The sequence below is a fragment of the Hydrogenophaga sp. genome, assembly GCF_030373225.1.
Classification (GTDB): Bacteria; Pseudomonadota; Gammaproteobacteria; order Burkholderiales; family Burkholderiaceae_C; genus Hydrogenophaga.
Genome location: NZ_JAUCZG010000027.1, coordinates 1 through 57671, shown reverse-complemented (window position 1 = coordinate 57671; position 57671 = coordinate 1). Strand labels below are relative to the sequence as shown.

Annotated in this window: 45 protein-coding genes (1 of these 45 running past the window's edge); 26 read left to right on the top strand and 19 right to left on the bottom strand. The window is 67.3% G+C overall.

What is annotated here, in order from left to right:
• From polA to QUV35_RS14585, 4 genes are all read left to right on the top strand, one after another.
• Positions 1-2183: the 3' portion of a DNA polymerase I gene (polA, locus tag QUV35_RS14600; RefSeq protein ID WP_300875547.1), read on the top strand. Its footprint begins 667 nt before the window's first position; only the last 2183 of its 2850 coding nucleotides appear in the window; its start codon lies beyond the left edge, outside the window; the stop codon is at positions 2181-2183.
• 113 nt (positions 2184-2296) lie between these two features.
• Complete coding sequence (locus QUV35_RS14595; protein WP_300875544.1) at positions 2297-3487, top strand: serine hydrolase; 1191 nt, start codon at positions 2297-2299, stop codon at positions 3485-3487.
• A 47-nt stretch (positions 3488-3534) separates the two neighbouring features.
• Positions 3535-4434, top strand: a complete 900-nt coding sequence (locus QUV35_RS14590) for a dienelactone hydrolase family protein (protein WP_300875541.1) — start codon at positions 3535-3537, stop codon at positions 4432-4434.
• Positions 4435-4504: 70 nt separating this feature from the next.
• Positions 4505-5308: a ZIP family metal transporter gene (locus tag QUV35_RS14585; RefSeq protein WP_300875539.1), complete on the top strand. Its 804-nt coding sequence runs from the start codon at positions 4505-4507 to the stop codon at positions 5306-5308.
• A gap of 81 nt (positions 5309-5389) precedes the next feature.
• Here QUV35_RS14585 and QUV35_RS14580 read toward each other — a convergent pair whose 3' ends face one another.
• From QUV35_RS14580 to QUV35_RS14565, 4 genes are read right to left on the bottom strand one after another with little or no spacing between them, the layout of a single operon-like run.
• Positions 5390-7930, bottom strand: coding sequence for a PAS domain S-box protein (locus QUV35_RS14580; RefSeq protein WP_300875537.1), 2541 nt, complete (start codon positions 7928-7930; stop codon positions 5390-5392).
• Positions 7931-7967: 37 nt separating this feature from the next.
• The gene (locus QUV35_RS14575; RefSeq protein WP_300875534.1) at positions 7968-8825 is read right to left on the bottom strand and encodes a sulfurtransferase; all 858 of its coding nucleotides are present in this window, start codon (positions 8823-8825) and stop codon (positions 7968-7970) included.
• 28 nt (positions 8826-8853) lie between these two features.
• Entirely contained in the window at positions 8854-9744 is an 891-nt protein-coding gene (locus QUV35_RS14570; RefSeq protein ID WP_300875531.1) for a DMT family transporter, read from the bottom strand.
• A 3-nt stretch (positions 9745-9747) separates the two neighbouring features.
• Positions 9748-10911, bottom strand: a complete 1164-nt coding sequence (locus QUV35_RS14565) for an aromatic ring-hydroxylating dioxygenase subunit alpha (RefSeq protein WP_300875528.1) — start codon at positions 10909-10911, stop codon at positions 9748-9750.
• Between the two features lie 230 nt (positions 10912-11141).
• Here QUV35_RS14565 and xseB point away from each other — a divergent pair, with 230 nt between their 5' ends.
• From xseB to dut, 7 genes are all read left to right on the top strand, one after another.
• Positions 11142-11402 (top strand): exodeoxyribonuclease VII small subunit, encoded by a 261-nt coding sequence (gene xseB, locus QUV35_RS14560; RefSeq protein WP_300875572.1) that lies wholly within the window; start codon positions 11142-11144, stop codon positions 11400-11402.
• Complete coding sequence (locus QUV35_RS14555; RefSeq protein ID WP_300875525.1) at positions 11399-12310, top strand: polyprenyl synthetase family protein; 912 nt, start codon at positions 11399-11401, stop codon at positions 12308-12310. The genes xseB and QUV35_RS14555 overlap by 4 nt, the downstream gene beginning before the upstream one ends.
• A 47-nt stretch (positions 12311-12357) precedes the next feature.
• Positions 12358-14253, top strand: a complete 1896-nt coding sequence (gene dxs / locus QUV35_RS14550; protein ID WP_300875522.1) for a 1-deoxy-D-xylulose-5-phosphate synthase — start codon at positions 12358-12360, stop codon at positions 14251-14253.
• 241 nt (positions 14254-14494) lie between these two features.
• A complete protein-coding gene (locus tag QUV35_RS14545; RefSeq protein WP_300875520.1) occupies positions 14495-15565 on the top strand; it encodes a TRAP transporter substrate-binding protein in 1071 nt (356 codons plus the stop codon).
• Between the two features lie 176 nt (positions 15566-15741).
• Positions 15742-16344 carry a TRAP transporter small permease subunit gene (locus tag QUV35_RS14540; RefSeq protein ID WP_300875518.1) on the top strand — a complete coding sequence of 201 codons (603 nt, stop codon included), beginning with the start codon at positions 15742-15744 and terminating at the stop codon, positions 16342-16344.
• Positions 16341-18131: a TRAP transporter large permease subunit gene (locus tag QUV35_RS14535; protein WP_300875515.1), complete on the top strand. Its 1791-nt coding sequence runs from the start codon at positions 16341-16343 to the stop codon at positions 18129-18131. The genes QUV35_RS14540 and QUV35_RS14535 overlap by 4 nt, the downstream gene beginning before the upstream one ends.
• 23 nt (positions 18132-18154) lie before the next feature.
• On the top strand, positions 18155-18604 hold the full coding sequence (dut, locus tag QUV35_RS14530; RefSeq protein WP_300875512.1) for a dUTP diphosphatase: 450 nt from the start codon (positions 18155-18157) through the stop codon (positions 18602-18604).
• Between the two features lie 123 nt (positions 18605-18727).
• Here the strand turns inward: dut and QUV35_RS14525 are convergent, their stop codons facing one another.
• A complete protein-coding gene (locus tag QUV35_RS14525; RefSeq protein ID WP_300875509.1) occupies positions 18728-19279 on the bottom strand; it encodes a peptidylprolyl isomerase in 552 nt (183 codons plus the stop codon).
• Positions 19280-19386: 107 nt separating this feature from the next.
• Between QUV35_RS14525 and QUV35_RS14520 the strand changes: the two genes are divergently transcribed.
• Together QUV35_RS14520 and QUV35_RS14515 are read left to right on the top strand one after the other, a co-directional pair.
• Positions 19387-20445: a cupin domain-containing protein gene (locus tag QUV35_RS14520; RefSeq protein WP_300875570.1), complete on the top strand. Its 1059-nt coding sequence runs from the start codon at positions 19387-19389 to the stop codon at positions 20443-20445.
• A 32-nt stretch (positions 20446-20477) separates the two neighbouring features.
• A complete protein-coding gene (locus QUV35_RS14515) occupies positions 20478-20999 on the top strand; it encodes a hypothetical protein (RefSeq protein WP_300875506.1) in 522 nt (173 codons plus the stop codon).
• 58 nt (positions 21000-21057) lie between these two features.
• On the opposite strand, the gene bamC is transcribed toward QUV35_RS14515, so the two are convergent.
• From bamC to QUV35_RS14490, 5 genes are all read right to left on the bottom strand, one after another.
• Complete coding sequence (gene bamC, locus QUV35_RS14510) at positions 21058-22197, bottom strand: outer membrane protein assembly factor BamC (RefSeq protein WP_300875503.1); 1140 nt, start codon at positions 22195-22197, stop codon at positions 21058-21060.
• Between the two features lie 52 nt (positions 22198-22249).
• Positions 22250-23146: a 4-hydroxy-tetrahydrodipicolinate synthase gene (gene dapA / locus QUV35_RS14505; protein ID WP_300875500.1), complete on the bottom strand. Its 897-nt coding sequence runs from the start codon at positions 23144-23146 to the stop codon at positions 22250-22252.
• Between the two features lie 72 nt (positions 23147-23218).
• Positions 23219-23773 carry a bifunctional 2-polyprenyl-6-hydroxyphenol methylase/3-demethylubiquinol 3-O-methyltransferase UbiG gene (locus QUV35_RS14500; RefSeq protein WP_300875498.1) on the bottom strand — a complete coding sequence of 185 codons (555 nt, stop codon included), beginning with the start codon at positions 23771-23773 and terminating at the stop codon, positions 23219-23221.
• A complete protein-coding gene (locus QUV35_RS14495) occupies positions 23773-23901 on the bottom strand; it encodes a hypothetical protein (RefSeq protein WP_300875495.1) in 129 nt (42 codons plus the stop codon). Before QUV35_RS14495 ends, QUV35_RS14500 begins: the two co-directional genes overlap by 1 nt.
• Complete coding sequence (locus QUV35_RS14490) at positions 23898-25139, bottom strand: MFS transporter (RefSeq protein WP_300875492.1); 1242 nt, start codon at positions 25137-25139, stop codon at positions 23898-23900. The genes QUV35_RS14495 and QUV35_RS14490 overlap by 4 nt, the downstream gene beginning before the upstream one ends.
• Before the next feature lie 167 nt (positions 25140-25306).
• Between QUV35_RS14490 and QUV35_RS14485 the strand changes: the two genes are divergently transcribed.
• Genes QUV35_RS14485 through QUV35_RS14475 form a run of 3 tightly spaced genes read left to right on the top strand, consistent with a single transcriptional unit; the run spans position 25307 to position 29878 of the window.
• On the top strand, positions 25307-27277 hold the full coding sequence (locus QUV35_RS14485; RefSeq protein WP_300875489.1) for a DNA topoisomerase IV subunit B: 1971 nt from the start codon (positions 25307-25309) through the stop codon (positions 27275-27277).
• Between the two features lie 34 nt (positions 27278-27311).
• Positions 27312-29675, top strand: coding sequence for a DNA topoisomerase IV subunit A (parC, locus tag QUV35_RS14480; protein ID WP_300875486.1), 2364 nt, complete (start codon positions 27312-27314; stop codon positions 29673-29675).
• Positions 29676-29677: 2 nt separating this feature from the next.
• Positions 29678-29878, top strand: coding sequence for a hypothetical protein (locus QUV35_RS14475; protein ID WP_300875482.1), 201 nt, complete (start codon positions 29678-29680; stop codon positions 29876-29878).
• A 102-nt stretch (positions 29879-29980) separates the two neighbouring features.
• Here the strand turns inward: QUV35_RS14475 and QUV35_RS14470 are convergent, their stop codons facing one another.
• The 4 genes from QUV35_RS14470 to QUV35_RS14455 form a co-directional block, all read right to left on the bottom strand.
• A complete protein-coding gene (locus QUV35_RS14470; RefSeq protein WP_300875479.1) occupies positions 29981-30448 on the bottom strand; it encodes a RidA family protein in 468 nt (155 codons plus the stop codon).
• 68 nt (positions 30449-30516) lie between these two features.
• On the bottom strand, positions 30517-31494 hold the full coding sequence (locus QUV35_RS14465) for a transglutaminase family protein (protein WP_300875476.1): 978 nt from the start codon (positions 31492-31494) through the stop codon (positions 30517-30519).
• Between the two features lie 146 nt (positions 31495-31640).
• Entirely contained in the window at positions 31641-34235 is a 2595-nt protein-coding gene (locus QUV35_RS14460) for a circularly permuted type 2 ATP-grasp protein (protein ID WP_300875474.1), read from the bottom strand.
• 106 nt (positions 34236-34341) lie between these two features.
• Positions 34342-37848, bottom strand: a complete 3507-nt coding sequence (locus tag QUV35_RS14455; RefSeq protein ID WP_300875471.1) for a DUF2126 domain-containing protein — start codon at positions 37846-37848, stop codon at positions 34342-34344.
• A gap of 153 nt (positions 37849-38001) precedes the next feature.
• Between QUV35_RS14455 and QUV35_RS14450 the strand changes: the two genes are divergently transcribed.
• From QUV35_RS14450 to urtE, 9 genes are all read left to right on the top strand, one after another.
• Positions 38002-40440 carry a DNA internalization-related competence protein ComEC/Rec2 gene (locus QUV35_RS14450; protein ID WP_366945441.1) on the top strand — a complete coding sequence of 813 codons (2439 nt, stop codon included), beginning with the start codon at positions 38002-38004 and terminating at the stop codon, positions 40438-40440.
• A gap of 54 nt (positions 40441-40494) precedes the next feature.
• Positions 40495-41934, top strand: a complete 1440-nt coding sequence (locus QUV35_RS14445; protein WP_300875469.1) for a circularly permuted type 2 ATP-grasp protein — start codon at positions 40495-40497, stop codon at positions 41932-41934.
• A gap of 15 nt (positions 41935-41949) precedes the next feature.
• Positions 41950-42909 (top strand): alpha-E domain-containing protein, encoded by a 960-nt coding sequence (locus QUV35_RS14440; protein WP_300875466.1) that lies wholly within the window; start codon positions 41950-41952, stop codon positions 42907-42909.
• Positions 42910-43125: 216 nt separating this feature from the next.
• Complete coding sequence (gene urtA, locus QUV35_RS14435; RefSeq protein ID WP_300875463.1) at positions 43126-44415, top strand: urea ABC transporter substrate-binding protein; 1290 nt, start codon at positions 43126-43128, stop codon at positions 44413-44415.
• Positions 44416-44575: 160 nt separating this feature from the next.
• Positions 44576-46171 (top strand): urea ABC transporter permease subunit UrtB, encoded by a 1596-nt coding sequence (gene urtB / locus QUV35_RS14430; RefSeq protein WP_300875460.1) that lies wholly within the window; start codon positions 44576-44578, stop codon positions 46169-46171.
• A gap of 59 nt (positions 46172-46230) precedes the next feature.
• The gene (urtC, locus tag QUV35_RS14425; protein WP_300875567.1) at positions 46231-47415 is read left to right on the top strand and encodes an urea ABC transporter permease subunit UrtC; all 1185 of its coding nucleotides are present in this window, start codon (positions 46231-46233) and stop codon (positions 47413-47415) included.
• Positions 47412-48287, top strand: a complete 876-nt coding sequence (gene urtD, locus QUV35_RS14420) for an urea ABC transporter ATP-binding protein UrtD (RefSeq protein WP_300875457.1) — start codon at positions 47412-47414, stop codon at positions 48285-48287. The genes urtC and urtD overlap by 4 nt, the downstream gene beginning before the upstream one ends.
• Before the next feature lies 1 nt (position 48288).
• Entirely contained in the window at positions 48289-48414 is a 126-nt protein-coding gene (locus tag QUV35_RS14415; protein WP_300875454.1) for a hypothetical protein, read from the top strand.
• A complete protein-coding gene (gene urtE / locus QUV35_RS14410) occupies positions 48414-49106 on the top strand; it encodes an urea ABC transporter ATP-binding subunit UrtE (RefSeq protein WP_300875451.1) in 693 nt (230 codons plus the stop codon). The genes QUV35_RS14415 and urtE overlap by 1 nt, the downstream gene beginning before the upstream one ends.
• Before the next feature lie 18 nt (positions 49107-49124).
• Here the strand turns inward: urtE and QUV35_RS14405 are convergent, their stop codons facing one another.
• From QUV35_RS14405 to QUV35_RS14395, 3 genes are all read right to left on the bottom strand, one after another.
• Positions 49125-50057 carry a tripartite tricarboxylate transporter substrate binding protein gene (locus QUV35_RS14405; protein ID WP_300875565.1) on the bottom strand — a complete coding sequence of 311 codons (933 nt, stop codon included), beginning with the start codon at positions 50055-50057 and terminating at the stop codon, positions 49125-49127.
• Positions 50058-50164: 107 nt separating this feature from the next.
• Positions 50165-51778: an indolepyruvate oxidoreductase subunit beta family protein gene (locus tag QUV35_RS14400; RefSeq protein WP_300875449.1), complete on the bottom strand. Its 1614-nt coding sequence runs from the start codon at positions 51776-51778 to the stop codon at positions 50165-50167.
• 2 nt (positions 51779-51780) lie between these two features.
• Complete coding sequence (locus QUV35_RS14395) at positions 51781-53946, bottom strand: indolepyruvate ferredoxin oxidoreductase subunit alpha (protein WP_300875446.1); 2166 nt, start codon at positions 53944-53946, stop codon at positions 51781-51783.
• Between the two features lie 101 nt (positions 53947-54047).
• Between QUV35_RS14395 and QUV35_RS14390 the strand changes: the two genes are divergently transcribed.
• Positions 54048-54965, top strand: a complete 918-nt coding sequence (locus QUV35_RS14390; RefSeq protein WP_300875443.1) for a LysR family transcriptional regulator — start codon at positions 54048-54050, stop codon at positions 54963-54965.
• A 1-nt stretch (position 54966) separates the two neighbouring features.
• On the opposite strand, the gene QUV35_RS14385 is transcribed toward QUV35_RS14390, so the two are convergent.
• Complete coding sequence (locus QUV35_RS14385; protein WP_300875439.1) at positions 54967-56646, bottom strand: tetratricopeptide repeat protein; 1680 nt, start codon at positions 56644-56646, stop codon at positions 54967-54969.
• A 116-nt stretch (positions 56647-56762) separates the two neighbouring features.
• Positions 56763-57590 (bottom strand): urease accessory protein UreD, encoded by an 828-nt coding sequence (locus QUV35_RS14380; protein WP_300875436.1) that lies wholly within the window; start codon positions 57588-57590, stop codon positions 56763-56765.
• Between the last annotated feature and the right edge of the window lie 81 nt (positions 57591-57671).

Sequence of the window (57671 nt, the reverse complement as noted above, 5' to 3'; positions counted from 1 at the left end):
CACACGCCGACGAGATCAAGGGCGCGGCCGGCGAGAACCTGCGCAACGCCCTGGCCTGGTTGCCCAGGGGACGCGAGCTGCTCACCATCAAGACCGACTGCGATCTGGCGCAGCACATCGACGGCTTGCCCTCGCTGGAGGCCATCAGCATCGGCGGACAGGACTCCGAGGCGCTGCGTGCCTTCGGTGAACGGTACGGCTTCAAGGGCCTGGTGAAGACACTGATGCAGATCGATGCGCCACCCGAGCTGATCGAAGCGCACGCGAGCAAGGGAAGTGGCAAGGCCGGCGCCAAGGGCTCCGCCGATGCCCGGTCGCCGGGCCTGTTCGACGAGGCCGACCTCAGCGGCAGCGCCGAACGCACCACCAACCTGCGCTACGACACCGTGCTCACCTGGGACGCCTTCGACAACTGGCTCGCGCGCGTGCAGGCCGCCGAGCTGGTGGCCATCGACACCGAGACCACCTCGCTCGACGAAATGCGCGCCGAGATCGTGGGCATCAGCTTCAGCGTGATGCCGGGCGAGGCGGCCTACATTCCGCTGCGCCACAGCGGGCCCGACGCGCCCGAGCAGCTGCCGTTTGACGAGGTGCTCGCCAGGCTCAAGCCCTGGCTCGAAAACCCGGCACATGCCAAGCTCGGCCAGCACGTGAAGTACGACCGTCACGTGTTCGCCAACCACGGCATCGAGGTGCAGGGCTATGTGCACGACACCATGTTGCAGAGCTATGTTCTGGAAGTGCACAAGCCGCACGGTCTGGCCAGCCTGGCTGCGCGCCACCTGGGTCGCCAGGGCATCAACTACGAGGACCTGTGCGGCAAGGGTGCGCACCAGATTCCTTTTGCGCAGGTCGATGTGGCCAGGGCGGCCGAGTACTCGTGCGAAGACAGCGACCAGACGCTGGATGTGCACCGGGTGCTCTGGCCGCAACTGCAGGCCGACAGCCAACCCGGAAAAGGGCTGAAGTTCATCTATGAACTCGAGATCGCCAGCAGCGAGGCGCTCTACCGCATCGAACGCAACGGCGTGCTGATCGACGCGCCCACGCTGGCGAAGCAGAGCCATGAACTGGGCTCGCGCATCCACGCGCTGGAGCAGGAGGCCTACGAGATCGCCGGCCAGCCGTTCAACCTGAGCAGCCCGAAACAGCTGGGCGAGATCTTCTTCGACAAGCTGGGCCTGCCGGTGATCAAGAAGACCGCCACCGGCGCGCGCAGCACCGACGAAGAAGTGCTGGAAAAGCTCGCCGAAGACTATCCGCTGCCGGCGAAGATTCTGGAGCACCGCGGCCTGTCCAAGCTCAAGGGCACCTACACCGACAAGCTCGCGCAACTGGCGCACCCGGCCACCGGGCGGGTGCACACGCATTACGCGCAGGCCGTGGCCGTCACCGGGCGGCTGTCGAGCAACGACCCGAATCTGCAGAACATTCCGATCCGCACGCCCGAGGGCCGGCGTGTGCGCGAAGCCTTCGTGGCCCCGGCCGGCCATGTGATCGCCAGCGCCGACTACTCGCAGATCGAGCTGCGCATCATGGCCCACATCAGTGGCGACGCAGCCCTGCTGCGCGCCTTTCATGACGGCATCGACGTGCACCGTGCCACGGCTGCCGAGGTGTTCGGGGTGGACGCCGCGCAGGTGAGCAACGAGCAGCGCCGCTATGCCAAGGTGATCAATTTCGGACTGATCTACGGCATGAGCGCCTTTGGACTGGCCAAGGCGCTGTCCATCGACAACACCGCGGCGAAGAACTACATCACGCGCTACTTCGACCGCTTTGAAGGAGTCAAGCGCTACATGGACGACACCCGCCAGAGCGCCAAGGCGCGCGGCTATGTGGAGACGGTGTTCGGGCGCCGGCTGTACCTGCCCGAGATCAACAGCCCCAACGGTCCACGCCGCAGCGGCGCCGAGCGCGCCGCCATCAACGCGCCCATGCAGGGCACGGCGGCCGACCTCATCAAGCTGAGCATGGTGGCGGTGCAGAAGGCGCTCGACGGGCAGCAGCGCGGCACGAAGATGATCATGCAGGTGCACGACGAACTGGTGTTCGAGGTGCCCGAGGCCGAGGTGGACTGGCTCAAGGCCGAGATTCCGCGCTTGATGGCGGGTGTGGCCGAGCTCAAGGTGCCTTTGCTCGCGGAAGTGGGCGTGGGACACAACTGGGATCAGGCGCATTGATATGAATCACCCCCGCCGCGCTTCGCGCGACCCCCTCGAGGGGGCGGCGCCTGCGGCCCGGCAGAGCCGGTTCCGCGGCGCCCCTGGGCGGGGTACCTGCGCCGGACACTGACATGCAACATCGCCGCGCGTTCCTTTGCGCCGGTCTTGCGATGGCTGGCCTGCCGGCCTGGGCGCAGACCGACGACAGGTGGGGGGCGCTGCGTGGCTACCCCGAGAGCCGATCCAGCTTCGAGCGCTTGCCCGAGTTTCGCGTGGGCAACTATTCGGGTGGCCACGAGCGTTACATCCGCCACAACACGCTGCGCGCCGGCGGTCGTGTGGTGGGCTGGAACGACACGCCGGCGAACGATTTCCGCTACCGATCCGGCCTGTCCAGCAAAACACCCGATGCCTACCTGGCGCAGTGGCCGGTGACCGGACTGCTGATCGCGCGCGACGGCAACATCCTGTTCGAGCGCTACCGGTTTGCCCGCCAGCCGTCGATGCGCCTGCAAAGCTGGTCGATGGCCAAGAGCGTCACCTCGCTGTTGCTGGGCATCTGCCTGGACCGCGGACTCATCGCCTCGCTCGACGACCTGGCCTCCCGCTACCTGCCCGAACTCGGCGGCACCCTGCACGGCGAGACCTCGCTGCGCCATCTGGCCAACATGTGCAGCGGCGCCGATGTGGTGCACGCGCGTGACAACGCCATTCTTTACCCCGGCGCGCTGCTCGGCCGGGACCCGGACATCGCGCGCACGGTGGCTGGCTGGAACCGCCGCAGCGAAGCCGCAGGACAACGCTTCAACTACAACGAGCTGGGGGCGCTGACCCTGGGCATGGTGATGCGCCGCGTCACCGGTGGCTCGCTGTCGTCGTTCGCCGAGCGGGCCTTGTGGCAGCCCATGGGCGCCGAGGCACCCGCCACCTGGTTCACCGATGCGCGCGGGGCCGAGTTCAACAGCATCGGCTTTGCGGCGCGCCTGCGCGACTGGGCACGCCTGGGTCAGCTGGTCGCCCATCGCGGGCGAAGCCTTGATGGAAAGGCCGTCGTGAGCGACGCCTGGATCAGCGAGTGCACATCGTGGAGCGAAGCCGATCACGCGGTGCGCGTTGGCCGGGCCCGGCTGACGCAGGGCTACAAGGCCTTGTTCTGGCATGCCCGCGCCGACGGCTCGCGCCCTGCCATGCACGGGCACCACGGCCAGCGCGTGTTCATCGACATGCCCACCCGCACGGTGCTCGTGCAGACGGCGGTCGACCAGCAAGGGGCCTGGGAGCCGGAACTGCTCGACATGTTCGATGCTGCCACCCGGGTTTAAGGGACATGGCAGACTGCGGGTCCGACAACCAGACCAGGAGACAGACCATGCTCAACGACCAACATGCCCAGGACCTCGGCGCCTTGCTGCCCGGTCGGTCGAACGAACACGGCGCCACCCGCCGCACCGCCATCAAGGCTGCGCTGGGTGTGGGCTATGCGGCCGCCGCCGCGCCGCTGGTGGCGCAGACCGCGATCAAGACGCCGTCCGATGGCCTCACCGTGGGCGACGTGATGATCGACGTCAACGGCTTCAAGATGCCGGCCTACCGTGCCGCTCCGGCGGGCAAGACCGGCTTGCCGGTGGTGCTGGTGCTGTCCGAGATCTTCGGCGTGCACGAGTACATCGCCGACACTGCGCGGCGCTTCGCCCGGGCAGGCTACCTGGCGATCGCGCCCGAGCTGTTCGTGCGCCAGGGCGATGCGCAAAGCTACGGTGAAATGGCCAGGCTGATCGCCGAGGTGATCTCCAAGGTGCCCGACGCGCAGGTGATGGCCGATCTCGATGCGGCCGTGGCCTGGGCCGCGGCCAACGGCGGCGATGCCACCAGGGTGGGCGTGACCGGCTTCTGCTGGGGCGGACGCCAGACCTGGCTGTACGCGGCGCACAACCCGGCGGTCAAGGCCGGTGTCGCCTGGTACGGGCGGCTGGTGGGCGAGGCCACGCCGCTCAACCCGAAGCACCCGGTGGACGTGGCGGCCCGTCTGAATGGCCCGGTGCTGGGTCTCTATGGTGCCGCCGATACCGGCATTCCCCTTGACACGGTTGATAAGATGAAGGCCGCTCTGGCAGCGGGCAGTGCGGCCGCCAGGGCTTCGACCTTTGTGGTCTACCCCGAGGCACCCCATGCCTTCCACGCCGATTACCGGCCGAGTTTCCGCAAGGAGGCGGCCGAAGACGGCTGGAAACGCGCGCTGGCGTGGTTCAAGCAGCACGGAGTGGCCTGAGCCGCACCGTTGCGCCAGACCCCAGGCCGCTCCAGAGCGGCCTTTTTTGTGGACGAATCGAGAACAACCCATGACCTTGCTGGCGATCCTGACAGGCACCGTGGCGGCCGGCGTGGGCAGCGTCTGGCTGGCCGCGCTGCTGGCCTTTGCGATGCTTGGGCGCTTCACGCAGCACATGCTCAGCCTGGCCGCCGGCGCGCTCATGGCCACGGCTTTCATGCACCTGCTGCCCGAAGCCTTCGAGAGCGAGGCCGGCGCCCACGAACTGTTTGCCATGTTGCTGGCCGGGCTGGTGTTCTTCTTTCTGCTCGACAAGGCCGAGCTCTGGCACCACGGCCACGAGCACAACCAGGGCCCGGCGCAGGAAGCCGGGCATGACGCCCATGACCACCACCACGTTCACGCCCACGCCCACCACCACGGCCCGCGCTCGGGCGGCTGGGCCGTGCTGGCCGGCGACAGCGTGCACGCCTTTGGCGACGGCATCCTGATCGCGTCGGCCTTTCTGGCCGACATGCGCCTGGGTGTGATCACCTCGCTGGCGGTGCTGGCGCACGAAGTGCCGCACCACATCGGTGATCTGGTCGTGCTGCGCCACACCTCGGGCACCCAGCGCGCCGCACTGGTCAAGGTCTCGCTGGCCGGCACGGTCACGGCCCTGGGCGGCGTGGTGGGCTACTTCCTCGTGACCCAGCTGCAGGACTACCTGCCCTTTTTCCTGGTGGCCGCGTCCAGCAGCTTTGTGTACGTGGCGCTGGCCGACCTGATTCCGCAATTGCAGAAACAACTGGGCTTCGCGGACACGCTCGCCCAGGTCGGGTGGCTGATGGGCGGGATAGCGCTGGTCACACTGGTGAGCAGCCTGGCGCACTGAGGCAGGACACACCCCCGTCGCTTGCTCACCGCGTGCAGCCGCATCCCCTCTCGAGGGCGCGACGCACTGCGCCCGCGTTGTTCAGCCCAGTGAGAAGCTGAACGTGGCGCCTTCGCCCGGCGCGCTGCAGGCCGTGATGGTGCCCCCATGGCGCTCGACAATGCGGCGCACCGTGGCCAGGCCGATGCCGGTGCCCTCGAACTCGTTGGCCATGTGCAGCCGCTGGAAGGGCTGGAACAGTCTGGCCGCGTAGGCCATGTTGAACCCCACGCCGTTGTCCCGCACGAAGTAGCGGGTCGTCCGGCCATCCTCTGCCAGGGTCTGGCCGAACTCGATCACGGTCTCTGGCCGGTCGCGGCTGTACTTCAGGGCATTGCCCAACAGGTTCTCCAGCGCGATGCGGGTGAGCTGGGGGTCGCATTCGGCCTGCAGACCGTCGGCCACCTGACACTGCAACTGCCGCGCGGGTTGCCGCCCCTGCTCTTCGGCCAGGATGGCCCGCACCAGCTGGCTCAGGTCGACGGTCTGGCGTTCCAGCGAGGCCTGGCTCACGCGAGCCAGCGCCAGCAGGGCCGAGATGAGGGCGCCCATCCGGGTGGTGGACGACAGCACGCGGTCGAACATCTCGCGCTCGTCCTGGTTGAGCCGACCGCCGAGTTGTTCGTCCAGCAGGCGGGTGAAGCCGTCGATGGCCCGCAGCGGTGACTTGAGATCGTGCGAGACCGTGTAGGCGAAAGAGTCGAGTTCGGCGTTGAGCTTCTGCAGATCGGCGGTGCGCTCCCGCACCCGCTGCTCCAGGGTCTCGGTCAGGCGCTGGATCTCGCGGTCGCGGTGCAGGCGTACCAGTTCTGCGTTGGCGCGGCTGGCGAAGATGGACACCAGGGCCTGCAGGTCTTCGCTCAACGCCAGGGGTTTGCGCCACATGGCGAACAGGATGCCGATGGGCGTGCCGTCAGCGTCGCGCAGCGCCTGACCGAGGTAGGACTGAAACCCTTCGCGGTGGATGCCCCGGGCTTGCGGAAAGCCCTGCGGCAGGTCTTGCGCGCAGACGAACACGTCTCTTTGTGCCAGCGTTTCGGCACACGGCGTGTTGGATGTGTCGAAGCTGAAGGTGGGCAGAGGACGTGCGTCTTTCCAGATCGAAAGCACCTGCACCTGCTGGATGTCGCGGCATTCGCCGATCACCACCATGTCGCAGCCGATGGCCTCGCTGAGGTGGCGCGTGAGCGCTTCGAAGAAGGCCTCGCCGGTTTCCGCCGCCACGCCCCTGGCCACGTTGAGCAGCAGGGACTCGCGCCGTTTTTCGGCGGTGACGTTGATCGTGCAGGACAGGATGCACGCCTCACCGTCGATTTCGATGAGTTCGGCCCACAGCCGGGTGTCGATCAGGCTGCCATCCTTGTGGCGCATGACGGTTTCGAAGCTGTCGATGCGGCCGTCGCGCAGCAGTTGTGCCACGAACCGTTCGCGGTCGGCCGGCGTTCGCCAGACCCCGGTGTCGAGCGATGTCTTGCCGATCTGTTCTTCCAGCCCGAAGCCTTGCACCGTGTCCTGCGCCTGGTTGATCTCCACGAAGCTGCCATCGGACAGGCGCGTGATGGTGAGGTTGAGCGGACTGAAGTTGAAGGCCTTGGCAAACCGTTCTTCTGAGCGCTTGAGGCGCTCCATCGCGTCGGCCTGCGCGCTCACATCGGAGATGGTGGTGATGATGAGCTTGTCTTCGTGGTCGGTGCCCATCTCGCTGGAGATGAGGGCCTGGAAGACGGTGCCGTCGGCGCGTCGCCCCAGACACGAATACTGGTCCATGTGTCGCTCGGCAAAGAGCCGTTGCAGGTAGGCTTCCCGCTGGGTGGCGTCGTGCCAAAGAAAACTTTCCTGGCGGCCGAGCACCTGCTCGCGGGTGTAGCCGTAGCTGCGCTCGAACGCCGGGTTCACATCCAGGATGGAACCGGTGCGCGCCGACTGCGCGATCATGGGGCTGGGGCTGGTGCGAAAGATGCGGGCGAAGCGATCGAGGTTTCGGTCGCGCTCCAGTTCGGTGGCCTTGCGGCGTTCGAATTCGCGGCTCTTGAGGTCCAGTGCCCGGCGTGTTCTCACCCGGCTGTGGTGCACCATCAGGGCGCAGACGAGGATGGAGGTCGCGTGCGTGATCCACACCCGCAGGCTGGCATCGAAATTGGGCGTGGCCGTCAACAGGCCGGCGGTCTCCGCCCAGGTCAGGACGCCCAGCGATCCCACACTGGCCACGGTCGTGACGATGAGAGCCGTGCGTCCCAGAAAAATCCCGGCTCCCACGACCGCAGCCATGAACAGAAAGCCCACGGCAGTCCGCACCGAGCCGTAGGTGAGGGTGGAGAAGATGGCGGCGCCGAGCACCGAGGCCACGATGGCATGCGCCACGAAGCGGGTGCGATCCATCCTGGTGAGGGCAAAGCAGATCCAGGCCATGGCGGTGAGCCCGCCGGCCACCCAGGCCTCGTGTTCACCGGGTGCGGCCAGCACCAGCTCCATCGCGAGCACCAGCGCACCTGCCACGCCGATGGCCGCACACAACAGCATCAGTGCGGATCTGCGGTCCTTCTCGCGCAGGATTTCCTGCGCGGCGTCTTCGTGCTGGGACATGTGGCGGCGGTGGGAGGGGCGGGCGTCACGGACAGGTTCAGCCGACGGCGCAAGGCGCACCGGGCGTGTTGCACCACTCGCTCCAGCTGCCGGGGTACAGCGCTGCACGGCCCAGGCCTGCGATTTCCATGGCCAGCAGGTTCGGCACCGCGCTCACGCCGCTGCCGCAGTGGTGCACCACCCCGGCAGGGTCGCGCCCGGCCAGCAGCTGCTCGAACTCGGCGCGCAGCTGGGCGGGCGGCTTGAAACGGCCGTCGGGGCCGAAGTTGTTGGCAAACGGACGGTTCAGGGCACCCGGGATGTGACCCGCCACCGGATCGAGCGGCTCGACCTCGCCGCGAAAGCGGGCGGCCGCTCGCGCGTCGATCACCGTCTGGCCGGGACGCCCCAGGTCCTTCAGGAGGGAGGCGGTCGATGCGGTGGCCGCAGCCGTGGGCTGCAAGGTGAAAACCCCGGCTTCGGGGGCCACCGACGGTCCGCTCTGCAGCGGGCCGCCGGCGGCTTTCCAGGCGGCAAGACCGCCGTCGAGCACCGCCACGGCCTCGTGTCCACACCACTTGAGCATCCACCAGAGCCGGCCGCACTGGCTGCCGCCTTGCCGGTCGAGCACCACCACCTGCATGCCGTCCCACAAACCCAGCGCGGCCAGCCGCTGCGCAAAAGTCTCGCGCGAGGGCAGGGGATGGCGTCCCCCACTGGCGCGGTCGGCACCGGTCTTGTCGCTGAGATGGTGGTCGAGGTGCACGTACACCGAGCCGGGAATGTGCTCGTCGTGGTACTGCGCTGCGCCCGCTTCGGGATTCATGAGTTCGTAGCTGCAGTCGAAGACCCGCAGCGGCGTGTCGCTGGCCAGGTGTTGTTGCAGTTCGTCGGCCGTGATCAGTGTGGTGAGCATGCGCACATTGTGCTTGAGGTCCGGGGCGTCAGTGGTCCTCTGCGGGTGCAAGCGGCACCGCACGGGCCCGCAGCACGGTGGCGGTGATGCCGCTGACGATGATCAGGCCCATGCCGAGCCAGCCGATCAGGGGCAGCTGGTCGCCGAAGATGGTGAGGCTGTAGAGCGCAGCGAAGACGATGCCGGAGTACTGCAGGTTGGCCACCACCATCGTCGCGCCGCTGGAGTAGGCGCGGGTCATGCAGAGTTGCCCGAAGACCGCCAGCAGACCGATGGGCAGCAACCACAGGGCGCTCGGCCAGTGCCAGTCGCTGGCACCGACGAACACCATGCCCAGGGCGCCGGCCGCCACGGCGCCGATGGAGAAATAGAACACGGTGCGGCTCTCGGGCTCACCGGCCCTGGCCAGCGCGGCCACCTGCAGGTAGGCAAAGGCCGAGAAGATGCCGGACATCAGGCCCACCAGCGCACCCACCGCCTGACCTTCGCCCAGCGTGGGCCGCAGCATCATCGCCACGCCACCGAAACCCGCCAGCACCGTGAGGAACAGAGGGGCCTGCTGGCGAATGGGTGCGTTGCGACCCTGCACCAGCAGCGCGCCGCCCAGCAGAAACGCAGCGATCCACACGCTGCTCATGTAGTTCAGGGTCATGGCCGTTGCCAGCGGCAGGATCGCGATCGAATAAAACCAGGCGGTCAGCGCCGTCACGCCCACCACGCTGCGCCACACGTGCATCATGGGAACGTTCGTTGCCAGCGACACACCTTTGGCCCGCGTGAGGCCGATCAGAAAGGCCACACCCACCAATCCCCGGTAGAAGACGATCTCGAAGCTGTTGAAGTGGGTCGATGCAAACTTGATGCACACGCCCATGGTGGCAAAAAACAGCGACGCGAGCAGCATCCATAACGCCTGCACGATTCAGCCTCCCCGCGCCGCAGGCGGTGCGGGGGGGCTCATCTTCTTCCTGTACCACTCGTGGAAGTGCTGCATGCCGTCTTCCATCGGGCTCTGGTAGGGGCCGACCTCGTTGTCGCCGCGCGCCAGCAGCGCCTTGCGTCCCGCGTCCATGCGTTCGGCGATCTCGTCGTCTTCCAGGCAGGTTTCCATGTAGGCGGCGCGCTGGGCCTCAACGAATTCGCGCTCGAAGGCGGCGATTTCCTCGGGGTAGTAGAACTCGACCATGTTGATGGTCTTGTCCACGCTCACCGGATGCAGCGTGGAGACCGTGAGCACGTGCGGGTACCACTCGACCATGATGTGCGGGTAGTAGGTCAGCCAGATGGCACCGTGCTCGGGCATCCGGCCCTGCCGGTACTGCATCAGCTGTTCGTGCCAGCGCTGGTACACCGGGCTGCCCGCCTTGCCCAGCAGGTTGGCCGGACCCACCGTCTGCACCGAGTACTCGGGCTTGAGTTCCCAGCGCAGGTCTTCGCAGGTGACAAAGCCACCCAGGCCGGGGTGAAACGGCGCGACATGGTAGTCCTCGAGGTAAACCTCGATGAAGGTCTTCCAGTTGTAGTTGCAATCGTGCAGCTCCACGTGGTCCAGCACCATGCCTTCGAAGTCGAGCGCAGCGCGCGGACCCATGTGGGCGAGATCGGTGGCGACATCGCATCCGTTGTCCTCGAACAGCAGGCCGTTCCACTCGCGCAGCGGGTAGTTGTTCAGGTTCAGGCAGGGGTCTTTGTCGAAGTGGGGCGCACCGAGCAACTGGCCGGCCCGTGCGCCCTGGATGCCGCTGTAGGTCCAGCGGTGCAGGGGGCACACGATGTTGCCGGCCGCGCTGCCGCTGCGGGTCTCGAGCAGGTTGCCCCGCCCTTCGAGGATCATGGCCTGGCGGTGTCGACAGACGTTGGACACCAGTTCCACGCCGCTGGCGGTCCGCACGAGGGCACGACCGCCCGCTTCCTGTGGCAGGACGTGGTAGTCCCCGACAGCGGGAACAGCGAGTTGGTGCCCCACATAGCGGGGCCCGCGCTGGAAGAGAAGTTGCTTTTCGCGCTGGAACAGCGCCTCGTCAAAGTAGCTGGAAACCTGAAGTTGGCTTGCGGCCTGCTGCAGTTGAAGACTTAAATCAGACATCGTGGTCCTGACCTAGAGACTCCCCCTATGAAGGGGCAGGGTAAGCGCTGTGCTCGTGAGACGAATTCGCGCGGGATGGGTGGAGTGGTGCGTCCCTCCGGGCGGTGGTCGCCCGTCAGTGATGAAAAAGGGCCGAATTCTACCCCGCAGGGCAGTACCCGTTGTCCTGCAACGGTATGCAAAGGCGCGCCCACTTTAGAATCAAACCCGTGAACGATCGAACCGCCGCCGTGCCCCGCTCCCCCAAAAACGCCTCAGCCGCTCCCGCCGGCGACACGCCCGCTGTCGCGGCGAATTACGAAGCCGCGCTCGAAGAGCTTGAGCAACTCGTGTCCCAGCTCGACGCCGGGCAGCTGCCGCTGGACCAGCTGCTCACGCGCTACCAGCGCGGCGCCGAGCTGCTCGCCTACTGCCGCGCCCGTCTCGAGGCGGTGGAAAACCAGATCAAGGTGCTCGAAGGTGGGGAACTCAAACCCTGGGATGCTCCATGAATCTCTCACCGGCCAGTGCGGCGGTTTCTCCCTTTGCCCTCTGGCGTGAAACGCAGCAAGCCGTGGTCGAACGTGCGCTGCAGGACTGGTTGCCTCGGCAGGCCCCCGCCGGCCTGGGCGACGCCATGCGTTACGCGGTGCTGGACGGCGGCAAACGCCTGCGCCCGCTGCTCGTGCTGGCGACCTGCGAAGCGGTGGGTGGACACACCGGGTCTGCCTTGCGCGCAGCCTGTGCGGTCGAGCTGATCCACGCCTATTCGCTGGTCCACGACGACATGCCCTGCATGGACAACGACGTTCTGCGCCGCGGCAAACCCACGGTGCATGTGCGGTTTGGCGAAGCCCAGGCCTTGCTGGCTGGCGATGCGCTGCAGGCATTCGCCTTCGAGCTGCTGGTGCCCGAGGACGACAGTGTGCAACCCGCCATGGCCGCCCGGCTGTGCCGCTTGCTGGCGCTGGCGGCAGGCGCAGGCGGTATGGCAGGCGGCCAGGCGATCGACCTCGCCAGCGTGGGCCGCACGCTGGACCAGCCTGCGCTGGAGGCGATGCACCGGCAGAAGACCGGCGCACTCTTGCAGGCCAGCGTCATGATGGGCGCGGCCACCGCGCAGACGACCGCCGCCACCGATGCCAGGCTGGCCGAATATGGCGCCTGCCTGGGCCTGGCCTTCCAGGTGGTGGACGACATCCTTGACGTGACTGCCGATTCGGCTACGCTGGGCAAGACGGCGGGCAAGGACGCGGCGTCGGACAAGCCCACTTTCGTCTCCTTGCTCGGCCTGGGCGGCGCACAAGCCCACGCCGACCGTGTGCTCGATCAGGCCCACCAGGCCTTGCGCGAGAGCGGCATCGAACGGCTGGAGACCCTCCATGCGTTGGCCGACTGGGTCGGTCATCGCGCATCCTGAGGTCCCTCGAGGCCGCTTTCCTTTTCATGACCCGAGTCCATCTGCCCATGAGTTCCCTGCTCTCCTCCATCGAGTCTCCGGCCGATGTGCGCCGCCTCAGCCGCGCCCAGCTGCTGCCGCTGGCCGACGAGCTGCGCACCTACCTGCTGCAAAGCGTGGCGCGCACCGGCGGGCACCTCAGCTCCAACCTCGGCACGGTTGAATTGACGCTGGCCCTGCACTATGTGTTCAACACGCCCGAGGACCGCCTGGTCTGGGACGTGGGCCACCAGACCTACCCGCACAAGATCATCACGGGTCGGCGCGACCGCATGCACACCTTGCGCCAGCTCGGCGGCATCAGCGGGTTTCCGCGTCGCTCGGAAAGCGAGTTCGACACGTTCGGAACCGCGCACTCGTCCACCAGCATTTCAGCGGCACTGGGCATGGCCATGGGCGCCAGGATCAAGGGTGAAGGCCGCAACGCCGTGGCCATCATCGGCGACGGCGCGATGACGGCCGGCATGGCGTTCGAAGCGCTCAACAACGCCGGTGTGGCCGACGGCCGTCTGCTGGTTGTGCTCAACGACAACGACATGTCGATCTCGCCGCCGGTGGGTGCACTCAACCGGTACCTCGCCCAGCTCATGAGCGGGCAGTTCTACACCGCGGCCAAGAACGTCGGCAAGCAGGTGCTCAAGGGCGCACCGCCCCTGTTCGAGCTGGCCAAGCGGCTGGAGGAGCAGGCCAAGGGGATGGTGGTGCCCGCCACCCTGTTCGAGAAATTCGGCTTCAACTACATCGGGCCGATCGACGGGCACGACCTCGATTCGCTGATTCCGACGCTGGAGAACATCCGTCACCTGCTGGAGGCCGACAGCGGGCCCCAGTTCCTGCATGTGGTGACGAAAAAGGGCCAGGGCTACAAACTGGCCGAAAACGACCCGATCGCCTACCACGGCCCGGGCACCTTCGACCCGGCGGTGGGCCTTGTCAAACCCGCGGCTGCACCCAGGACCACCTTCACGCAGGTGTTCGGACAGTGGTTGTGCGACATGGCGGCGGCCGACGAGCGCCTGGTGGGCATCACGCCCGCGATGCGCGAGGGCTCTGGCATGGTCGAGTTCGAACGCCGCTTCCCCAAACGCTATTTCGACGTCGGCATCGCCGAGCAGCACGCAGTCACCTTTGCCGCCGGCCTGGCCTGTGAGGGCCTCAAGCCCGTGGTGGCCATCTACTCGACCTTTCTCCAGCGAGGCTACGACCAGCTGATCCACGATGTGGCGCTGCAAAACCTGCCGATGGTGTTTGCACTCGACCGCGCCGGCCTGGTGGGCGCCGACGGTGCCACGCACGCGGGCGCATACGACATTGCTTACCTGCGCTGCATTCCCAACATGGCCATCGCATGCCCGGCCGATGAAGCCGAGTGCCGTCAATTGCTCTCGACAGCACACGCGCAAAACCAGCCGGTGGCGGTGCGCTACCCGCGTGGCGCCGGTGTGGGCACTGCCGTTCCTTCCAGCCTCGAAGGATTGCCGTTCGGCAAGGGCGAGCTGCGTCGACAGGGCAAGGGCATCGCGATCCTGGCTTTCGGCACGCTGCTGCATCCGGCGCTGGCCGCCGGCGAGAAGCTCGGCGCCAGCGTGGCCAACATGCGCTGGGCCAAACCGCTGGACACCGAACTGCTGGGCGAACTGGCGCGCACCCACGAAGCGATCGTCACGGTGGAAGAGGGTTGTCTTGCCGGCGGAGCGGGCAGTGCGGTGATGGAGGCGCTGCAGGCCGCGGGTCTGGTGTTGCCGGTACTCGCGCTCGGTTTGCCCGATGAGTTTTCGGAGCATGGCGATCCCGGCAAGCTGCTCGCGGCACTGGGTCTGGACGCTGCCGGCATCGAGGCCTCCATCCGCACCCGGTTCGAAGCGTTGCTGCACACCGCGCCGGGTCTGAAGGTGGTGGGCTGAGCCGTTTCTCCCGGCCGACTTCGCCGGGTTGAATCCGCATCGCCAGCCGGACCGCGCCCGCCCGCAGGGCGTTGAGAGAAAGCTTGCACGATGCTGAAGGGTGTCGAGGCGATGCGGCCTTTCGAGGGAAAACCCCCGCGTTCTCCCGGGGGGGCGTTCCTACAATCCCGGTTGACTGACCAGTCTCCAGCCCGGCCTCGCCGGATTGGGTGTATCCATACCAACCACGGAGTCATACAACATGGATCGTCGTTCACTCATCAAGCATGCAGGCATTGCCGGCGTGCTGGCTGCCGGCGCTGCGCCCGCAGTGCATGCCCAGGCCGCCATCCGCTGGCGTCTGGCATCGAGCTTCCCCAAGGCGCTCGACACCATTTACGGCGCGGCCGATGTCTTTGCCAAGAAGGTCGGTGAAATGTCGGGCGGCAAGTTCTCGATCTCGGTGCACCCGGGCGGCGAACTCATGCCTGCGTTCGGCGTGGTCGACGGTGTGCAGGAAGGCACCGTGGAGTGCGCGCACACCGCGCCCTACTACTTCTTCGGCAAGGACGACACCTTTGCGCTGGACTGCGCCATTCCCTTCGGCCTCAACAGCCGCCAGATGACGGCGTGGATGTACGAAGGCAACGGCATGAAGCTGTTCCGCGAGTTCTACGAGGGTTACAACATCGTGAACTTCCCCATGGGCAACACCGGCGCCCAGATGGGCGGCTGGTACCGCAAGGAAATCAAGAGCCTCAACGACATCAAGGGCATGAAGATGCGCGTTGGCGGTTTCGCCGGCAAGGTGCTCACCACCATGGGTGCCGTGCCTCAAAACATTCCTGGCGGAGAAATCTACCAGGCGCTGGAAAAAGGCACGATCGACGCAACCGAGTGGGTTGGCCCGTACGACGACCAGAAGCTGGGCTTCAACAAGGTGGCACCGTACTACTACTATCCCGGCTGGTGGGAAGGCGGCCCGCAGCTCTCGCTGTACGTCAACAACAAGGCCTACGCGGCGCTGTCGCCCGAGAACAAGGCCATCGTGGAGTGCGCAGCCGCGATCGCCCACACCACCATGCAGGCCAAGTACGACGCCCTGAACCCGGGCGCCTTGAAGCAACTGGTGGCTTCCGGCACCAAGGTGCTGGCATTCCCCAAGTCGGTCATGGATGCCGCTTTCAAGAACTCCATGGCGCTCTACGCGGACAACAGCGCGAAGAATCCGAAGTGGAAGAAGATCTACGCAGCCTTCCGCAAGGACCAGAACCTCTGGTTCCGCTTCACCGAAGCGCAGTTCGACCGTTACATGCAATCGGCCAAGCTGTAATCCACCGTCGAGCACGTCCGGCAAGAAGCCCCGCCCTGGCGGGGTTTTTTGCTCGGACCACCGCTGTCGCGGCTTCGTGCTGCGGCGCCATCGTCAGCCGCCCTTCAGGTGCTGGCGTCTCCGCTTGCTAGACTCGATGGCTTTGTCCGTCCTGTGCCAACCCAATGGGAATTCCCATGTTGTTCCTCCTCAAGATTTCGCGGCTCATCGATGCGCTCGGTGACCTGATCGGCAAGATGGCCATGTGGCTGATTCTGGCGGCCACCTTCATCAGCGCGGGCAACGCGATCGTGCGCAAGGTGTTCAACGTCAGCTCCAATGGTCTGCTCGAGATCCAGTGGTACCTGTTTGCAGCGGTCTTCATGCTGGGTGGGGGTTATGCCTTCTTGCGAAACGCCCACGTCCGCATCGACTTCATCTCCGGCAAGTTCAGTGCGCGCACCCGCAACTGGATCGACGTGGCCGGCATCATCGTCTTCCTGTTTCCCATGTGCTACATGATGGCCACGCTGGGCTGGCCGTTGTTTGAGCGGGCCTGGACCTCGGGCGAGATGTCGTCCAACTCGGGCGGTCTCATCCGCTGGCCGGTGTACGGCCTGATCCCGCTCGGTTTCACCTTGCTCTTCGTCCAGGGCGTCTCCGAACTCATCAAGCGCTTCGCCTTTCTCACCGGCAACGGACCCGACGTGTTGAGCCACACCGGCCCCTCCGAGACCGAGTTGCTGGCCGAACAGATTGCCGCTGACGAAAAGGCGCGCCGCGCAGGAGCAGCGACATGATCGAACTGTTGACGCAGAACTTCGTGCCCGTGATGTTCGTGGGCCTCCTGGTCTTTTTGCTGGCGGGCTTTCCCGTCGCGTTCTCGCTGGCTGCCACGGGGCTGTTTTTCGGCTTCATCGGCATGGAGCTGGAGCTGTTCCCCTCCAACCTGTTCCAGGCATTGCCGCTGCGGGTCTTCGGCATCATGCAGAACGACACGCTGCTGGCCATTCCGTTCTTCACGCTCATGGGCATCATCCTCGAGCGCAGCCGCATGGCCGAGGACCTGCTCGAGACGGTGGGCCAGGTGTTCGGCCCGGTCCGCGGCGGGGTGGGCATCGCGGTGGTGCTGGTCGGCGCCCTGCTCGCCGCCACCACGGGTGTTGTGGCGGCTTCCGTGATTTCCATGGGCCTGATCGCCATGCCCATCATGCTGCGCTACGGCTACAACCGAACCATTGCCACCGGCACCATCACCGCGTCGGGCACGCTGGCGCAAGCCTTGCCGCCGTCGCTGGTGCTGATCGTGCTGGCCGACCAGCTGGGCCGCTCGGTGGGTGACATGTACGCCGGCGCCCTGGTGCCCGGCCTCATGCTGGTCGGCCTGTACCTGCTGTTCATCGTGGCGGTGGCGCTGGTCAAACCCTCCTGGGTGCCGGCTCTGCCACCCGAGGCACGCATTTATTCGCAACCCGACGGCTCCAGCGGTCACCTCTCCCTGATCGCACTGCTCGCGTTCTGTGGTCTTGCGGGCTTTGGTTGGTCGCAGGTGCACGAGTCGGTGATGAACCCGTGGCTGGGGCGAGAGCTGCCGGCGCCGGGCGACGAAATCTTCATTCTGTCGATGACGATCTCGGCCTTTCTGGCCCTCGGGCTGGCCCTGCTGAACCGCCTGTTCAGGCTGGGCCTGCTGTCGCGCCTGACCGAGCGCGTGACCTTCGTGCTGATCCCGCCGCTGGTGCTGATCTTCCTGGTGCTGGGCACCATCTTCCTGGGCGTTGCCACGCCCACCGAGGGTGGCGCCATGGGCGCGCTGGGCGCGCTCATCATGGCCGGTGCGCGTCGCACGCTGTCGTTCAAGCTCCTTCAGCAGGCGCTGGAAAACACGACCAAGCTGGCCATCTTCGTGATGTTCATCCTGATCGGCTCGACCGTCTTCAGCTTCACCTTCAATGCGGCCGACGGTCACATCTGGGTCGAGCACCTGTTCGACAAGCTGCCGGGCGGCCAGCTGGGCTTCCTGCTGGTGGTCAACCTGCTGGTCTTTGTGCTGGGCATGTTCATCGACTTCTTCGAGATCGCCTTCATCGTCGTGCCCTTGCTGGTGCCGGTGGCCGAGAAGCTCGACATCAACCTGATCTGGTTCGGCATCATCCTGGCCATGAACCTGCAGACCTCGTTCCTCACGCCGCCGTTCGGCTTTGCGCTGTTTTACCTGCGCAGCGTGGCTGCCCGCAACGACTACGACGATGTGGTCACGGGCAAGCGGATTCCGGCGGTGACGACCGCACAGATCTACAAGGGCTCGATCGCCTTCATCGTGCTGCAGGTGATCATGGTGACGGTGATCGTCCTCAACCCGGGCATCGTCACGGGCAACCTGGATGTGGCTGTGAAGGTGGACGAGGCCACGGTCAACGACATGTTGCGCAACATGCCTGGTCTCGAGGAGGAAGAGCCTGCGGCGGCCGAGGAACCCGGTGCCGAGCCTGGCGCCGAGGGCGGCACAGCGCCCGAACCCGCGGCTGAAGAAGCCGAGCAGGACCCGATGAAGGCGATGGAAGAAGCGCTCAAGAAATCCGAATGACCCGTTCGACTGGAACCCGCTGAATGCGCATCGATGTGAAAGTGCTGGATCCGCGCATGGCGGACCAGCTCCCCGCCTACGCCACCGGCGGCAGCGCAGGTCTGGATCTGCGAGCCTGCCTGGATGCGCCGCTGACACTGGCGCCCAACGCGTGGCAACTGGTGCCCACCGGCCTGGCCATCCACCTGGCCGACCCTGGCTTTGCCGCCATGATCCTGCCGCGCTCGGGGTTGGGCCACAAACACGGCATCGTGCTGGGCAACCTGGTCGGGCTGATCGACAGCGACTACCAGGGCCAGCTCATGGTGAGCGCCTGGAACCGCAGCGGCGTGCCCTTCACCATCGAACCCATGGAGCGCATTGCGCAGATGGTGATCGTGCCCGTGGTGCAGGCGCAGTTCAACGTGGTGACCGACTTCGAAGCCGCCAGCGAACGCGGCGCTGGGGGATACGGCTCAACTGGCCGCGGCTGAAGCGCAGCGATCCGGCGCCAGGCCGCCCCAAGCCGGATCAGCCCCCAGACCCGGCAAGGACCGGGCCCTTCCCTGTCCTGGGGCAGCGACCCGCGCAGCGGCGGAGCGTGGGGGCAGCATCGTTCAGTGAAGTGTTCGCGGTCCCGGTGGCGTGATGCCCGGGCCTTGCAACTCGTCGGGCTCGTCCACCTGCATGCGGAAGAAGCCGGTGCCCAGCGACCCTTTGCCCACCTCGGCCTCGGTCGCTTCGCGCACCGAATGCACCTTCATTGAAATGCGCAGCGCAATGCCGGCCAGCGGGTGGTTGCCGTCGAGCACCACATGGTCGGGATAGATGTCGCTCACGAAGTACAGACGGTCTCGGGGCGCGGCGGGGTTGCAGCCTGCAGGCAGGCCCTCGAAGCCCATGCCTTCTTCGAGGTCGTCGGGGAACAGGTGGCGCGGCTCCAGGAAGAGCAGGGTGTCGTCGTAGTCCCCGAAGCCGTCGACCGGCTCCAGATGCAGCTCGATGGTGTCGCCCGGCGAGTGGTTCAGGAGACCTTCTTCGATCCTGGCCAGCAGGTCGTTGCCTCCGACCAGAAATTCCACGGGCTCTTCCAGCACATCAAGCGCTTCGCCCAGCGTGTCCTTCAGTGTCCAGGTCAGCGCCACGACGCATTGTTGGGTGATTTTCATCCGACAATTGTCCCATGTTCAAACCCGTCACCCCTGGCCAGCGCCCTTCCGCCGTCGCTCCCGATGCACCCACCCGCCTGCTCGGCGACCTGTCGGCGGCGCAGTTCATGCGTCGCCACTGGCAGAAAAAACCCCTGCTGATCCGCCAGGCCATCCCCGGCTTCAAACCGGTGCTGGGCCGCTCGCAGCTGTTTGATCTGGCCGGCCAGGAAGCCGTGGAATCGCGCCTGATTGTGCGCAAGGGCCAAGGGTGGACCCTGAAGCAGGGGCCGTTCAAACGCAGCGCGTTGCCGCCCCTCAAGCAGCCCGGCTGGACCTTGCTGGTGCAAGGCGTGGATCAACACGTCGATGCGGTGCACGACCTCCTGCAACGCTTCCGCTTTGTGCCCGATGCGCGCCTGGACGACTTGATGATCTCCTGGGCCAGCGAAGGCGGTGGCGTGGGTCCGCATTTCGACAGCTACGACGTGTTCCTGCTGCAGGCCAGCGGCCAGCGCCGGTGGCGCATCGGACGGCAGAAAGACCTGACGCTGCAGCCCGATGTGCCGCTGAAGATCCTGCAGCATTTCGAACCCGAGGAAGAGCATCTGCTCGACGCCGGCGACATGCTCTATCTGCCGCCGCGTTGGGCGCACGACGGGGATGCGGTGGGCGATGACTGCATGACTTGCTCGATCGGCTTTCGCGCGCCGCAGCGGGGCGGCCTGGCGGGTGAGTTGCTGCAGCGCATGGCCGACGAGCTCGACGACGAAACGCTGTACCGCGACCCGGACCAACCCGCCACGGCCCATCCGGGCGCCATGCCGGCCGGTCTCGAGGCGTTCGCGGCCGACGCGCTGCAGCGCCTTCTGGCCGAGCGGCAGTCGCTGGCCTGTGCGCTGGGGGAGGTCATGACCGAGCCCAAGCCGCGCATCTGGTTCGACGAAGCGCAGGGCGACTGGGTGGCCGGTGCTGTGCGCCTGGACCGACGCACGCGCATGATGTACGACCTGCGCCACGTGTTCATCAACGGCGAGAGTTTTCGCGCCGGTGGCGCCGATGCACGGCTGATGCAACACCTGGCCGATGCGCGCAGCCTGGACGCCCGCCAGGTGCAGCGCGCCAGCCCGGGAGCCCAGGCCTTGTTGCAGGACTGGTTCGAGGCCGGCTGGCTGCACCGCCTGTGAAGCCCCGCTGATCACCCACCGAGGAGCCCGCCATGACGCCTTCCGACCCATCCAGCACGGCGGCTCCTGCGCCTGGCTTGCCCACCGGGCGCCTGCAGGGCCGACAGGTGTTTGTCGACACCGTGCGCCAGGCGTTCGAGGTGGCGGCGGTGCAAGGCTGGAGCCAGATCACCCTGAGCGATGCCGACTTTGCCGACTGGCCGCTGGGGGAGCGCGCGGTCGTGGATGCGCTCAACCGTTGGGCGAAACGGGGCCGCACGCTGAAGATGCTGGCGCGCAGCTACGACCAGGTGCGCCTGCTGCACCCGCGGTTTGTGCAGTGGCGCGTGACCTGGTCGCACCTGGTCGAGGCGCACGCCTGCCCCGCCGGGTCGGGGCCGGAACTGCCCAGTGCGATCGGTTCACCGGTCTGGACGCTGGAGCGGCTGGACCCGGTGCGCAACACGCTGGTGGCCAGCACGGATGCCGAACGGCGGGTGGCCCTGCGCGAGCGCGTCAACGAGTGCTGGCTCAGGAGCACGCCGGCGTTTCCTGCCAGCCAGCTCGGGCTGTGACCCTGTCCACGCAAAAGGCCGCCCATGGGCGGCCTTTGTTGTTGTTGCGGCGCGCCGCTTATTTCAGATCGTCGGCCAGCAGCTGCGTGATGCGTCGGGCATTGGCCGAGCCGTCGGGCTGGCCCTGGGCGCCGAGCACCGTGACGGTGGTGGCGGTGTCGGCGCTGCGAACCACGACCTGGTAACGCTCGGTCGCCGCTTCGGGTTTGGAGGCGCCGAACAGCTTGCCCAGGAAGCCGGGTTCCTTGGCGTTGGTCAGGGGTTCGACGTAGCGAACAAAGTAGATGCCCTTGCTGCGGTCCCGGTCCTCCACGGTGAAGCCGGTGCGGTCCAGCGAGAGACCGACCCGGCGCCAGGCGCGGTCGAAGTTGTCCTGGAACTGCACCACCGGGGCGTTGTTCACCATCACCACCTTGGCGGCCGCCTGCACCGGCGCGGAAGCGGTGACGGCTTGTGCCTGCGCCTCGGCCACACCGAGCTTGATCATCAGGCGGCGCAGGAACTCGGTCTCGAGTTCCACGTCGGCCGGCCGGGGTTGCCAGATGGTCTGGTCGTTGTCCTTGGTGGAATACACCTCGACCATGCCGCGGTGGCTGATGTAGATCTCGGTGCCGCCATTGGCGGTGCGTTCCAGACGGGTGCGGAAGCGGTCGCGTTCGCCTGTGGAGTACAGGTTCTCGAAGATCCTGCCGATGGTGGAGCGGATGAAATCCTGGGGCAGCTTGGCGCGGTTTTCGGCCCAGTCGGTCTCCATGATGCCCAGCGCTTCCTGGTCGATGTCGAGCAGGAAACCGTTCTCCTGCCAGAAGTCCCGCACCGGGCTCCAGAGCTTGTCGGCGGGGCGGTCGATCACCAGCCAGCGCTGGTTTCCGGCGCGTTCGATGCGCACGTCGCCGACCTGGGCCATGGCCGTGGTCGCCGCGCTCGCCTGTGCGGGCTGTGCCGCCTCGAAACCGCTGGCTGTCACGGTGGTGCCCGGCACGTTGTAGCGCGAGTCGCGGCTGAGCTGGGTCAGGTCGGGTGGCACATCCAGTGTGCTGCCGCGCTGGGCGCTCTTGTAGTCGATCTTGTCCTCCTGCAGCATGGAGCAACCGGAGGCGATGAGGCCGGCGGCGACCACCAGCCCCAGGCGGGACCACGCGGCAGCACCGGCCCGGGTCTTGAGGCGGAAGGTCTGATTCAGGGTGGGAGTGGACATGGGGCAGATCGGTGGAGACCGGGAGTGTGTGGGGTGAACAGAAGGGTGGGAGTCAGATCAGGCCGCTTTGTTGCAGCGCGCCTTCGACCTGCGGCACCAGATGGCGCGACATCGGCGTGAGCGGCAGTCGCATGGTCTCACGGCACAGTCCCATGCGGGCCATGGCCCATTTCAGCGGGATCGGGTTGGCCTCGCAGAACAGCTGCTTGTGCACCGGCATCAGGCGGAACTGGATGTCCATGGCGCGCCTGACGTCACCGGCCATGGCCGCCACGCAGAGTTCGTGCATCAGTCTCGGCGCGATGTTGGCGGTCACGCTCACGTTGCCCTGCCCGCCGCACAGCATGAGGGCCACGGCCGTCGGGTCGTCGCCCGAATAGATGGCAAAACCCTTGGGCGCTTCGCGGATCAGCCACTGCGCACGCTCGATGTTGCCGGTGGCTTCCTTGATGCCGACGATGCCGGGCACCTGCGCCAGGCGCAGCACGGTCTCGTGGTGCATGTCTGCCACACTGCGGCCGGGCACGTTGTACAGCACGGTCGGCAGGTCGCCCACGGCTTCGGCGATCGCCTTGAAGTGCTGGTACTGGCCTTCCTGGGTGGGCTTGTTGTAGTAGGGCACGACCTGCAGCTGGCAGTCGGCCCCCACGCTCTGGGCAAAGCGCGCCAGTTCGATGGCTTCGCGGGTGGAGTTGGCGCCGCAGCCGGCCATGATGGGCACGCGTTTGTCGCCGTGCGTTGCGGCCTGCTCGACCGACACGCGGATGATCTCGCAATGTTCTTCCACCGTGACCGTGGGCGACTCGCCGGTGGTGCCGACCACGCCGATGCAGTCGGTGCCTTCGGTGATGTGCCAGTCGATCAGTTTGCGCAGGGTGGGATAGTCCACGCTGCCGTCTTCATGCAGGGGGGTGGCCAGGGCCACGATGCTGCCGGTGATGGTGTTCATTGCTGCAGGCTCAATTGGGGCGCGTGTCGGTGCCGCTTCGTGCGGCGCGGCCTCTCGCGCGGATCGTGCATTCTACCCAGTGGCATCCAGCGGATACCGGGGCGGCGAGTCGGTGTCCGCCGGGTGTTTTCGCACCGCTGCGATGCGCTGCACGAAGCGCTCGGGTCGGTCGCAGAAGCCGTCTTCATAGGCCACCACCCGCAAACCACCGCTCGCCGTCAGGAGTTCGCCCGGCTGCAACAGGAAGTCGGGGCGCGAGGGCTTGCCCACGCTCTCGTTGCCGATGGCAAAGGTTTCGTAGATCAACACGCCGCCCGGCGCCACGCTGCGCGTGATAACCGGCAACAGCGCGCGCCAGAGGTAGTTGGTGACCACCACCGCATCGAAGCTCTCGCCGTCAAAGGGCCAGGGACCGTTCTCGATGTCGGCCAGCACGGCGCGGCCCAGGGGCTTCACCGCTTCGATCGCCTCGGGTGACCGGTCGACCCCGGTGACGGCATGGCCGCGCTGCGCAAACCACCTCAGGTGGCGGCCATGGCCGCAGGCCACGTCGAGCACCGTTCCCCGGGCGGGCACCAGGTGCGACCAGCGCTGCACCCAGGCCGATGGCGCTTCGGTGCCATGCATCAAAAACAACTCCACAGCTGATCAGCAAGACTCACGAGGAAACCAGGCTGGTTGTAGAGCGCGAGCGTGCCCAGCAGGGCGGCGATGACGCCGGTCCACACCAGAGCCCGCAAGGCCACTGGCTTCATGCGGTGGCTCCCAGGCGCTGCGGCGCACGCTCGATGGGCGTCTCGCGCACCGGCAGGTTGATCAGGCCGGCAAACACGCCGAGTGCGATGGAGATGTACCAGACGATGTCGTAGCTGCCGGTGCGGTCGTACAGCACGCCGCCCAGCCACACGCCCATGAAGCTGCCGATTTGGTGGCTGAAGAACACGAAGCCGCCGAGCATGGACATGTGCGCCACCCCGAAGATCTGTGCCACCACCGCGTTGGTGGGCGGAATCGTGGAGAGCCACAGCAGGCCCATCACGCTGGCGAACACATACACGCTCATGGGTGACAGCGGCACGATCAGGAAGATGGCGATCACCACCGCGCGCGCGAAATAGATGAACGACAGGATGTGCCGCTTGGCCATGCGCTGGCCGAGTGCGCCCGCCGCATAGGTGCCGAACACGTTGAAGAGCCCGATCAGCGCCAGCGCATAACTGGCCACTTGCGGCGACAGGCCGTTGTCCTTGAGGTAGCTCGGCATGTGAACGCCGATGAAGACCACCTGGAAGCCGCACACGAAGTAACCCGCCATGAGCAGCTGGAAACTGCGGTAGCGAAAGGCCTCGCGCAGCGCCTGCAGGATGGTCTGCTCGCGCGCGGGCGCCCGCCCGCCGGCAAAGCCGGGTTCACGCAGTCCCCAGGCCAGTGGAACGATCAGCAGCACCGCAGCACCGAGGAACAGCAGCGCCTCCTGCCAGCCAAAGCTGCTGATGAGCCAGCCTTCCACCGGCACCATGAGGAACTGACCGAACGAGCCGGCCGCCGCGGCCACACCCATCGCCCAGGAGCGCTTCTCGGCCGGAATCTGCCGCCCGATGACGCCGTAGATGACCGCATAGGTGGTGCCGGCCTGGGCGGCACCGATCAACACGCCGGCGGTCAGCGCGAACGTCATGGGCGTGGTGGTCAGGGCCATGCCGGTGAGGCCCAGGCCGTACAGCACCGCGCCGCCGATCAACACACGAAACGCGCCGAAGCGGTCGGCGGCCATGCCGGCAAAGATGCCGAACACGCCCCAGGAGAGGTTCTGGATGGCCAGCGCGAAGGCGAAGTTCTCGCGCGTCCAGTCCTGCGCCTGCGTGATGGGCTGCAGCCACAGGCCGAAGCCGTGGCGGATGCCCATCGAGAGCGTGACGATCAGGGCGCCGCAGAGCAGCACCTGAACGGTGGACAGCGGGGTACGTGCGGTGGCGGTGGCGGCGGAAGACATCCGGTGAATGTAGCGAAGAAGCCTGTGCAATGCCTGTCGCCGTCGCGTGCCGGTCATGTCGACTGTTGGCTGGATTGATTCCCGTCGCGCATCACCCGGCGCAAGCGGGAGGGGAATCTGTATTTTTGTACAGTCTTTCGGGCCTGTGGTGCTTACAATCCGCCCCCATGGCCACCCAAACTCCCCCCGTGTATTCCGAAGGTTCCATCCGTGTCCTCAAGGGCCTGGAGCCGGTCAAGCAGCGCCCGGGCATGTACACCCGCACCGACAACCCGCTGCACATCATTCAGGAAGTGCTCGACAACGCGGCCGACGAGGCCCTGGCCGGGCACGGCAAGAAGATCAAGGTCACGCTGCACCCCGACAGCTCGGTGAGCGTGGAAGACGACGGCCGCGGCATCCCGTTCGGCCTGCACCCCGAGGAGCAGGCGCCGGTGGTCGAACTCGTGTTCACCCGGCTGCACGCCGGCGGCAAGTTCGACAAGGGCAAGGGCGGCGCGTACAGCTTCTCCGGCGGCCTGCACGGTGTGGGGGTGAGCGTGACCAACGCACTCTCGACCCGGCTGGAAGTGGCCAGCCACCGCGAAGGGCAGGTGGCCAGGCTCGCGTTTTCTGCCGGTGACGTGATCGAGCCACTGGTGCTGTCGCCCAAAGGCGAGGGCGACCGCAAGCAGGGCACCACGGTGCGCGCCTGGCCCGACGCGAAGTACTTCGAATCCGCCGCGCTGCCCATGCCCGAACTCACCCACTTGCTGCGCAGCAAGGCGGTGCTGATGCCCGGCGTGACGGTGACACTGGTCAACGAGAAGACCAAAGACACCCAGACCTGGCTCTACAAGGGCGGCCTGCGCGACTACCTGCAGCAGACGCTCAACGGCGAGCCGGTGATCCCGCTGTTCGAGGGCGAGGGTTTTGCCGACGGCGGGCACGACAGTTTTGCCGAAGGTGAAGGCGCGTCCTGGTGCGTGGCATTCACCGAAGACGGCCAGCCGGTGCGCGAGAGTTATGTGAACCTGATCCCCACCAGCGCCGGCGGCACCCACGAGAGTGGCTTGCGAGACGGCCTGTTCCAGGCGGTCAAGGGCTTCATTGAACTGCATGCGCTGTTGCCCAAGGGCGTGAAGCTGCTGCCCGAAGACGTGTTCGCGCGGGCCTCGTATGTGCTCAGCGCCAAGGTGCTCGACCCGCAGTTCCAGGGCCAGATCAAGGAGCGGCTGAACTCGCGCGACGCGGTGCGCCTGGTCGGCAGCTTCGTGCGCCCCGCGCTCGAACTCTGGTTGAACCAGCATGTGGACTACGGCCGCAAGCTGGCCGAACTCGCCATCAAGGCCGCGCAGTTCCGCCAGAAGGCCGGCCAGAAGGTCGAGAAGCGCAAGGGCTCGGGCGTGGCGGTGTTGCCGGGCAAGCTCACCGACTGCGAGAGCAAGGACCTGGCGCACAACGAGGTGTTTCTGGTCGAGGGCGACTCGGCCGGCGGCAGCGCCAAGATGGGCCGCGACAAGGAATGCCAGGCCGTGCTGCCGCTGCGCGGCAAGGTGCTCAACACCTGGGAAGTCGAGCGCGACCGGCTGTTTGCCAACAACGAGATCCACGACATTTCCGTGGCCATCGGTGTGGACCCGCACGGCCCGAACGACACGCCCGACCTGAGCGGCCTGCGCTACGGCAAGGTCTGCATCCTGTCGGACGCCGATGTCGATGGCTCGCACATCCAGGTGCTGCTGCTCACGCTGTTCTTCCGCCACTTCCCCAAACTCATCGAGGCTGGCCATGTGTTCGTGGCGCGCCCGCCGCTGTTTCGCGTGGACATTCCCGCGCGCGGCAAGAAGCCTGCGGCCAAGCAGTACGCGCTCGACGATGGTGAACTGCATGCCATCCTGGACAAATGCGCCAAGGACGGCGTGCCGCCCGAGAAGTGCCAGATCAGCCGTTTCAAGGGCCTGGGCGAGATGAACGCCGAACAGCTCTGGGACACCACGCTCAATCCCGACACCCGCCGTCTCATGCCGGTGGTGCTGGGCGCGATCAACTTTGCCGACACCGAAGCCCTCATCACCAAGCTCATGGGCAAGGGCGAAGCCGCCTCGCGCCGTGAACTGATGGAACTGCACGGCGACTCGGTCGAGATCGACATCTGACCCGACCTTCGAACGCCCTTTTTTGAACCGACGCATGTCCGACATCCTGAATCCCGAACTGCCCTTGTCCGAACCCGATGACGGCCTGAACCTCGCGAGCTACGCGCAGCGCGCCTACCTCGAGTACGCCCTCTCCGTCGTGAAAGGCCGCGCGCTGCCCGATGTGTGCGACGGCCAGAAGCCGGTGCAGCGGCGCATCCTCTACAGCATGGACCGCATGGGCCTGGGCTTCAGCGGACCCAACAACAACACCGCCGCGCGCCCGGTGAAGAGCGCGCGTGTGGTCGGTGATGTGCTGGGCCGCTTTCACCCGCACGGTGACCAGGCGGCCTACGACGCGCTGGTGCGCATGGCGCAGGACTTTGCGCAGCGCTATCCGCTGATCGACGGCCAGGGCAACTTCGGTTCGCGCGACGGTGACGGCGCCGCAGCGATGCGCTACACCGAAGCCCGCCTGGCGAAGATCACCACCCTGCTGCTCGACGAGATCGACGAGGGCACGGTGGACTTCGTACCCAACTACGACGGCTCCACCGTGGAGCCCAGACAGTTGCCCGCGCGCCTGCCGTTCAACCTGCTCAATGGCGCCTCGGGCATTGCCGTGGGCCTGGCCACCGAAATCCCGAGCCACAACCTGCGCGAGGTGGCCGATGCCTGCGTGGCCCTGATCAAGACACCGAAGCTCACCGACGCGGAGCTGCTGGCCATCCTGCCCGGCCCCGACTATCCCGGCGGCGGCCAGATCATCAGCCCGGCGAGCGACATTGCAGATGCCTACCGCACCGGGCGCGGCAGCCTCAAGGTGCGCGCGCGCTGGAAGATCGAAGACCTGGCGCGCGGACAGTGGCAACTGGTGGTCACCGAACTGCCGCCCGGCGTGAGCACGCAGCGCGTGCTGGAAGAAATCGAGGAACTCACCAACCCCAAGGTGAAGGCCGGCAAAAAGGCGCTCACGCAGGAGCAGACGCAGCTCAAGGCCAGCATCCTGATGGTGCTTGACGGCGTGCGCGACGAGTCGAGCAAGGACGCACCGGTGCGCCTGTTGTTCGAGCCCAAGAGCAGCCGCATCGGGCAGCAGGAGCTCATCACCGCGCTGCTGGCGCACACCAGCCTGGAGAGCTCGACGCCGATCAACCTCACCATGATCGGACTCGATGGGCGCCCGACGCAGAAGTCGCTGCGGCAGATGCTGGTCGAGTGGATCGAATTCCGCCAGGGCACCATCACGCGCCGCTCGCAGCACCGCCTGAGCAAGGTGCTGGACCGCATCCACATCCTCGAGGGTCGCCAGCTGGTGCTGCTCAACATCGACGAGGTGATCGCCATCATCCGGCAGGCCGACGAGCCCAAGGCCGCGCTGATCGAGCGTTTCAGGCTGAGCGATCGCCAGGCCGAGGACATCCTTGAAATCCGCCTGCGCCAGCTCGCGCGCCTGGAAGCCATCAAGATCGAGCAGGAGCTCAAGTCGCTGAAGGAAGAGCAGGGCAGGCTCGAAGACATCCTGGGCAACCCGGGCAGCCTCAAGCGCCTGATGGTCAGGGAAATCGAGGCCGATGCCAAAACCTTCGCCGACGCCCGCCGCACGCTGATCCAGACCGAGAAGAAGGCCGTGGCCGAGATCAAGGTGGTGGACGAACCCGTCACCGTGGTGGTGTCCGCCAAGGGCTGGGTGCGTGCCCGCTCCGGGCACGGCCATGAAGCCGGCAGCTTCGCGTTCAAGGCCGGCGACGGTCTGTACCGCACCTTTGAATGCCGCACGGTGGACACCCTGATCGTCTTCGGCACGCCCAAGGACAAGGTGGGCCGTGTCTATTCGGTGCCGGTGGCCAGCTTGCCCGGCGCGCGCGGCGACGGTCAGCCGATCACCACGCTGATCGAACTGGAGGCCGGCACGCAGCCCCTGCACTACTTCGCCGGCCCGGCGAATGCCACGCTGCTGCTCAGCAGCAGTGGCGGCTACGGGTTCCTGGCCACCGTGGAGAACATGGTGTCGCGCCAGCGCGGCGGCAAGACCTTCCTCAGCCTGGGGGAAGGCGAGACGCCGTGCGCACCGTCGCACGCGGCCTTCACCTCGGGCACGCAGCCGCTGGCGCCGGCCACCCATGTGTGCTGCGCCTCCACCGGCGGGCGCATCCTCACCTTCGAGATCGGGGAACTCAAGCTGATGGAAAAAGGCGGACGTGGCCTGATGCTGATCGACCTCGAACCCAAGGACACGCTGGCCGGCGCAGCGGCCTACACCCGGAGCGTGAAGATCGAAGGCATCGGTCGCGGCGGCAAGGAACGCGACGAGACGCTGGAAATCCGCAGCCTGAACAACGCACGCGCCGCGCGCGGTCGCAAAGGCAAGGCGGCCGACCTGGGCTTCAAGCCCAACCGCGTGACCCGGGTGGAATGAACATGAACAGCGGAGAACTCACCGGTGTGGTGATTGCCGCAGCGCTGGCGGTGCTGGCCTTCGGCGTCACCCGCTATGCCGTGCGCCACTTCGCGCGAAAACGAGCAGCCAGGGAGCAGGTCGTTGCACAAGCCACCCAGAGCCGGCAGGTGCGGCGGGCCAGCGAACGCAGGAAGCAACAAGAAGCGACACGACCGAAGTGACCCCCACCAGAGGCATCGAGGGTCCGGCTCCGCCGGCCCCGGATGCCGCCCCCTCAGAGGGGAGCGCCGTGAGGCGCGCGGGGGGTCAACAAGTTCCGGGGGTCAGCGGAGTTCAGCGATCAGCTCGATCTCCACACAAGCGCCCATGGGCAGCTGCGCCACGCCGAACGCGCTGCGTGCATGGGCGCCCACCGGGCCAAAGACCTCGCCGAGCAATTCGCTGCAGCCGTTGGTGACCAGATGCTGTTCGGTGTAGGTTGCGGTGGAGTTCACCAGGCTGAGCACCTTGACGATGCGGTTGACGTCGTCGAGGGTCTTGCCGGCGGCCAGGCAGGCGGCGGCCAGCGTGCCCAGCAGGTCGATGGCCACGGCGCGCGCTGCGGGTCGGGCTTCATCGGTGGTCATGGTCAGGCCCAGCTGGCCGACCCAGGGCTTGCCGTCCTGGCGCGCAATGTGGCCGCTCAGAAAGACCAGGTTGCCGGTCTGCACAAAGGGGACGTAGGCGGCGGCGGGCACCGCGACGGGTGGAAGGACGATACCGAGGCTGGACAGCTTGTCGTAGATGCTCATGGGGGCTCCTGGGGAATGAGCGGCCCATTCTAAGACGGCCCCTGTTGCGGGCGCGGTCTGCGCGCGGCTCAGGCCTCGGGCTCGGCCTCTTGCGCTTCCAGCACCTCCAGCTCGTCGGGCGGGGCGACCGTCACCGCGACCTGCAGGGTGTGGTCGGCGCCGCTGTGGATCACGCCGCGCATCGGCGAGACGTCGCCGAAATCGCGGCCGGTGGCCAGCGTCACATAGTCTTCACCCGGGCTGCCCCAGCCGCAGCGGTTGTTGGTGGGGTCGAAGTCGAACCAGGCGCCGGCGGGCGGTGCGCCATCGTCATCGTCCTTTTCGCTCACCACCGGCACATACACCGACACCCAGGCGTGCGAGGCGTCGGCGCCGATCAGCCGCACCTTTCCGGGTGCCGGACGCGTCAGCAGGTAGCCGCTCACATACCGCGCGGGCAGCCCGAGGCTGCGCAGGCAGCCGAGCATGATGTGGGCGAAGTCCTGGCAGACACCCTTGCCCTGTTCGAGCGCTTCCAGCGCGGGGGTGTTGACCTCGGTGCTGGCCGTCTCATAGCTCAGTTCGGTGTGGATGCGCTCCATCAGCGCCTGCGTCGCCGCCAGCGCCGGCAGGCCGGGTTTGAACGCCGGTCGGGCAAAGGCGGCAAAGGCGTCGTCGCGCGGCACATAGGGCGAGGCGAAGAGGAATTCGGCGGCCGGATCGAACGGCGCATTGGCCCGGTAACGGAAGTGCTCCCGCACACGTTCCCAGGTCATGCCGCGCCAGGGCGGGGTCTGCGGCAGCGGCTGGTGCGCGCTGGTCTCCACGACGCTGTCGGCCTCCACCGTGAGCACGTTGTGCGTGGCCTGCAGCGAAAAAAAGGTGCGCTGGTTGCCGAACACGTCGGTGGTCTGGCTGCGCGCGGACGGCGGCGGGTCGATGCGCAATTCGTTCTCGATCACGCGCTGGTGCGGCGTGTTCAGCGGGCACAGGTGCACCATGTGCTGCGCCAGGTCGATCGAGCCGTGGTAGCGGTAGCGGGTGCGGTGCAGGATGCGCAGCAGCATTTCAATGGCCCCCTGCGTCGCCTTCGGCGCCTCCCCCCGCAGGGGGGCAACACCTGCGGCCCGTCCTGAGCATGTCGAAGGGCGGTTCCGCGGTGATTCCGGGTTGGCGCTTTCTCATGGGTGGCATGTCTTGTGCCGGCGGGTGTTCATAGACTTTGGTTTCGCTGATCGGCGTGGCTGAAATGCAGGCGGCTGAGTTCGTTGGAGAGTTCCACGGCCGCGATCTCGCAGCCATCCAGCAACTCCGCCAGCTCGCTCCAGGTGCGCAGGCCTTCGGGGCTGCGTTGCCAGTTGCTCAGGTCGGGCAGCACCCAGGTGTCGGGGTCGGGCAGGCGCTGGGCCAGCACCGCGTCCTGCGGCGTGGCGCTGCTGGCCAGCTTGGCCAGTCGCGAGCGCAGTGTCTGCACCACCCAGGCCAGCGAGCGCGGGTTGTCGCGGTCCATCACCAGCAGGTCGATCAGGGCCACCATGTCGCGCCGTTGCTGGTACTGCGCATGGAAGGTGATGGTGCTGTCGAACAGCGCGATGACCGCTTCGAAGCCGGCCTGGTCGTGCACGCAGCCGTGTTCGAGCGCGAGGGAAAGCGATCTCGAGAGCGTGACGAGCCGCTCGATGTGGCGGCCCATGGAGAGCAGGCGCCAGCCGTCGTCGCGCACCATGCGGTCGGTCTGGGAGCCGGTGATGGCGGCCAGCAGCTCGCTGGCGTTCTGCAGCGCCGTCAGGGCTTCGGCAGTGGCGTACTCGGCGTCGGTCGACAGGGCAGCGCAGTCGCGCGCAAAGCTGGTCTCGGTGCGCTCGATCAGGTGCCAGTGTTCCTGCGACAGGCGTTCGCGCACCTGGGATGCGGCCGCCTTCAGCGCCCGCAGGTTGAATCCCACGCTGTGCGACCTGGCGGCCAGGGGGTCGGTCGCCTTGGGCGAAAGGGCGGCCATGAGGCTGCGCGCAAACACGCGCGGCGAGACGGTGGCGGCCGGGGCTTCGGAGATCACCAGCGAGTTTTCCGTGGCGGTGGCCGTGAGCCAGGCCATCAGGGGCCGCGAATTGGGTTCTTCGCCGCCGAGGTGGTTGAGCACGATCTGGGCGAGGCGGATGCTGTTCTCGGCGCGTTCGGTGTAGCGGCCGAGCCAGAAGAGGTTCTCGGCCGCGCGGCTGGTCACCGGCTGTTTCTGCTGCGCCAGCGCCAGCGTGCTGGGTGCCGACTGCAGCAGGCTGGTGTGGTCCACCGGACCGTCGGTGAGCACCCAGCAGTCGGCGCTGCTGCCGCCGCGCTGCATGGCGGCGATGAGTTCACCGCGTGGTGCCAGCCGCACCAGGCCTCCGGGCAGCACGCGCCAGGAACCCGCGCCATCGGCCAGTGCAAACACCCGCAGCATGGCCGAGCGCGGCATCAGGCGTTCGCCCGACCAGGTCGGGGTTTGCGACAGCGGCAGCCACGACTGCACGGTGTAGTGGTCGGGGTGGCGCGCCATGCGGCCGGACCACTCGTCGAGTTCGCGCTCGCTCAGGCTCTGGCCCATGGCGGTTTCCAGGCCCGAGCGCGGATAGGTGGGTTTGATCACGCTGCCCTTGATCAGGGGCAGCACCTCGCGCAGCGCGGCGTCTTCGCCGCACCACCAGGTCGCCAGCGAGGGCAGCGACAGCTCTTCGCCGAGCAGGTGGCGGCTGATGGCCGGCAGGAAACCGAGCAGGGCGCTCGATTCGAGTGGTGCCGAACCGGGCGCGTTGGCCAGCAGCAGGTTGCCTGCGCGCAGCACCTGCAGCAGGCCGGGCACGCCCAGCCGCGAGTCGGAGCGCAGTTCCAGCGGGTCGAGCCATTCGTCGTCCAGCCGCTTGATGAGCGCATGCACCGGCTCCAGGCCGCTGAGGGTCTTGAGGTAGAGGCGCTGGTCACGCACGGTGAGGTCGTTGCCCTCGACCAGCGTGAGGCCGAGGTAGCGCGCCAGGTAGGCGTGCTCGAAATAGGTTTCGTTGTAGGGCCCGGGGGTGAGCAGGGCGATGCGCGCGTTCTCGCCCTCGGGTGCCATGCGCTTGATGCCGTCCATGAGGGCGCGGTAGCTCGCCGCCAGGCGCTGCACCTTCATGCCGGCGAACGCCTTGGGGAACTGGCGCGCAATCGCGATGCGGTTCTCCAGCAGGTAGCCCAGGCCCGACGGCGCCTGCGTGCGCTGGCCCACGACCCACCAGCGGCCGTCGGGTCCGTGCGCCAGATCGAAGCCCACGATGTGCAGCCAGGTGTCGCCGGGCGGTTTCACACCCTGCATCGACCGCAGGTAGCCCGGATGCCCCTGCACCAGGGCGGCGGGCAGCAGGGCGCGCTTGAGCAGTTCGCGCTCGCCGTACAGGTCGCCCATGATCGCGTTGAGCAAGCGCGTGCGCTGCAGCACGCCGGTCTCGATGCGGGCCCAGTCGTCCGGACCGACCAGCATCGGGAACAGGTCGAGCGCCCACGGCCGCTGCAGGCCCGCCGTGGCGTCGGCGTACACGTTGTAGGTCACGCCGTTGTCGCGGATCTGGCGCTGCAGGTTGTCGCTGCGCCGGCTCAGGTCGGCCAGGCCGTCGGTGCCGATGTGCTCGAAGAAGCTCGACCACGGCTCGGCCAGGGCATGGCTGTCACCGTGTCCGTGCGCGCGCAATTCGTCTCGGTGACCCGCGTCGGCGGGCACCGACAAGGACAGGGCCCAGTCGCCGGGGTTGTCGGGGCTGATGTCGTCGAAGAGGGAGTCGGAAGCGTCTTTGTTCACTGCGTCAGAGTATGCCCGTTGACCTGCGCGCAGCCCGGCGCGCAGGCGTCCGTCCTGTCGTTTCCGTCACACAAGGCGGCGCGCCCGCACGGTGGCTGGCGTTGGCTCAGTAACGCAGGTCCAGCGTGGCGGGGAACTCGCGGCTGCTGCTGGCTGGCTTCACTTCCATCCGGCCCGGTGTGTGCCCCATCTGGAAGAAGCGCGACATGCGACGGCTCTCGGCCTCGTAGGCGTTGATCGGGAAAGTGTCGTAGTTGCGCCCGCCGGGATGGGCCACGAAGTACTGGCAGCCGCCCATGGAGCGCTTCATCCAGGTGTCGACGATGTCGAAGGTGAGCGGCGCGTGCGACGGGATCGAGGGGTGCAGTGCCGACGGCGGGCTCCACGCCTTGTAGCGAACGCCGGCCACATACTCGCCGGCGGTGCCGGTGGTCTGCAGCGGGATGGCGCGGCCATTGCAGGTGATCACGTATCGGCTGTCGTTCCAGCCGCTCACGCGCACCTCGATGCGCTCCAGCGACGAATCGACATACCGCACGGTGCCACCCGGCGCGCCTTCTTCGCCCATCACGTGCCAGGGCTCCAGCGCGCTGCGCAGCGTGAGCTCGATGCCGCGCGCGGCCACCTGGCCGACCAGGGGGAAGCGGAATTCGAAATGCGGGTCGAACCACGACATGTCGAAGCGGTAGCCGAAGTCGGCCAGGTCGGTGAGCACGTCCTCGAAGTCCATGCGCACATAGGTCGGCAGCAGGTAACGGTCGTGCAGCTCGGTGCCCCAGCGGGTGAGGCGGCCGTGCCAGGGCTGTTGCCAGAAGCGCGAGACCAGCGCACGCAGCAGCAGCTGTTGCGCAATGCTCATGCGGGCGTGCGGCGGCATTTCGAAGGCGCGCAGTTCCAGCAGGCCCAGCCGGCCCGTGGGCGTGTCGGGCGAATACAGCTTGTCGATGCAGAACTCGCTGCGGTGCGTGTTGCCGGTCACATCGATCAGGATGTTGCGCAGCGTTCGGTCCACCATCCAGGGCGGCATCTGGTCGCCATGGGTCTCGCGGTTCTTCTCGATCTGCGCCAGCGCGATTTCCAGCTCGTACAGCTGGTCGTTGCGCGCTTCGTCCACGCGCGGTGCCTGGCTGGTCGGGCCGATGAACAGGCCGCTGAACAGATAGGACAGCGAGGGGTGGTTGTGCCAGTAGGCGATCAGGCTGCCCAGCAGCTCGGGCTTGCGCAGGAACGGCGAGTCGGCCGGCGTGGCACCGCCCATCACGAAGTGGTTGCCGCCGCCGGTGCCGGTGTGGCGGCCATCGGTCATGAACTTCTCGGCGCACAGCCTGGTCTGGTGCGCGGCCTCGTACAGGAATTCGGTGTGCTCCACCAGTTCGCCCCAGGTGTGGGCCGGGTGGATGTTGACCTCCACCACACCCGGGTCGGGCGTGATCTGCAGCATCTTCAGGCGCGGGTCGCGCGGCGGCGGGTAGCCCTCGAGCACGATCGTCACGCCCAGGCGCTCGGCGGTGGCTTCCACCGCGGCCAGCAAATCCAGGTAGTCCTCGAGATGCGCCATGGGTGGCATGAAGATGTAGAGGTGCTGGATCTTGCCGCCGCCCGCCTTCTCGGCCTTGGGTCCGTTGGAGCGGTGCGGGTCGCGTGCCTCGACGCACAGCGCGGTGCGGGTGAGCCAGGCGGCCGATTCGCCGCGCTGCGGGAAGCGTGCGGACAAGGCCTGGGCCGGCGCCGCGCCAGGGCCGGGCTGGCCCGCGCGCAGTCCTTCCACCGAATCGGCATCGGGGTCGAAGTCCATGCCCTGCATGGACACCGTGCCACCCTCGGCGAAGCCGCCGCCCACCTGGTGCGGCGAGACCTGGTGTTTCACCGCTGCGCCGCGAGGCAGGGGGTCGCGCGCGGTGTGCGGGTCCTGTTCGATGTGGTAGGGGTAGTCGCCGGCCGACACCCAGGGCAGCGAGTCCAGCGGCAGGCGGTAGCCCATGGGCGAGTCGCCCGGAACGAGGTACATGCGTTCGTCGCGGAAGAACCAGGGTCCGGTGGACCACACGGTGCCCGAGACGCGGGCGTAGTTGCTCTTGCCGTTGCTGGAGAGCGTGCCGTTCTGGCCGGAGGCCTGCAGTGGCAGCACATAGCCCACCGTGGCCTCCAGGCCCTGGGTGAACACGCGGCGCAGGCGCGCGCGCTCGAGCTCGTCGTCGAGCTTCGCGTTGAACGGGTCGACGTTGACCGGCAGTCGGCGCTCGCGCCAGAGGTAGTACCAGGTGTCTTCAAAACCGGGGGTGATGTACTGCGTGGACAGCCCGAGCTTGCGGGCGAGCGCCTGGGTGAAGCGGCGCGCATCGTCGCTGGTGTAGTGCTTCTCGTCGCGCTCGTCGGCGAGCAGCGCCGGGTTGTTCCAGATGGTCTCGCCGTCGGCGCGCCAGAACATCGAGAGTGCCCAGCGCGGCAGTTGTTCGCCCGGGTACCACTTGCCCTGGCCCATGTGCACGAAGCCGCCGGCGCCGTATTCCACCCGCAGCCGGTCGAGCAGCTCGGTGGCGTAGCCGCGCTTGGTGGGGCCGAGCGCGTCGGTGTTCCATTCGGCCGCGTCGCGGTCGCTGGTGGCCACGAACGTGGGCTCACCGCCCATGGTCAGGCGCACGTCGTGCTGTTGCAGGTCGAGGTCGACCTGCTCGCCCAGCGCCACCACGCCGGCCCACTGCTCGTCGGTGTAGGGCAGGGTCACGCGGGGTGACTCGTACACGCGGGTCACCCCCATGTGGTGGCTGAACTCCACCTCGCACTTGTCCATGGCGCCTTCGACCGGCGCAGCACTCGATGGCTGCGGCGTGCAGGCCAGGGGAATGTGGCCTTCGCCGGCGAGCAGGCCGGAGGTCGGGTCCAGGCCGATCCAGCCGGCGCCGGGCAGGAACACCTCGCACCAGGCGTGCAGGTCGGTGAAGTCCTGTTCGGGGCCGTTCGGGCCGTCGACCGATGTCACGTCGGACTTGAGCTGGATCAGGTAGCCCGAGACGAAGCGCGCAGCCAGGCCCATGTGGCGCAGGATCTGCACCAGCAGCCAGCCGGTGTCGCGGCACGAACCGCTGCCGAGCTTGAGCGTTTCTTCGGGTGCCTGCACGCCCGGCTCCATGCGGATGGTGTAGGCGATCGCGTGCTGCAGCTTCTGGTTCACGTCGACCAGAAAGTCGATGGTGCGGCGCTCGCTGCGGTCCACCGTGGCCAGCCAGGCCTTGAGCAGCGGCGTCATGGGCGCCGTGACCAGATAGGGTGCGAGTTCCTTTTTCTGTTCCTCGTCGTAGGTGAACGGAAAGTTCTCGGCGCGCGGTTCCAGGAAAAAGTCGAACGGGTTGTAGACCGCCATTTCCACCACCAGGTCGATGGTGACCTTGAATTCGGTGGTCGGTTCGGGGAAGACGAGGCGGGCCTGGTAGTTGGCAAACGGGTCTTGCTGCCAGTTGATGAAATGGCCTTCTGGCTCGATGCGCTGGGAGTACGACAGCACCTTGGTGCGGCTGTGCGGTGCGGGCCGCAGACGGACCACCTGGGGACCGAGTTTCACGAGCCGGTCGTATCGATAATGCGTGATGTGGCTCAGGGCGACATGAATGGCCATGTGGGGGCTTTCAACGGGGGAGGAAACAATGAATCGACAGGCAAAGGCTGGGCCGTGCGCGCTGGGACTGATCCTAGCAAGTCTTGCGCCAAAGAACGAACGCCGCACCGCCCGTGCGGCTTTGACGGTGGTGTCCGACCCGCGAGCCTGACCGTGCGCCCGGGCTGGATGGCGGTCTTGCCGGGCTGGGTGCTGGGCGTGGCGCTGCAGTTGCAGCAAGCGGCCCTGTGGCCGGTGGCGGCGTATGCCGGCCTGCTGTGTGCGGGCGTCGGCTTGCTGGCCATCGCGCGACTGCGGGCCGGCGCGCGCGCCGCCTGGACGGGCTGCCTGCTCGCTGGCTTGCTGGTTGGCGTCGGCCTCACCGGTGTGCGCGCCGCGCACTTCGCCAGCCAGGCGCTGGACCCTTCCCTGCAAGGCGTCGACATCGCCCTGACCGGTCGCATCGCTTCGCTGCCGCAGCGGGTGGCGCAGGGCCAGCGCTTCGAATTCATCGTGGAGTCGGCCAGGCGCGGTGCGCAGGCCGTGACGCTGCCCGAGCGCATCCAGCTGGGCTGGACCAGCGGGTTTGCACCCGCCGACCGGGGGCCGCAGTGGGAGCTCGCCCGGCAGGCCCCGGACCTGCGGGCCGGTGACCGCTGGCGCTTCACGGTGCGCCTGCGCAGCCCGCACGGCTTGTCGAACCCCCACGGTGTCGACCGCGAACGCTGGCTGTGGGAACAGGGCATCCAGGCGACCGGCCATGTGAGAAGTGGCCCGCGCGACCCGGTGCCCGAGCGCGTCGGGGCAAGCGGGCACCACCGCCTGGACCGTCTGCGCCAGGGCGTGAGCGAACGCATCGATGCGCGGGTGGGCGAGCCGCGCAGTGCCGGCGTGCTGTCCGCGCTGGTGGTGGGCGAGCAGTCCGCCATCGCCCGCGACGACTGGGATCTGTTCCGCACCACCGGCGTGGCGCACCTCATGAGCATTTCGGGCCTGCACGTGACCATGTTTGCCTGGCTCGCCACCGCGGTGCTGGCCTGGGGCTGGCGGCGCCTGGCCCGGATCTGGCCGCAGGCCTTGCTGGCGCTGCCCACGCCGGTGCTGGCCGGTTGGGGCGGGGTGGCGCTGGCGGCGGCCTACGCCCTGTTTTCCGGCTGGGGGGTGCCGGCCCAGCGCACCGTGATCATGCTGGCGGTGGTGGTCGGCCTGCGGCTGGGCGTGCGGCACTGGCCGTGGCCGGTGGTCTGGCTGCTGGCCATGGCGGCGGTGCTGCTGCTCGATCCCTGGGCGCTGCTGCAACCGGGCTTCTGGCTCAGCTTCGTGGCCGTGGGCATCCTGTTCGCCACCGATCCCGGGCGCCACTTCGATCGATCGCCGGCCGGGCCGCTGCATCGGCGTGCGTGGCGGCCGCTGGGGCGTCTGGTGCGCGAACAAGCCGTGGTCACCCTGGCGCTGGCGCCCCTCACGCTGCTGCTGTTCGGCCAGTTTTCGGTGGTCGGGCTGCTGGCCAACCTGGTGGCGATTCCCCTGGTGACGCTGCTGATCACCCCGCTGGCCATGCTGGGTGTGCTGCTGCCCGCCCTGTGGGAGCTGGCCGCCGGGGTGGTGCAAGGGCTCTCGGCGGTGCTGCAGTGGTTGGGGCAATGGTCGTGGGCAGCGGTTTTTCGCCCGGCCGCGCCCGCGCCACTGGCGCTGGCGGCGGTGGCCGGCGGGGCCTTGCTGGTGCTGCGCCTGCCCTGGACCGTGCGATCGGCCGGGCTCTTGCTGCTGGCGCCGGCGCTGCTGTGGACGCCGCCGCGCCCGGCGCCGGGACAGTTCGAGCTGGTGGCGCTGGACGTGGGGCAGGGCAGCGCCGTGCTGGTGCGCACGGCCGGGCACAGCCTGCTGTTCGACGCCGGCCCGCGTTGGGGACCCGACAGCGACGCGGGCGAGCGCGTGGTCCTGCCGTTGCTGCGTGCGCTGGGGGAGACGCTCGAGACGGTGGTGGTGAGCCACCGCGACAGCGACCACGCCGGCGGCGCCGGGTCGGTGCGCCAGGCCCACCCGCGGGCGCGCTGGCTGTCGTCATTCAGCCCGGACGCGGCCGAGCGCTGCCTGGCCGGGCAGCACTGGAGCTGGGACGGCGTGACCTTCGAGGTCTTGCGCCCGTTGCCGCAGGACTTCGGACCCGATGGCCAGGGGCTGTTGGGCACGAACGCCATGTCGTGCGTGCTGCGCATCGCGGGAGCGCAGCACAGCGCCTGGCTGGGCGGGGACATCGACGCGGCGCGCGAAGTGCAGCTTGCGCTGGCCCGGCCCCACGACCGCGCCACGGTGATGCTGGCACCGCACCATGGCAGCCTGAGCTCGAGCAGTCCGGTGCTGCTCAACACCTTGCAGCCGCGCTGGGTGCTGGTGCAGTCGGGCTACCGCAACCGGTTCGGCCACCCGGCGCCCGAGGTGCTCGGACGCTACCGCGAGCGCGGCATCCGCTGGGTGAGTTCGCCCGACTGTGGCGCCGCCACCTGGCGCAGCGCCGAACCCGAAACGCTCGATTGCCACCGCGACCAGGTGCGGCGCTACTGGCATCACGGCGGGCCTCCGGCGCGCCCGTCTTCGGCGCGAGAGCCCTGAATCCGGGTTTGCTGGCCCGCTCCTTGCTATGCTGCGGGGAGGAGAAAAAAGCCCATGAGCAGACCGATGTTTGACGAAATGAACGCCTCGCCCAGCGAGGTCCGGGCCCACTACGAGAACTATGCCCGCTGGCTGGCCCAGCAACCGGACGAGGTCATGGCGGCCCGCCGTGAAGAAGCCGAAATGATCTTTCGGCGTGTCGGCATCACCTTTGCGGTGTACGGCGCCAAGGACGAGGACGGCTCCGGCACCGAGCGGCTGATTCCCTTCGACCTGATTCCCCGCATCATCCCGGCACACGAATGGCTGAGCATGGAAGAAGGCCTGGTGCAGCGCGTGACCGCGCTCAACCGCTTCATCCACGACGTCTACCACGACCAGGAAATCATCAAGGCCGGCATCGTGCCGGCCGAGCAGATCTTCCAGAACGCGCAGTTCCGCCCCGAAATGATGGGGGTGGACGTGCCCCACAACATCTACTCGCACATCTCGGGGGTGGACATCGTGCGGGCGCCCAATGCCGATGGGGTCGGCGAGTACTACGTGCTGGAGGACAACCTGCGCGTGCCCAGCGGTGTGAGCTACATGCTTGAAGACCGCAAGATGATGATGCGGCTCTTCCCCGAGCTCTTCGGCGAGAACCGCGTGGCCCCGGTGGCGCACTACCCCGACCTGCTGCTCGAGACCCTGCGCGCGGTGAGTCCGGCCACCACCGCCGAGCCCACGGTGGTGGTGCTCACGCCCGGCATGTACAACAGCGCCTATTTTGAACACGCCTTCCTCGCGCAGCAGATGGGCATCGAGCTGGTGGAAGGGCAGGACCTGTTTGTCAAGGACAACTTCGTCTACATGCGCACCACGCGCGGCCCCAAGCGGGTGGACGTGATCTACCGCCGGGTCGATGACGACTTTCTCGACCCTTCCGTGTTCCGACCCACCTCCACGCTGGGCTGCGAAGGCCTGCTCGGTGTCTACCGCAGCGGCAATGTGGCCATCTGCAATGCCGTGGGCACCGGCGTGGCCGACGACAAGTCGATCTATCCCTACGTGCCGAAGATGATCGAGTTCTACCTCGGTCAAAAACCCATCCTCAGCAACGTGCCCACCTTCATGGGACGTGACGCCGAAGACCTCAAGTACATGCTGGCGAACATGAAGGACCTGGTGGTGAAGGAGGTGCACGGCGCCGGCGGCTACGGCATGCTGGTCGGCCCGGCGTCCACCAAGGCCGAGATCGAGGACTTCCGCAAGGCCGTGGTGGCCAACCCCGCCGGCTACATCGCCCAGCCCACGCTCTCGCTGTCCACCTGCCCCACCTATGTGCAAAGCGGCGTGGCGCCACGCCACATCGACCTGCGCCCCTTTGTGCTCAGCGGCAAGGAGGTGCAGATGGTGCCAGGCGGCCTCACACGCGTGGCGCTCAAGGACGGCTCGCTGGTCGTCAACTCTTCACAGGGTGGCGGCACCAAAGACACGTGGGTCTTGGAAGACTGATCAAGGGATAAAAAAATGCTGTCACGCACCGCCGACCACCTCTTCTGGATGTCCCGCTACACCGAGCGCGCGGAGAACACCGCCCGCATGCTCGATGTGAACTACCAGACCTCGCTGCTGCCGCAGTCTGCCGCGGTGGCCCAGGTGGGCTGGGAAGGCCTGCTGGTCATCAGCGAGCTCATGCCGGCCTACAACAAGAAGTACGGCGAGGCCATCACGCCGCGCAACGTGCTCGACTTCATGGTGCGCGACGAGTCCAACCCGTCGAGCATTGCCACCTGCCTGAAGGCCGCGCGTGAAAATGCCCGCGCCGTTCGCGGCGCGCTCACCACCGAGCTGTGGGAAACGCAGAACCAGACCTGGCTGGAGCTCGGCCGCATGCTCAAGAGCAAGAACTTCGAGCGCGACCCCAGCGAATTCTTCGAGTGGGTCAAGTTCCGCTCCCACCTCTCGCGCGGCGTGGCCATCGGCACCATGCTGCAGGACGAGGCTTTTCACTTCTACCGCATGGGCACCTTTCTGGAGCGCGCCGACAACACCGCGCGCCTGCTCGACGTGAAGTTCCACGCGGTGCACAGCGACTTTTTCGGCGCCGCCAGCGAGCTCGATCAGGAGTACGACTTCTACCACTGGAGCGCCATCCTGCGCAGCGTCAGCGGCTTCGAGGTCTACCGCAAGGTGTACCGCGACGTGATCTCGCCCGAGCGCGTGGCCGAGCTGCTGATCCTGCGCGCCGACATGCCCCGCAGCCTGGCCGCCAGCTTGAACGAAGTGGTCAACAACCTCACCGTGGTGTCCAACGACCTGTCGGCCGAGACCTTGCGCCGCGCCGGCAAGCTCAAGGCCGACCTGCAGTACGCCCGCATCGACGAGATCCTGGCCACCGGCCTGCACGCCTTCCTCACGCAGTTCCTCGACCGGGTGAACGAGTTGGGCGGGCGCATCAGCAAGGACTTTCTGGTGCCGGCGGGCTGAGCGCCTGGCAGCCCCGACAACCAAGGCCAGCCCCGTGCTGGCCTTTTTCCTGGAGCTCGACACCTCCGTGTTCCAAGGACGTACGCCACCCGGCGTACATACAGGCTCAAGGGGCTTGCCTAGCATCCGGTTGTCCGCTGAGCCACGTCCGAAGAGGGCAGCCGGCGGCGCCCACACAAGCCCCTCACGGGAACCCTGGAACACTGGAGAAGCGCCATGTCGACACCCTCAAACGCCCGCCGTTTTACCCTCAAGACCCTGTCCGCCGCTGCCGTGGCCGTCACGCTCGGCGGCCTGTCCAGCCTGCCCGCCCACGCCCAGGAGACCATCAAGGTCGGCGTGCTGCACAGCCTCTCGGGCACCATGGCCATTTCGGAGACCGTGCTCAAGGACACGGTGCTGATGGCCATTGACGAGATCAACGCCAAGGGCGGCCTGCTGGGCAAGAAGCTCGAGCCCGTGGTCGTGGACCCGGCCTCCAACTGGCCGCTGTTTGCTGAAAAGACCAAGCAGCTGCTGACGCAGGACAAGGTCGCCGTCATCTTCGGCTGCTGGACCTCGGTCTCGCGCAAGTCGGTGCTGCCGGTGGTGGAAGAGGCCAACGGCCTGCTGTTCTACCCGGTGCAGTACGAGGGTGAAGAGCTCAGCAAGAACGTGTTCTACACCGGTGCTGCGCCCAACCAGCAGGCCATTCCGGCGGTGGAATACCTGATGAGCAAGGACGGCGGCTCGGCCAAGCGCTGGGTGCTGCTGGGCACCGACTATGTGTACCCCCGCACGACCAACAAGATCCTGCGCGCCTTCCTGAAGTCCAAGGGTGTGGCCGATGCCGACATCATGGAGGAGTACACCCCGTTCGGTCACGCCGACTACCAGACCATCATTGCCAAGATCAAGAAGTTCTCGTCCGAAGGCAAGAAGACGGCCGTGGTCTCCACCATCAACGGCGACTCCAACGTGCCGTTCTACAAGGAACTGGGCAACGCCGGCCTGTCCGCCAAGGACGTGCCTGTGGTGGCTTTCTCGGTGGGTGAGGAAGAGCTGCGCGGCGTGGACACCAAGCCGCTGGTGGGCCACCTGGCCGCCTGGAACTACTTCATGAGCATCAAGAGCCCGGCCAACACCGAGTTCGTCAAGAAGTGGAGCGCCTACGCCAAGGCCAAGAACATCCCCGGCCACAAGGACAAGCCACTCACCAACGACCCGATGGAAGCCACCTACATCGGCATCAACATGTGGGCCCAGGCCGTGACCAAGGCCAAGTCCACCGACACCGACAAGGTCATCGCCGCCATGGCCGGCCAGACCTTCAAGGCGCCGGGTGGCTTCACCAGCACCATGGACAAGGAAAACCACCACCTGCACAAGCCGGTGTTCATCGGCGAGATCAAGGCCGACGGCCAGTTCAACGTGGTGTGGAAGACGCCCGGCCCGGTGGTCGCTGATCCATGGAGCGACTACATCGCCGAGAACAAGGGCAAGAAGAACGTGCCCGAGAAGAAGTAACACCCCCCTGCGCCGCTGACGCGGCTTCCCCCTTCTCTGGCGCGCCTTCGGCGCTGGGAGGGGGGACGGCATCTGGGGCCGGCGCAGCCGGACCCTCGATGCCTGCGGGATGGCGGGCCTGCGCGCCTCTGTGATTGCTTTTGTCGGCTGAGGAATTCACATGACGATTCGTTGGCTCCGTTTGGTGGGGCTGTGTTTGGTGATCGGGATGGGCGCAAGCACCACCCACGCCCTCACGCCGGCCGACGCATTGGCCCTGGTGGACGGTGACACCGGCGTGCGCATCGACACGCTGAACAAGCTCGCCGCCGACCCCGATGAAAAGGCCTCGGCGCTGATCCGGGCGATGGCGGCCGAGGCCGTGCGAGTGCAGGGCGAGCGGGTGTTCATCGTGGAGGACGACGGCGCCGTGGACGCCGTGACCGGCGAGAAGCTGCCGCTGCCCGACGACGCGGGCGACATCATGATCAACAACCGCCTGCGCAGCGCCATGGAGAGCGCGCTGGCCGGCATGGAGCTGGTGGGCGCACCGCCCGAGCGCCAGCGCGAGGCCGCGCGCACCCTGCAGCGCAGCGCCTTTGAAGAACCCGACATCAGCCAGCTCGCACTGATCGACAAAGCCCTGGCCGGCAACCTGGACGCGCAGGCGCGCCAGAGCCTGGAGCTTGCGCAGGCCGCGGTGTTGCTCGCCAGCGAAGATGCGACCCAGCGCCTGGCTGCCGCGCAGAAGCTGGGTGAGGCCAAGCTGCCCATCGTGCGGCCGCTGCTGCTGCAGCAGATGGAAACCGAAACCAGCGCCGAGGTGAAAGCCGCTCTGGCCGATTCACTCGAAGGCATCGACCGCATGCTGGCGCTGGGCAACACGCTGGCCCAGGCCTTCACCGGCATCAGCCTGGGCTCCATCCTGTTGCTGGCCGCGCTGGGCCTGGCCATCACCTACGGGCTCATGGGTGTGATCAACATGGCCCACGGCGAGCTGATCATGATCGGCGCCTACGCCACCTGGCTGGTGCAGGTGTTCTTCCGCCAGTCGCTGCCCGCGTATTTCGACTGGTACCTGCTCGCGGCCCTGCCGATCGCCTTCATTGCCTCGGCGCTGGTGGGCGCGGTCATGGAGCGCACCGTGATCCGCTTTCTGTACGGCCGACCGCTGGAAACCTTGCTGGCCACCTGGGGCATCAGCCTGGTGCTCATGCAGGGGGTGCGCAGCCTGTTCGGGGCGCAGAACGTGGGGGTGGAGAACCCGAGCTGGATGAGTGGCGGCGTCACCTTGCTGGGCAACCTGAACCTGCCCTGGAACCGCATCATCATCATCGGCTTCGCGGTGGCGGTGCTGGTGGGCGTGACGCTGCTGATCACGCGGACCCGCCTGGGTCTGTTCGTGCGTGGTGTCACGCAGAACCGCCCGATTGCCTCGTGCATGGGGGTCAACACCGCGCGCATCGACACCTACGCCTTCGCGCTGGGATCGGGCATCGCAGGACTGGCCGGCTGCGCGCTGAGCCAGATCGGCAATGTGGGCCCCGACCTGGGTCAGAGCTACATCGTGGACTCGTTCATGGTGGTGGTGCTCGGCGGCGTGGGCCAGATCGCCGGCACGGTGTACGCCGCGCTGGGCCTGGGGATGCTCAACAAGTTCATTGAAGGCTGGGCCGGCGCGGTGCTGGCCAAGATCGCGGTGCTGGTCTTCATCATCATCTTCATCCAGAAGCGGCCGCAAGGCATCTTTGCGATGAAGGGCAGGGAGGCCACATGAGCACCAGCAAGGGTACCGTTCGCCCTGAGTCCGAGGGTGGCTCCGGCCGGGTGGAGGTCATGTTGCCGCAGGCCGGACCGCTGCTCACCCGCGGCGGCTGGAGCGCCTTCGTCGTCGCCCTGTTGGTGGTGTGTGCCGTGGCGCCGCTGCTCAACCTGTTCGTGCCCGAAGGCAGCCCCTTCCACCTGAGTGGCTACATGGTCGGCCTGCTCGGCAAGATCATGTGCTACGCCATCTGCGCCCTCGCCATGGACCTGATCTGGGGCTACACCGGCATCCTGAGCCTGGGTCACGGCCTGTTCTTTGCGCTCGGCGGCTACGTCATGGGCATGTACCTCATGCGCCAGATCGGGCTCGATGGCAACTACAAGAGCGAGCTGCCCGACTTCATGGTGTTTCTCGACTGGAAGGAGCTGCCCTGGCATTGGGCGCTGTCGGACAGCTTCATCGCCACCCTGCTGCTGGTCGTGCTGGTGCCCGGCCTGGTGGCCTTCGTGTTCGGCTACTTCGCCTTCCGCTCGCGCATCAAGGGCGTGTATTTCTCCATCATCACGCAGGCGCTCACCTTTGCCGCGCTGCTGCTGTTCTTTCGCAACGAGACCGGCTTTGGCGGCAACAACGGTTTCACCGATTTCAAGCGCATCCTGGGCATTCCCCTGGCCACGCCCGGCATGCGCATGACGCTGTTCATCCTCACCGGCCTCACGCTGCTCGGCTTCTATCTGTGGGCGCGCTGGCTGGTCAACAGCAAGTTCGGCCGGGTGCTGCAGGCCGTGCGCGATGCCGAGAGCCGCGTGATGTTCTGCGGCTACAACCCGCTGCCCTACAAGCTCACCATCTGGACCATCTCGGCGGTGATGTGCGGCATCGCCGGTGCCTTGTATGTGCCGCAGGTCGGCATCATCAACCCCGGCGAGATGAGCACGGCCAACAGCATCGAGATCGCGATCTGGGCCGCGGTGGGCGGGCGCGCCACCCTGATCGGCCCCATCGTGGGCGCCTTTCTCGTCAACGGCGCCAAGAGCTGGCTCACCGTGAGCTTTCCCGAGGTCTGGCTGTATTTCCTGGGCGCGCTGTTCATCGTGGTCACGCTCTTCATGCCGCAAGGCGTGGTGGGGCTGGTGAAAAAACTGCGTGGACAGAAAGGGGGCAGCGGTTTCGCCGCCGGGCCGCCCCCAGGCGAAGCCAGCCCCCCGGGCGGGCAGCGACCCGTGCCAACGGCGGAACGTGGTGGCCATTCATGACACCCGACCTGATGGAAGAGGGCGCGCAGCGTCTGCAGCAGAGCACGGCCACCGGCCCCGCAGGCAACACCGAGTCGGGCGGTCGCGCGGCCGGCTTCTCGCGGCTCGTGGTGCCCGGCCAGGTGGACACCACGCACGGCCGCATCCTGTACCTCGACGGTGTGAACGTCAGCTTCGATGGTTTCAAGGCCATCAACAACCTGAGCCTGGACATCGCGCCTGGCGAGTTGCGCTGCATCATCGGCCCCAACGGCGCGGGCAAGACCACGATGATGGACATCATCACCGGCAAGACCCGGCCCGACTCGGGCCAGGTGTTCTTTGGCAGCACCATCGACCTGCTGCGTTACCGCGAAGCCGAGATCGCAGCCATGGGCATCGGGCGCAAGTTCCAGAAGCCCACGGTGTTCGAGCACCTCACCGTGTTCGAGAACCTCGAGCTGGCCCTGGCCACCGACAAGGGCGTGCGCCGCTCCATGGTGTTTCGCCTGACCGGGCAGGAGAAAGACCGGCTCGGCGAGGTGCTGCAAACCATCCACCTCACCGACAGCGCAGCCCGCCTGGCCGGCAACCTGAGCCACGGGCAGAAGCAGTGGCTGGAGATCGGCATGCTGCTGATGCAGGACCCGAAGCTGCTGCTGCTCGACGAACCCGTGGCCGGCATGACCGACGAAGAAACCGAGCGCACCGCGCAGCTCTTCCTCACCTTGAAGGGCAAACACTCGCTGATGGTGGTGGAGCACGACATGAGCTTCATCCGCACGATTTCGGAGAAGGTCACGGTGCTGTGTGACGGCGCGGTGCTGGCCGAGGGCACGCTGGACGAGGTGCAGGCGGATGAGCGGGTGATCGAGGTTTATCTGGGACGCTGACATGGCATATCCGTTCGCCCTGAGCCTGTCGAAGGGTCTTTCTCCGATCGTCCTGAGCTTGTCGAAGGGCTTTGTGCAACCGTGGCACGAGGGCTTCGACAAGCTCAGCCCGAACGGAGTTTTGTGATGCTCGAAGTCAAAGACGTCAACCAGTACTACGGCGGCAGCCACATCCTGCGCAACGTCAATCTACAGGCCGAACTCGGCCAGGTGACCGTGGTGCTGGGCCGCAACGGCGTGGGCAAGACCACGCTGCTCAAGTCGCTCATGGGCCTGGTGCCGATCAAGAGCGGCAGCATCACGCTCGACGGTGTTTCCATCAGCGGCGCCACGCCGTACGAGCGCGCCCGCCTGGGGCTGGGGTTTGTGCCGCAAGGCCGTGAGATCTTCGGACGCCTCACGGTGCACGAGAACCTGCTCATGGGGCTGGCCAGCAAGAAGGGCAACACGCCCATTCCGCCGGAGCTGTTCGATCTGTTCCCGGTGCTCAAGCAGATGCTGGGCCGGCGTGGCGGAGATTTGTCGGGCGGTCAGCAGCAGCAGCTCGCGATTGCGCGTGCGCTGGCGGCCGGCCCGAAGCTGCTGATCCTGGACGAGCCCACCGAAGGCATCCAGCCCAACATCATCAAGGACATCGGCCGCGTGATCCGCATGCTGGCCGACCGCGGCAACATGGCCATCGTGCTGGTGGAGCAGTACTACGACTTCGCCGAAGCGCTGGCCGACCGTTATGTGGTCATGGAGCGCGGCGAAGTGATTGCCAGCGGCCCCGGCAGCGAGATGCAGACCAGGGGCGTGCGCCAGCTGGTGGCGATCTGAGCCCGTGGCCAGCGGGTCTCATTCCGCCGTGATCTTGCGCTCCTTGATGATCGCGCCGAAGCGCTGCGAATCGTCCGCGCCGCGCTTGCCGAACTCGGCCGGCGTGAGTGCCAGGGCTTCTCCACCCAGGGCCGTGATGCGGTCTTTCACCGCCGCGGTGGCCAGGATCTTGTTGATTTCCGTGTTGAGGCGCGTGACCACGGCCGCGGGTGTGCCCGCGGGTGCGTAGAAGCCGAACACCGAGTCGGCGTCGAAGCCCTTGAGGCCCACCTCGTCCAGCGTGGGCACATCGGGGAACAGGGGTGAGCGCTTCATGCTGCCCACGGCCAGCAGTTTGGTGCGGCCGGCCCTGGCGTGCGAGAGGCCGATGCCCGGGTCGAAGTAATAGTCGATCTGGTTGCCCATGAGGTCGGTGAGCGCGGGAGCGGCGCCGCGGTAGGGCACGTGCACCGCGAACAGGCCGGCCTGGCTCTTGAACATTTCGCCCGCGAGGTGGGGCGAGCTGCCGTTGCCCGCCGAGCCATACACCAGTCGGCCCGGGTTCGCCTTGATCAACTTGATGAGGTCCTGCACGTTGTTGGCTTCCAGCGTGGGCTTGCCCATCAGGTAGACCAGGATGCGCGCGGCCGATGCCACCGGGGTCAGGTCCCTGGCTGGATCGAAGGGCATGTTTTTGTAGATGTGCGGGTTCACCGACACCATGCCGCCCGAGCCCATGAGCAGCGTGTGGCCGTCGGCCGGTGCCTTGGCCACCGTGTCACCGGCGATGTTGCCGTTGGCCCCGGCGCGGTTCTCCACCACCACGGGCTGACCGAGCGCGGCGGCCAGCGGTGTGGACACCAGCCGCGCGATCTGGTCGGCCGCACCACCGGGCGGGAAGCCCACCACGACCCTGATCGGCTTCTCGGGCCAGGTCTGCGCCAGCGCTGCGGGCGCGCCGGCCAGCGTCATGAGGCCCAGGGCGGTGGCGGCGGCCAGGTGCCAGCGGCGCGAAGGGGGGGTGCTGTGTTTCATGTCTGTCTCCTTGTTGGTCTTGCGTGGCGGGGGAACGGAAAAGTTCAGTGTGGCGTAGCCGCCTTCACTTTCAATCGGGGGTTGTGCTGCCACCGGATCGGCTGGGCCTTCACCGGTCGTGCGGGCGCGCCGTGTTGCTGCAGCGCCCGATCGAGTGCCTGGCCGGCTTCGTCGCTCAGGGCCGCGCTGCGGGCAGCGGCCACAGCACGGCAACGTTGCGCCGCGCTGCCCGGGTCGCCGAGCGCCGGCAGGGCGAGGTGGTCGATGATGTGCAGCAGGTTGTCCTTGCCGCGTTCGTTGGTGCTGCCGTAGCCCTTGATCAGCCGGCCGCACAGCGCGACCTCGTGGCCCAGCTGCCAGTGGATCGATGTGAGCTGCACCACCGCTGTCAGCCAGCGGTCGATGAGGGCCTGCTCGGCCTGGAAGCGGCTGCCCATGGGACGCAGGCGTTTCGTGGCGGCCAGGCCGCGCAAGGCCAGCATGCCCAGCACCGAGTGCGTGCCGATCTTCAGCGGCAGCGCCCAGGGCGCCTGGCCGGCGGCCACGCGTCTGCGGTCCCAGGCCAGCACGCGGCGGGCCAGGCCTTCGGGCAGCATGGCGGCGAACTCGGGCGCGCCGGGCTTGAAGTGGTCGACCACCCGCAGCAGGTCGTCGTTGCCGGCCTTGGCCTCCGCGCGCACGCGGGCCTGGCGGCTGGCGCGGCTCTTGAGGTCGGCCACCAGCACGATGTCGTCGAACGCCATCCACAGCGCCACCCAGCGCGCCATTTCCACCGTGGTGCTCCAGCCGTGTTCGCCCTGCGGGTCGGTGCGCTTCTCGGCCTCGAGCACGCGCCGCAGCCGGGCTGCGTAGTGCGTGCCGTAGGCCGCGTTCTGGTAGTCGCACACACGGGCATGGCCCAGGGCCATGAGCGGGTGCACTTCGGGTGGGAACTCGCGCGCCAGCGCGGCGGGCAGGCTGGGTGTGGCGGGGGTGGGCTCGGGTGCGAGCACCTGCTCCACATACGCGGCCTGAGCGCGCTGGGCCTGCACCGCGTCGAAGGCGAGCGCGAAGCCGCGCAGGCTGGCCTGGGCGCTGGCACCCCCGGTGCCGATGGCGGCTTCGAAGTCCTGCCGCGCCATCGGCAGCAAGCCGCTGCCGGCGATCGCGCCCAGCATCACCGCGCTGACCACGGTGCCGGCCTGCTTGGTGAGCGCGGCCATGTCGAGCACATGGCGCGCGCGGCTGTGGGTGTTCACCAGGTCGATCAGTTCGGCCGCATCGCGCCGGCCGTCGCCCATCACCATCTTCTCGCCGGTGGTGAGTGCCCGGGCCGACGAGGTGATCACCAGCGTGTGGCTGTCCGAGCTCAGGCCGTTGGTGATCTGGCGGCCGGTTTCCAGCAGCTCGGACGACACCAGCGCATCGAGCCGCCCGGGCAGCGGGTTCAGGCCGAAGACCGGCCGGCGCCCGCCCAGCCCGGCCATGGGCACCGGAAACACTTCCATGTAATAGGTGGTGGCGCCGGTGCGCTGCGCCACGCCGGGGATCGACGTGGCCTGGGCCGCATAGCCGGCGTGCCGCGCGGCCTCCACCAGCCAGTCGGTGAGGATGCCGCCGCCTTCGCCGCCGAGGGCGCAGAGCAACAGGGAGATGGGTTGTTGAGCGTGGGGGTTCATGGTCAAGCGGGCTGAAGAAGGCGCACAACACGGCTGCGCAGCGAATGGATCAGGCGCTCGTGCCAGCTGGGGTTCTGCACCACCTCGGCGCGGTAGAACGAGGGACACAGCGTGGCCGCGTGCGCGTTGGCGCCGCACAGGCCGCAGCCCACGCAGCCGTCGATGACGGTGGCCACCGGGTCGACCTTGAGCGGGTCGGGGTTGTCTTTCAGCGTGAGCGTGGGGCAGCCCGAGAGGCGGATGCAGGCGTGGTCGCCGTTGCACACGTCTTCATCGACGCCGTATTTCACGCGCACCACCCGCTCACCCTTCTTGAGCAGGTTGGCGATCCAGGGCTTGATGCGGCGCTGGCGTTCCAGCTGGCATTCGCCTTCGGCGACGATCACCTTGAGGCCTTGAAACGGCGTGCTGAAGGCCTCGGTGAGCGTGGCGCGCATGGTGTCCACCTCGTAGGTGTTCACGGTGCGCATCCACTTCACGCCCAGACCCTTCAAGGTGCTCTCGATGGTCTGGTCGGTGTGGGCCAGGCTCTGCGCCTTGTCGCTGGCCGCGTCCTTGGCGGCGTCACCGGGGGTGGAGATGATGTCCTGCGTGCCGGTGGCCGAGGTGTAGCCGTTCTTGAAGATCAGCAGCACCGCGTCGTCGCCGTTGAAGAGCGCGCTCTGCACGCCGGTGAGCAGGCCGTTGTGCCAGAAGCCGCCGTCGCCCATCACCGACAAGACGCGCCGCTTCATGACCGGCGACACACCGGCGCGGCTGGCCAGGCTCATGCCGTAGCCCAGGATGGAATGCCCAAACGAAAACGGCTCGAAAGTGGCCAGCGCGTGGCAGCCGATGTCGCCCGCGATGTGCACCGGGCCGGTGTCTTGCTGCGCGAGCTTGAGGGCCGAGAACACCGGGCGTTCCGGGCAGCCGATGCACATGCCCGGCGGGCGCGCAGGCAGCGGGGCCGAGAGTTGTTGCACCGACTCGGCGCGCCGCGCCTGGTTGCCCTGCAGCCAGCCGCGCGCGGTTTCCGTCACGGCTTGCGTGGCCGGGTCCTGCAGGTAGCGGCCCACAAACCTGGCCAGGCCGTTGGCCATCACCTCGGCGGTGTACTCGCCGGCGTTGGGCAGCATGTCCTTGCCGTGGAGTGGCGTCTGTATGTCGAGCCGGCGCAAGAGCGTGGCGAGTTCCTGCTCGATGTACTCCGGCTGGCCTTCTTCGAGCAGCAGCACCGCGCGCTTGCCCAGACAGAAGTTCGTGAGCTGCTCGGGCACCAGCGGGCAGGTGACGTTGAGCACCAGCATGGGAATGGCGGTGTCGCCAAACGCATCGGCCAGGCCGAACTGCTGCAGCGCACGGATCAGTGTGTTGTACAAGCCGCCCTGCACGACGAGGCCCAGGTCCTTGTGCTCACCGTCGAAGAACTCGTTGAGGTCGTTCTCCACGATGTAGCGCCGCGCCGCCGGAATGCGTTCGTCGCCCTTGAGCTTCTCGTGGCGGAAGGTCACCGGCGGGTGGGCCAGGCGGTTGTAGTCGAAGCTCGCGGGCTCGTCGATGAGGGTGTGGCGGGAGAGTGCTGGCCGGACGTTGTCCTTGGTCACGAAGCTGCCGCGCACGTGGCAGGCGCGGATGCGCAGCTCCATCAGCGCCGGCATGTTCGACGCTTCCGAGAGACGGAAACCCTGCTCGACCATGTGCACCATGCGCGCGAGATCGGGGCGCGGATCGAGCAGCACCATGCTCGACTTGAGCGCATAGGCGTGCGTGCGTTCCTGGATCACGCTCGCTCCCTCGCCGTAGTCTTCGCCCACCACCACCAGCACACCGCCGGTGACACCGGGCGAGGCGAGGTTGGACAAGGCATCGGCCGCCACATTGGTGCCGACGATGGACTTCCAGGTCACCGCGCCGCGCAGCGGGTAGTGGATGGAGGCGCCCAGCATGGCGGCGGCCGAGGCCTCGTTGGAGCACGCCTCCACATGCACGCCGAGTTCGTCCATGTAGGGCTTGGCCTGAACCATCACGTCGAGCAGGTGCGACACCGGCGCGCCCTGGTAGCCGCCCACATACGACACGCCCGACTGCAGCAGCGCCTTGGTGATGGCGAGGATGCCCTCGCCATGGAAGGTGTCGCCGTCCCCGAGCCGCAGCGACTCGATTTCCTGAGTGAATGAAACTTCCAAGGTCCTGGTCTCCGGTGCGCCACGGCCGGCGGGTGGCGGCTGGGCCACTGAGTATCGGCAGCGCGGCTTCATCGATCAATACAATGAACGCACTAAGCGACATGAACCTCATGCATATCAAGGACCTCGACCTGAACCTGCTGCGCCTCTTCAACGAGGTGTACCGCGCCGGCAGCGTGAGCCGGGCCGCCGAACACCTGGGCTTGACCCAGCCGGCGGTGAGCCACGGCCTGACGCGGCTGCGGCTGCTGGTGAAGGACCCGCTGTTCGTGCGCGCACCGGGCGGCGTGAAGCCCACGCCCAAGGCCGTGGCGCTGGCCGAGGCGGTGCAGGGCGCGCTGGCCACGCTGGCCAGTGCGCTGAGCGAATCGAGCGGCTTCGACCCGGCCAGTTCGCGCCGCCTGTTCCGCCTGCACATGAGCGACATCGGCGAGAGCCGCTTTCTGCCCGAACTCATGGCCCGGCTCCAGCAAGATGCCCCGGGCGTGCGCGTGGCCACGCGGCCGGTGCCGCACACCGGGCTCAGCCACGCGCTGGACAGCGGCGTGATCGACTTTGCGTTCGGCTTTCTGCCGCAGGTGAAAGACACCCAGCGCACCGAGCTGCTGCAGGACCGCTACGTGGTGCTCATGCGCAGCGGCCACCCGATGCGCAAACTGCTCGATCGCCTGCGGGGGGCGAGCCTGCTCAAGGCCCTGCACCAGCTCGACTTCGTGGCGGTTCGCACCCACAGCGACACCTTGCGCATCCTTGCGCAGACCGGCCTGCAGGACCGGCTGCGCCTGACCACCGAGCACTTCATGGTGCTGCCCTCGATCGTTCAGGCCACCGACCTGTGCGTGGTGATGCCGGGCAACATCGCGCAGGGTTTTGTGCAGACGGGTGGCTGCGTGGTCGTGCAGCCTGCGTTTGTCGACCGGGGCTTCACCGTGTCCCTGCACTGGAGCCACCGGTTCGAAGGCGACCCGGACAACCGCTGGTTTCGCGAGCAGGTGCTCGCGCTCTTCGCCGAACGCTGAGTCAGCGGCCGCTGCCGAGCAGACCTTCGGTGGACGGAGCCTTGTACCCCGCGGGCAGCGACACGCCGCCCGGCGTGGCCACAGCGCCGGTGTGCTCGCCCAGGCGGGAATGCTGCGCGGTGGTGCGGTAGCGCTCGCGCAGGGCGTCGGTGCGCTCGTTCAGCGCCGCAAAGTCGGCAATGCGCACGGTGTAGCGCTGCAGCACCTGGTGGGCCGACTCGATCAGCTTGGCGTTGAGCGTGCGTTCGCCGTCTTCGAGCAGTTTGAGCACCGTGCCCTGCGGGTCGCCCTTGATGCTCAGCGTCATTGCCTGCTCGGTCATCTTCAGGATCTGGCTGTGCGCGCTGCGCACCCGCTCGGCAAAACCCTGCCCGCCGGAGGCCGCGCAGGCCATCAGTTCGCTCATCGCCTTGCTGGTGCAAAAGCGCAGCGCCAGCGTGTCGAGCGCGGCGTCCGATTCGTTCAGGGCGATCGATCGCATCTGCAGGCGGCTCATCAGGGCGATCAGGTTGCAGGCGGTCTCGAAGTCGAAGTCGGGGCTCAGGGCCTCGTCGGCCAGGCGACGCACATCGTCCTGGGCGCGCGCCGTGTGTTGCTGCTGCAGCGCGAGCAGGCTCTCGGCCATGCCCAGCAGGCGGTGGGGTCGGGCCGGCGCATGGCTGCGGTCGCGCAGCCGGGTGAGCTGGTCCACCGTGCGCGCCAGGCCGCGCTGGTCGTTGTTGTCCAGCCGTGCAAAGGCCAGCAGCAGCAGGGCCTGGGCGTCGAACATCTTGGAGTCCAGGCCCAGCCGCGTGGCGCGGTCGAGCAGCTCCACGCCCTCGCTGCGTTCACCGGTGTAGTAGGCCAGCATGCCGTGCTTGAGCAGGCGGGTGATGGAGGAGGGCGTGAGCTTCGTGGCCATCTGGTAGGTGCTCAGCGCGCTCTGGAAGTTGCCCAGCTCGAATTGCGCCCGGCCCATCACTTCGTAGGCATCGGCATAGGCGTTGTCGTCCTGGATCAGGCTCTCCAGCGTGGTCACGGCGCGTGCCGGTTGACCACCTTCGAGCTGCGCGCGCGCCACCCCCAGGCGGGCCCAGGGCAGGGTCTTGGCGGCGATCACGGCTTCGTAGAGCTTCTGCGCGTCGCCGATGTCGCCATTGCGCAGCAACAGCTCGGCGCCGATGCGTGCCGCATACAGCCAGTAGCTGCCCCGCGCCTCGAACCGCTCCAGGCACAAGGCCGCGGCGTGTTCGAAGTCTTCCGCGTCGATGGCGGTGAAGATGGCTTCGAGCGCCTTCTTGCGCTCGCGCGCCATCATGATGCGGTCGCTCAGGCGCGCGCCGGTGTGGGGTTTGAGCAGGTAGGCGTCGAGCGCCGATTCGGCGGCCTCGGCCACCTTGGCATACGAAGCCTCGGCCGTGACCATGATGAAGACCGTGTAGAACGGCAGCAGCTGGTTGCGGCGCAGGTCGTCGAGCAGGTCCTGGCCCGACATCGAGTCGCGCTCGAAGTGCTGTTCGCAGATCACGACGTCGTAGCGGTTGACCTCCAGCTTGCGACGCGCATCGACCAGCCGGGAACATTGCGACACCGTGCCCACACCGAGTTCGCGCAGTTGCGACACGAGGATCGAACGCGACTGGAGGTTGCCCTCGATGACGAGCGCGTGAGCGTCTTGCAGGTGGTTCGCAGCGATGGGCATGGGGTGGTTCGGGGCGCGCGCAGGGCGCACCCTTCAATGGCAGGCCCATTGTGCGCACGGCCTGCCCCGGCTGATGCACCGATCAGACGGGGCTTTGCACCCCATTTCGGGGCGGCTCACACCTTCCAGATGCGCGGCGGGGTGCTGCCCAGCTGCCAGGCCTCGGTGCGCAAGCTCGCCCAGACCCGCTGGAACAGCGCCATGAGGGGCTCCACCAGCGGGGCCACCGCCCGCACCACCAGCATGCGCGGGTTGGGGCAGGTGGCGCCCACCTGCACACCGTGTTCGCCCTCCAGCACCGCGCGCACCGACGCCAGCAGGTGTTCGCGGCGTTCGCGCGTGAGCGGTGTGCCGGTGGCCAGCCAGAGCGTGCCCATGCATTTGTGGCCACCCAGGCCCAGCGGAGATTCGAGCAGGCGGGTGTCCGCTGCGTCGATGCGCGAGCGCTCCAGCCACAGGCCCGGAATGTCCAGCTGCTGGGTCAGGCTGCCACGGTCGAACGCCTGGCCGGCGTTGGGCAGCCCGAGCGCGCAGACGTCCCAGCCGATCATCTCGGCGCCGTCGGCCAGCGTGGCGCGCAGCGAGTTGTGGGCCAGGCAGCCCGGGTAGGCAATGGCCTCCAGTGGCAGCCATTCGAGTCGGGCGCCTTCGTCCAGCACGAGGGTGACCTGCTGCGAGGCGCTCGGGCCGTCGCTTCTGTAGAAGCGCGTGGCCCCGGGCGTTGCGAGCAGGCCGTGGGTGTGCGCCGCCGCCTGCACGTTGACCTCCAGCACATCACCGCCCACCAGCCCGCCGGGCGGGTGAATGATCACGTTGTGGCAAATGCCGCTGCCTTCGGGGTAGAGGCTCTTGAAGATGCGCAGCGGACCGGTGTGGTGGTGCTGCAGCACGGTGCGCTCGCCGTCGCGGCGGTAGTGGAGGTCGAGTTGGGCGTGCCAGGGCATGCAGCGAGTTTAGGGGTTGGGTCGGGGACTAGATGTGAAGAGTCAAGAGGTTGTTTCTTGACGAGCTGAGTCTGGACATGG

Excerpts from the sequence above, each read along its gene's own strand:
- QUV35_RS14595 (WP_300875544.1), top strand. The coding sequence starts at position 2,297 with ATGCAACATCGCCGCGCGTTCCTTTGCGCCGGTCTTGCGATGGCTGGC.
- QUV35_RS14590 (WP_300875541.1), top strand. The coding sequence starts at position 3,535 with ATGCTCAACGACCAACATGCCCAGGACCTCGGCGCCTTGCTGCCCGGT.
- QUV35_RS14585 (WP_300875539.1), top strand. The coding sequence starts at position 4,505 with ATGACCTTGCTGGCGATCCTGACAGGCACCGTGGCGGCCGGCGTGGGC.
- QUV35_RS14580 (WP_300875537.1), bottom strand. The coding sequence starts at position 7,930 with ATGTCCCAGCACGAAGACGCCGCGCAGGAAATCCTGCGCGAGAAGGAC.
- QUV35_RS14575 (WP_300875534.1), bottom strand. The coding sequence starts at position 8,825 with ATGCTCACCACACTGATCACGGCCGACGAACTGCAACAACACCTGGCC.
- QUV35_RS14565 (WP_300875528.1), bottom strand. The coding sequence starts at position 10,911 with ATGTCTGATTTAAGTCTTCAACTGCAGCAGGCCGCAAGCCAACTTCAG.
- QUV35_RS14555 (WP_300875525.1), top strand. The coding sequence starts at position 11,399 with ATGAATCTCTCACCGGCCAGTGCGGCGGTTTCTCCCTTTGCCCTCTGG.
- dxs (WP_300875522.1), top strand. The coding sequence starts at position 12,358 with ATGAGTTCCCTGCTCTCCTCCATCGAGTCTCCGGCCGATGTGCGCCGC.
- QUV35_RS14545 (WP_300875520.1), top strand. The coding sequence starts at position 14,495 with ATGGATCGTCGTTCACTCATCAAGCATGCAGGCATTGCCGGCGTGCTG.
- QUV35_RS14540 (WP_300875518.1), top strand. The coding sequence starts at position 15,742 with ATGTTGTTCCTCCTCAAGATTTCGCGGCTCATCGATGCGCTCGGTGAC.
- QUV35_RS14535 (WP_300875515.1), top strand. The coding sequence starts at position 16,341 with ATGATCGAACTGTTGACGCAGAACTTCGTGCCCGTGATGTTCGTGGGC.
- dut (WP_300875512.1), top strand. The coding sequence starts at position 18,155 with ATGCGCATCGATGTGAAAGTGCTGGATCCGCGCATGGCGGACCAGCTC.
- QUV35_RS14525 (WP_300875509.1), bottom strand. The coding sequence starts at position 19,279 with ATGAAAATCACCCAACAATGCGTCGTGGCGCTGACCTGGACACTGAAG.
- QUV35_RS14520 (WP_300875570.1), top strand. The coding sequence starts at position 19,387 with ATGCGTCGCCACTGGCAGAAAAAACCCCTGCTGATCCGCCAGGCCATC.
- QUV35_RS14515 (WP_300875506.1), top strand. The coding sequence starts at position 20,478 with ATGACGCCTTCCGACCCATCCAGCACGGCGGCTCCTGCGCCTGGCTTG.
- bamC (WP_300875503.1), bottom strand. The coding sequence starts at position 22,197 with ATGTCCACTCCCACCCTGAATCAGACCTTCCGCCTCAAGACCCGGGCC.
- dapA (WP_300875500.1), bottom strand. The coding sequence starts at position 23,146 with ATGAACACCATCACCGGCAGCATCGTGGCCCTGGCCACCCCCCTGCAT.
- QUV35_RS14500 (WP_300875498.1), bottom strand. The coding sequence starts at position 23,773 with ATGCATGGCACCGAAGCGCCATCGGCCTGGGTGCAGCGCTGGTCGCAC.
- QUV35_RS14495 (WP_300875495.1), bottom strand. The coding sequence starts at position 23,901 with ATGAAGCCAGTGGCCTTGCGGGCTCTGGTGTGGACCGGCGTCATCGCC.
- QUV35_RS14490 (WP_300875492.1), bottom strand. The coding sequence starts at position 25,139 with ATGTCTTCCGCCGCCACCGCCACCGCACGTACCCCGCTGTCCACCGTT.
- QUV35_RS14485 (WP_300875489.1), top strand. The coding sequence starts at position 25,307 with ATGGCCACCCAAACTCCCCCCGTGTATTCCGAAGGTTCCATCCGTGTC.
- parC (WP_300875486.1), top strand. The coding sequence starts at position 27,312 with ATGTCCGACATCCTGAATCCCGAACTGCCCTTGTCCGAACCCGATGAC.
- QUV35_RS14475 (WP_300875482.1), top strand. The coding sequence starts at position 29,678 with ATGAACAGCGGAGAACTCACCGGTGTGGTGATTGCCGCAGCGCTGGCG.
- QUV35_RS14470 (WP_300875479.1), bottom strand. The coding sequence starts at position 30,448 with ATGAGCATCTACGACAAGCTGTCCAGCCTCGGTATCGTCCTTCCACCC.
- QUV35_RS14465 (WP_300875476.1), bottom strand. The coding sequence starts at position 31,494 with ATGCTGCTGCGCATCCTGCACCGCACCCGCTACCGCTACCACGGCTCG.
- QUV35_RS14455 (WP_300875471.1), bottom strand. The coding sequence starts at position 37,848 with ATGGCCATTCATGTCGCCCTGAGCCACATCACGCATTATCGATACGAC.
- QUV35_RS14445 (WP_300875469.1), top strand. The coding sequence starts at position 40,495 with ATGAGCAGACCGATGTTTGACGAAATGAACGCCTCGCCCAGCGAGGTC.
- QUV35_RS14440 (WP_300875466.1), top strand. The coding sequence starts at position 41,950 with ATGCTGTCACGCACCGCCGACCACCTCTTCTGGATGTCCCGCTACACC.
- urtA (WP_300875463.1), top strand. The coding sequence starts at position 43,126 with ATGTCGACACCCTCAAACGCCCGCCGTTTTACCCTCAAGACCCTGTCC.
- urtB (WP_300875460.1), top strand. The coding sequence starts at position 44,576 with ATGACGATTCGTTGGCTCCGTTTGGTGGGGCTGTGTTTGGTGATCGGG.
- urtC (WP_300875567.1), top strand. The coding sequence starts at position 46,231 with ATGTTGCCGCAGGCCGGACCGCTGCTCACCCGCGGCGGCTGGAGCGCC.
- urtD (WP_300875457.1), top strand. The coding sequence starts at position 47,412 with ATGACACCCGACCTGATGGAAGAGGGCGCGCAGCGTCTGCAGCAGAGC.
- QUV35_RS14415 (WP_300875454.1), top strand. The coding sequence starts at position 48,289 with ATGGCATATCCGTTCGCCCTGAGCCTGTCGAAGGGTCTTTCTCCGATC.
- urtE (WP_300875451.1), top strand. The coding sequence starts at position 48,414 with ATGCTCGAAGTCAAAGACGTCAACCAGTACTACGGCGGCAGCCACATC.
- QUV35_RS14405 (WP_300875565.1), bottom strand. The coding sequence starts at position 50,057 with ATGACGCTGGCCGGCGCGCCCGCAGCGCTGGCGCAGACCTGGCCCGAG.
- QUV35_RS14400 (WP_300875449.1), bottom strand. The coding sequence starts at position 51,778 with ATGAACCCCCACGCTCAACAACCCATCTCCCTGTTGCTCTGCGCCCTC.
- QUV35_RS14390 (WP_300875443.1), top strand. The coding sequence starts at position 54,048 with ATGAACCTCATGCATATCAAGGACCTCGACCTGAACCTGCTGCGCCTC.
- QUV35_RS14385 (WP_300875439.1), bottom strand. The coding sequence starts at position 56,646 with ATGCCCATCGCTGCGAACCACCTGCAAGACGCTCACGCGCTCGTCATC.
- QUV35_RS14380 (WP_300875436.1), bottom strand. The coding sequence starts at position 57,590 with ATGCCCTGGCACGCCCAACTCGACCTCCACTACCGCCGCGACGGCGAG.